Source organism: Paenibacillus sp. Soil750 (genome assembly GCF_001428045.1).
Taxonomy (GTDB): Bacteria; Bacillota; Bacilli; order Paenibacillales; family NBRC-103111; genus Paenibacillus_E; species Paenibacillus_E allorhizoplanae.
Window position 1 is genome coordinate 57672 of the sequence record NZ_LMSD01000007.1, and the last position, 57671, is coordinate 115342.

Annotated in this window: 59 protein-coding genes and 1 other annotated feature (1 of these 60 only partly in view); of the genes, 22 read left to right on the forward strand and 37 right to left on the reverse strand. The window is 43.8% G+C overall.

All coding sequences use genetic code 11. The features are described from left to right. The 3 genes from ASL11_RS08430 to ASL11_RS08440 form a co-directional block, all read right to left on the reverse strand. Positions 1-154: the 5' portion of an HPr family phosphocarrier protein gene (locus tag ASL11_RS08430; protein WP_056612449.1), read on the reverse strand. 95 nt of this gene lie to the left of the window's left edge; the window shows 154 of its 249 coding nt (coding positions 1-154); it begins with the start codon at positions 152-154; its stop codon lies off the left edge, out of view. A gap of 116 nt (positions 155-270) precedes the next feature. Beyond that, entirely contained in the window at positions 271-954 is a 684-nt protein-coding gene (locus ASL11_RS08435) for a TVP38/TMEM64 family protein (RefSeq protein ID WP_235550425.1), read from the reverse strand. Positions 955-1156: 202 nt separating this feature from the next. Further along, positions 1157-3142, reverse strand: coding sequence for a sensor domain-containing diguanylate cyclase (locus tag ASL11_RS08440; RefSeq protein ID WP_056612456.1), 1986 nt, complete (start codon positions 3140-3142; stop codon positions 1157-1159). 350 nt (positions 3143-3492) lie between these two features. Here ASL11_RS08440 and rpsD point away from each other — a divergent pair, with 350 nt between their 5' ends. Continuing rightward, positions 3493-4092 carry a 30S ribosomal protein S4 gene (rpsD, locus tag ASL11_RS08445; RefSeq protein ID WP_056612460.1) on the forward strand — a complete coding sequence of 200 codons (600 nt, stop codon included), beginning with the start codon at positions 3493-3495 and terminating at the stop codon, positions 4090-4092. 54 nt (positions 4093-4146) lie between these two features. Here the strand turns inward: rpsD and tyrS are convergent, their stop codons facing one another. Further along, complete coding sequence (tyrS, locus tag ASL11_RS08450) at positions 4147-5406, reverse strand: tyrosine--tRNA ligase (protein WP_056612464.1); 1260 nt, start codon at positions 5404-5406, stop codon at positions 4147-4149. A gap of 51 nt (positions 5407-5457) precedes the next feature. Next, positions 5458-5734, reverse strand: a binding site (T-box leader). A gap of 127 nt (positions 5735-5861) precedes the next feature. On the opposite strand from tyrS, the gene ASL11_RS08455 reads away from it, so the two are divergent. Continuing rightward, on the forward strand, positions 5862-9005 hold the full coding sequence (locus tag ASL11_RS08455; RefSeq protein WP_056612467.1) for a transglycosylase domain-containing protein: 3144 nt from the start codon (positions 5862-5864) through the stop codon (positions 9003-9005). Positions 9006-9113: 108 nt separating this feature from the next. Here the strand turns inward: ASL11_RS08455 and acsA are convergent, their stop codons facing one another. Next, complete coding sequence (gene acsA, locus ASL11_RS08460) at positions 9114-10838, reverse strand: acetate--CoA ligase (protein ID WP_056612470.1); 1725 nt, start codon at positions 10836-10838, stop codon at positions 9114-9116. Between the two features lie 313 nt (positions 10839-11151). Here acsA and ASL11_RS08465 point away from each other — a divergent pair, with 313 nt between their 5' ends. Continuing rightward, positions 11152-11790: a GNAT family N-acetyltransferase gene (locus ASL11_RS08465; RefSeq protein WP_056612473.1), complete on the forward strand. Its 639-nt coding sequence runs from the start codon at positions 11152-11154 to the stop codon at positions 11788-11790. Positions 11791-11863: 73 nt separating this feature from the next. Then, positions 11864-13045 carry an acetoin utilization protein AcuC gene (locus tag ASL11_RS08470; RefSeq protein ID WP_056612687.1) on the forward strand — a complete coding sequence of 394 codons (1182 nt, stop codon included), beginning with the start codon at positions 11864-11866 and terminating at the stop codon, positions 13043-13045. A gap of 77 nt (positions 13046-13122) precedes the next feature. On the opposite strand, the gene ASL11_RS08475 is transcribed toward ASL11_RS08470, so the two are convergent. From ASL11_RS08475 to ASL11_RS08500, 6 genes are all read right to left on the reverse strand, one after another. Continuing rightward, the gene (locus ASL11_RS08475; protein WP_056612476.1) at positions 13123-13824 is read right to left on the reverse strand and encodes a 5'-methylthioadenosine/adenosylhomocysteine nucleosidase; all 702 of its coding nucleotides are present in this window, start codon (positions 13822-13824) and stop codon (positions 13123-13125) included. A gap of 90 nt (positions 13825-13914) precedes the next feature. Beyond that, on the reverse strand, positions 13915-14922 hold the full coding sequence (gene ccpA / locus ASL11_RS08480; RefSeq protein WP_056612480.1) for a catabolite control protein A: 1008 nt from the start codon (positions 14920-14922) through the stop codon (positions 13915-13917). A gap of 180 nt (positions 14923-15102) precedes the next feature. Next, complete coding sequence (locus ASL11_RS08485) at positions 15103-15510, reverse strand: hypothetical protein (RefSeq protein ID WP_056612481.1); 408 nt, start codon at positions 15508-15510, stop codon at positions 15103-15105. A 124-nt stretch (positions 15511-15634) separates the two neighbouring features. Then, complete coding sequence (locus ASL11_RS08490) at positions 15635-16177, reverse strand: type 1 glutamine amidotransferase domain-containing protein (RefSeq protein WP_056612483.1); 543 nt, start codon at positions 16175-16177, stop codon at positions 15635-15637. Between the two features lies 1 nt (position 16178). Further along, on the reverse strand, positions 16179-17918 hold the full coding sequence (gene ptsP, locus ASL11_RS08495; protein WP_056612485.1) for a phosphoenolpyruvate--protein phosphotransferase: 1740 nt from the start codon (positions 17916-17918) through the stop codon (positions 16179-16181). Then, positions 17915-19804: a glucose PTS transporter subunit IIA gene (locus ASL11_RS08500; RefSeq protein ID WP_056612488.1), complete on the reverse strand. Its 1890-nt coding sequence runs from the start codon at positions 19802-19804 to the stop codon at positions 17915-17917. The genes ptsP and ASL11_RS08500 overlap by 4 nt, the downstream gene beginning before the upstream one ends. Before the next feature lie 266 nt (positions 19805-20070). Here ASL11_RS08500 and ASL11_RS08505 point away from each other — a divergent pair, with 266 nt between their 5' ends. Further along, entirely contained in the window at positions 20071-20637 is a 567-nt protein-coding gene (locus ASL11_RS08505) for an NAD(P)/FAD-dependent oxidoreductase (protein WP_056612490.1), read from the forward strand. A gap of 94 nt (positions 20638-20731) precedes the next feature. Here ASL11_RS08505 and ASL11_RS08510 read toward each other — a convergent pair whose 3' ends face one another. The 3 genes from ASL11_RS08510 to aroA are packed head-to-tail and all read right to left on the reverse strand — an operon-like array spanning position 20732 to position 23322. Continuing rightward, entirely contained in the window at positions 20732-21157 is a 426-nt protein-coding gene (locus ASL11_RS08510) for a CoA-binding protein (protein ID WP_056612491.1), read from the reverse strand. A gap of 13 nt (positions 21158-21170) precedes the next feature. Further along, on the reverse strand, positions 21171-21992 hold the full coding sequence (locus tag ASL11_RS08515) for a C39 family peptidase (RefSeq protein ID WP_056612493.1): 822 nt from the start codon (positions 21990-21992) through the stop codon (positions 21171-21173). A gap of 31 nt (positions 21993-22023) precedes the next feature. Next, positions 22024-23322, reverse strand: coding sequence for a 3-phosphoshikimate 1-carboxyvinyltransferase (aroA, locus tag ASL11_RS08520; RefSeq protein WP_056612495.1), 1299 nt, complete (start codon positions 23320-23322; stop codon positions 22024-22026). Positions 23323-23585: 263 nt separating this feature from the next. Between aroA and ASL11_RS08525 the strand changes: the two genes are divergently transcribed. Next, positions 23586-23876 carry a rhodanese-like domain-containing protein gene (locus tag ASL11_RS08525; RefSeq protein ID WP_056612497.1) on the forward strand — a complete coding sequence of 97 codons (291 nt, stop codon included), beginning with the start codon at positions 23586-23588 and terminating at the stop codon, positions 23874-23876. Positions 23877-23897: 21 nt separating this feature from the next. On the opposite strand, the gene ASL11_RS08530 is transcribed toward ASL11_RS08525, so the two are convergent. After that, positions 23898-24407 carry a shikimate kinase gene (locus ASL11_RS08530; RefSeq protein ID WP_157256858.1) on the reverse strand — a complete coding sequence of 170 codons (510 nt, stop codon included), beginning with the start codon at positions 24405-24407 and terminating at the stop codon, positions 23898-23900. Between the two features lie 168 nt (positions 24408-24575). On the opposite strand from ASL11_RS08530, the gene ASL11_RS08535 reads away from it, so the two are divergent. Continuing rightward, positions 24576-24896: a hypothetical protein gene (locus ASL11_RS08535; protein WP_235550426.1), complete on the forward strand. Its 321-nt coding sequence runs from the start codon at positions 24576-24578 to the stop codon at positions 24894-24896. Here ASL11_RS08535 and gndA read toward each other — a convergent pair whose 3' ends face one another. The 8 genes from gndA to ASL11_RS08575 form a co-directional block, all read right to left on the reverse strand. Beyond that, positions 24897-26312: an NADP-dependent phosphogluconate dehydrogenase gene (gene gndA, locus ASL11_RS08540; RefSeq protein ID WP_056612501.1), complete on the reverse strand. Its 1416-nt coding sequence runs from the start codon at positions 26310-26312 to the stop codon at positions 24897-24899. A gap of 32 nt (positions 26313-26344) precedes the next feature. Then, complete coding sequence (locus tag ASL11_RS08545) at positions 26345-27112, reverse strand: SDR family oxidoreductase (RefSeq protein WP_056612502.1); 768 nt, start codon at positions 27110-27112, stop codon at positions 26345-26347. A gap of 42 nt (positions 27113-27154) precedes the next feature. Continuing rightward, complete coding sequence (gene gntK / locus ASL11_RS08550) at positions 27155-28717, reverse strand: gluconokinase (RefSeq protein WP_056612504.1); 1563 nt, start codon at positions 28715-28717, stop codon at positions 27155-27157. After that, entirely contained in the window at positions 28714-29985 is a 1272-nt protein-coding gene (locus ASL11_RS08555) for a lactate racemase domain-containing protein (RefSeq protein WP_056612506.1), read from the reverse strand. The genes gntK and ASL11_RS08555 overlap by 4 nt, the downstream gene beginning before the upstream one ends. 17 nt (positions 29986-30002) lie before the next feature. Continuing rightward, on the reverse strand, positions 30003-31007 hold the full coding sequence (locus ASL11_RS08560; protein ID WP_056612509.1) for a LacI family DNA-binding transcriptional regulator: 1005 nt from the start codon (positions 31005-31007) through the stop codon (positions 30003-30005). 99 nt (positions 31008-31106) lie between these two features. Further along, entirely contained in the window at positions 31107-32111 is a 1005-nt protein-coding gene (locus tag ASL11_RS08565) for a LacI family DNA-binding transcriptional regulator (protein ID WP_056612511.1), read from the reverse strand. A gap of 177 nt (positions 32112-32288) precedes the next feature. Then, on the reverse strand, positions 32289-32885 hold the full coding sequence (locus tag ASL11_RS08570) for a hypothetical protein (RefSeq protein WP_056612513.1): 597 nt from the start codon (positions 32883-32885) through the stop codon (positions 32289-32291). Between the two features lie 190 nt (positions 32886-33075). Then, positions 33076-33306, reverse strand: a complete 231-nt coding sequence (locus ASL11_RS08575; RefSeq protein ID WP_056612515.1) for a DUF6953 family protein — start codon at positions 33304-33306, stop codon at positions 33076-33078. Between the two features lie 189 nt (positions 33307-33495). Between ASL11_RS08575 and ASL11_RS35705 the strand changes: the two genes are divergently transcribed. After that, positions 33496-33615 (forward strand): YjcZ family sporulation protein, encoded by a 120-nt coding sequence (locus ASL11_RS35705; protein WP_082595333.1) that lies wholly within the window; start codon positions 33496-33498, stop codon positions 33613-33615. A 58-nt stretch (positions 33616-33673) separates the two neighbouring features. Here ASL11_RS35705 and ASL11_RS08580 read toward each other — a convergent pair whose 3' ends face one another. Genes ASL11_RS08580 through ASL11_RS08590 form a run of 3 tightly spaced genes read right to left on the reverse strand, consistent with a single transcriptional unit; the run spans position 33674 to position 36956 of the window. Further along, positions 33674-34831, reverse strand: a complete 1158-nt coding sequence (locus ASL11_RS08580) for an ABC transporter permease (protein ID WP_056612517.1) — start codon at positions 34829-34831, stop codon at positions 33674-33676. Then, a complete protein-coding gene (locus tag ASL11_RS08585) occupies positions 34824-36008 on the reverse strand; it encodes an ABC transporter permease (RefSeq protein WP_056612519.1) in 1185 nt (394 codons plus the stop codon). The genes ASL11_RS08580 and ASL11_RS08585 overlap by 8 nt, the downstream gene beginning before the upstream one ends. 12 nt (positions 36009-36020) lie before the next feature. Further along, entirely contained in the window at positions 36021-36956 is a 936-nt protein-coding gene (locus ASL11_RS08590; protein WP_056612520.1) for an ABC transporter ATP-binding protein, read from the reverse strand. 184 nt (positions 36957-37140) lie between these two features. Between ASL11_RS08590 and ASL11_RS08595 the strand changes: the two genes are divergently transcribed. Both ASL11_RS08595 and ASL11_RS08600 read left to right on the forward strand, forming a co-directional pair. Beyond that, positions 37141-38277 carry a sensor histidine kinase gene (locus ASL11_RS08595; RefSeq protein ID WP_056612522.1) on the forward strand — a complete coding sequence of 379 codons (1137 nt, stop codon included), beginning with the start codon at positions 37141-37143 and terminating at the stop codon, positions 38275-38277. A gap of 18 nt (positions 38278-38295) precedes the next feature. Next, entirely contained in the window at positions 38296-38949 is a 654-nt protein-coding gene (locus ASL11_RS08600; protein ID WP_056612524.1) for a response regulator transcription factor, read from the forward strand. A gap of 4 nt (positions 38950-38953) precedes the next feature. Here ASL11_RS08600 and ASL11_RS08605 read toward each other — a convergent pair whose 3' ends face one another. Beyond that, on the reverse strand, positions 38954-39811 hold the full coding sequence (locus tag ASL11_RS08605; protein WP_157256859.1) for a stalk domain-containing protein: 858 nt from the start codon (positions 39809-39811) through the stop codon (positions 38954-38956). 197 nt (positions 39812-40008) lie between these two features. Here ASL11_RS08605 and ASL11_RS08610 point away from each other — a divergent pair, with 197 nt between their 5' ends. From ASL11_RS08610 to ASL11_RS08630, 5 genes are all read left to right on the forward strand, one after another. Then, positions 40009-40647, forward strand: coding sequence for a DUF1054 domain-containing protein (locus ASL11_RS08610; RefSeq protein ID WP_056612528.1), 639 nt, complete (start codon positions 40009-40011; stop codon positions 40645-40647). A 111-nt stretch (positions 40648-40758) separates the two neighbouring features. Next, positions 40759-41439: a hypothetical protein gene (locus ASL11_RS08615; protein WP_056612530.1), complete on the forward strand. Its 681-nt coding sequence runs from the start codon at positions 40759-40761 to the stop codon at positions 41437-41439. Positions 41440-41615: 176 nt separating this feature from the next. After that, the gene (locus ASL11_RS08620) at positions 41616-42344 is read left to right on the forward strand and encodes an ABC transporter ATP-binding protein (protein WP_056612532.1); all 729 of its coding nucleotides are present in this window, start codon (positions 41616-41618) and stop codon (positions 42342-42344) included. Further along, a complete protein-coding gene (locus tag ASL11_RS08625; protein WP_056612534.1) occupies positions 42341-43372 on the forward strand; it encodes an ABC transporter permease in 1032 nt (343 codons plus the stop codon). Before ASL11_RS08620 ends, ASL11_RS08625 begins: the two co-directional genes overlap by 4 nt. 37 nt (positions 43373-43409) lie before the next feature. After that, positions 43410-44066 (forward strand): TetR/AcrR family transcriptional regulator, encoded by a 657-nt coding sequence (locus tag ASL11_RS08630; protein ID WP_056612536.1) that lies wholly within the window; start codon positions 43410-43412, stop codon positions 44064-44066. Positions 44067-44139: 73 nt separating this feature from the next. Here ASL11_RS08630 and ASL11_RS08635 read toward each other — a convergent pair whose 3' ends face one another. Beyond that, positions 44140-45309: an MFS transporter gene (locus tag ASL11_RS08635; protein WP_056612538.1), complete on the reverse strand. Its 1170-nt coding sequence runs from the start codon at positions 45307-45309 to the stop codon at positions 44140-44142. A gap of 33 nt (positions 45310-45342) precedes the next feature. Beyond that, positions 45343-46608 (reverse strand): MFS transporter, encoded by a 1266-nt coding sequence (locus tag ASL11_RS08640; protein WP_056612541.1) that lies wholly within the window; start codon positions 46606-46608, stop codon positions 45343-45345. A gap of 172 nt (positions 46609-46780) precedes the next feature. Here ASL11_RS08640 and ASL11_RS08645 point away from each other — a divergent pair, with 172 nt between their 5' ends. After that, on the forward strand, positions 46781-48250 hold the full coding sequence (locus tag ASL11_RS08645) for an aminotransferase class I/II-fold pyridoxal phosphate-dependent enzyme (protein ID WP_056612543.1): 1470 nt from the start codon (positions 46781-46783) through the stop codon (positions 48248-48250). Positions 48251-48335: 85 nt separating this feature from the next. Further along, complete coding sequence (locus tag ASL11_RS08650; protein WP_056612545.1) at positions 48336-48755, forward strand: DUF1885 family protein; 420 nt, start codon at positions 48336-48338, stop codon at positions 48753-48755. Between the two features lie 61 nt (positions 48756-48816). On the opposite strand, the gene ASL11_RS08655 is transcribed toward ASL11_RS08650, so the two are convergent. From ASL11_RS08655 to ASL11_RS08665, 3 genes are all read right to left on the reverse strand, one after another. After that, entirely contained in the window at positions 48817-49131 is a 315-nt protein-coding gene (locus ASL11_RS08655; protein WP_056612546.1) for a DUF1292 domain-containing protein, read from the reverse strand. A gap of 90 nt (positions 49132-49221) precedes the next feature. After that, positions 49222-49839, reverse strand: coding sequence for a stalk domain-containing protein (locus ASL11_RS08660; RefSeq protein ID WP_056612548.1), 618 nt, complete (start codon positions 49837-49839; stop codon positions 49222-49224). 81 nt (positions 49840-49920) lie between these two features. After that, on the reverse strand, positions 49921-50820 hold the full coding sequence (locus tag ASL11_RS08665) for an alpha/beta hydrolase (RefSeq protein WP_056612550.1): 900 nt from the start codon (positions 50818-50820) through the stop codon (positions 49921-49923). 135 nt (positions 50821-50955) lie between these two features. Between ASL11_RS08665 and ASL11_RS08670 the strand changes: the two genes are divergently transcribed. Continuing rightward, positions 50956-51708 carry an MBL fold metallo-hydrolase gene (locus tag ASL11_RS08670; RefSeq protein ID WP_056612552.1) on the forward strand — a complete coding sequence of 251 codons (753 nt, stop codon included), beginning with the start codon at positions 50956-50958 and terminating at the stop codon, positions 51706-51708. 166 nt (positions 51709-51874) lie between these two features. Beyond that, positions 51875-53491, forward strand: a complete 1617-nt coding sequence (locus tag ASL11_RS08675) for an ATP-binding protein (protein ID WP_056612554.1) — start codon at positions 51875-51877, stop codon at positions 53489-53491. Here ASL11_RS08675 and ASL11_RS08680 read toward each other — a convergent pair. Beyond that, positions 53488-53925 carry a GNAT family N-acetyltransferase gene (locus ASL11_RS08680; RefSeq protein ID WP_056612557.1) on the reverse strand — a complete coding sequence of 146 codons (438 nt, stop codon included), beginning with the start codon at positions 53923-53925 and terminating at the stop codon, positions 53488-53490. The two genes, ASL11_RS08675 and ASL11_RS08680, sit on opposite strands and share 4 nt — an antisense overlap. Positions 53926-54007: 82 nt before the next feature. Then, entirely contained in the window at positions 54008-54466 is a 459-nt protein-coding gene (locus ASL11_RS08685; RefSeq protein ID WP_056612559.1) for a divergent PAP2 family protein, read from the reverse strand. A gap of 99 nt (positions 54467-54565) precedes the next feature. Between ASL11_RS08685 and ASL11_RS08690 the strand changes: the two genes are divergently transcribed. Beyond that, on the forward strand, positions 54566-54991 hold the full coding sequence (locus ASL11_RS08690; RefSeq protein WP_056612561.1) for a CBS domain-containing protein: 426 nt from the start codon (positions 54566-54568) through the stop codon (positions 54989-54991). Between the two features lie 83 nt (positions 54992-55074). On the opposite strand, the gene ASL11_RS08695 is transcribed toward ASL11_RS08690, so the two are convergent. The 3 genes from ASL11_RS08695 to ASL11_RS08705 all read right to left on the reverse strand — a co-directional run bounded on the left by ASL11_RS08695 (position 55075) and on the right by ASL11_RS08705 (position 56702). Then, entirely contained in the window at positions 55075-55623 is a 549-nt protein-coding gene (locus tag ASL11_RS08695) for a hypothetical protein (RefSeq protein ID WP_056612564.1), read from the reverse strand. Positions 55624-55645: 22 nt separating this feature from the next. Then, positions 55646-56197: a superoxide dismutase family protein gene (locus tag ASL11_RS08700; RefSeq protein ID WP_063795518.1), complete on the reverse strand. Its 552-nt coding sequence runs from the start codon at positions 56195-56197 to the stop codon at positions 55646-55648. 178 nt (positions 56198-56375) lie between these two features. Further along, a complete protein-coding gene (locus ASL11_RS08705) occupies positions 56376-56702 on the reverse strand; it encodes a hypothetical protein (RefSeq protein WP_056612566.1) in 327 nt (108 codons plus the stop codon). 287 nt (positions 56703-56989) lie between these two features. Here ASL11_RS08705 and ASL11_RS36350 point away from each other — a divergent pair, with 287 nt between their 5' ends. After that, positions 56990-57148: a hypothetical protein gene (locus tag ASL11_RS36350; RefSeq protein WP_157256861.1), complete on the forward strand. Its 159-nt coding sequence runs from the start codon at positions 56990-56992 to the stop codon at positions 57146-57148. Between the two features lie 158 nt (positions 57149-57306). Further along, a complete protein-coding gene (locus tag ASL11_RS08710) occupies positions 57307-57519 on the forward strand; it encodes an alpha/beta-type small acid-soluble spore protein (protein WP_056612568.1) in 213 nt (70 codons plus the stop codon). Positions 57520-57671 lie beyond the last annotated feature (152 nt).

Below are 57671 nucleotides of genomic sequence, written 5' to 3' on the forward strand. Positions count from 1 at the left end.
AATCATAGTTACTGGAGCTAAGTAGAGTCGTAAACAAGCCAAGGATACTTTTTACATCGATATACTTATTGTCGTATTGAAGAACGATAGATGATCTGAATTTATTAGCTGTTTGGGAAATCTCAACAATTGCTGCATTATTGGCACTTGGCATATTTCATTCCTCCATTATAGTCGCGTAATGAGTTGGTCGTCTTACTTCCTCTATGATAACTTGGAATAGGAAGGGAAAGCAACTACAAAATTTCCTGCATTCTCCATGTAAGCCCTTTATTTTGCCTTTGGAGCTAGAGCCCTCTTCACACTATTTCCTAGGAATACTAACAAGACCAATATCCCAAGCAATAAGAGCAATCTCCCCTTATACCGCTGAAAATGAAATAGATCATGCGCGATCATCGACTCCAGGAATACGATTGGGAGTTTCCCCAGTAGTGTACCCCATAAGAAATGCCGAAATTTCATTCGAGTTAGACCTGCGGAGAAATTAACAGCAGATGATGGCAATATCGGAATCAATCGTCCGATTAGTACATAGAAAAAGCCGTGTCTTTCCATCCGCTTGCTAAATTGCGTAACGATCGGAAAACGCTCCAGTTTCTTTTCTACCCAAGCATGTCCATAATAACGTGCAAAATAAAAGGAAGCAACGGCTCCTAAGCACGACATCACATAGTTCACAAGAAATCCCATTTTTATTCCAAATATCGCAACGTTAGTACCCGCTACGAGAACAAAAGGAATAAACGGGAAGAAGGTTTGGAAGAAAATCAAACTCATTCCAATTATTTTACCAGGCCAGCCGATGTCCCTTAAATGTCCGGACAATTGCCGCATATTACTGTGTGCAAGTTTAATGCCTACAGGATTAAAGAAGAAGAAATATAGCAAGCCAACGAGCACAATAAAAATACAAATAAGCAGTCCTGTACGTTTACTTTTAAATGCCGACAAAATTCGACCATCCTCCCTTAGACCAAATCATTGTAACATGTTACAACAGGTTCAGGAAGAGCAAACAGGTGATCGTCATCCTGACTCCATGCTCACTGGACTTAGAAATACGTTCAACTGGATACATACGATTGTATCTCGACCTCACATACCTGCTTAACAAAGGAAAAAGTGCCTGTCCGAAGACAAGCACCACTCTGCGTCAACCGATTTGAATTTGATTACGGCCATTATGTTTGGCCTGATAAAGAGCCATATCTGCTCGGTAGAAGAGCGATTCTACACTTATCTTATCCTCTTCCCAGTTCCAGTCCGATACACCGCAGGACACCGTAACTTGAGGCTGCGTCTCTTCCATTACACGCCTTCGAATGCGCTCTGCAATCCGAACCGCCTGATCCTTAGACACTTGAGGCAGATAGACAGCAAGCTCTTCTCCGCCCCATCTAGCCGCGATATCCATCCCTCTAATACTGGACTTGATGATCTGGCTGACATGAATAAGAATCTTATCACCAATTTGGTGACCATAAGTGTCATTCACTTTCTTGAAATTATCAATATCAACGACAATTAGAGACCCACAGAAGTCTTTCTTCTGCATCCAATTCGCTTGTTCATCCAAATAATGCCGAGCATAGAGCCCAGTTAAATTATCCGTAATCACCATTCGTTTCACTTCAGCATGCAAGGAGGCGTTCGTCATGGCTAGTCCAATATGGCTTGAGAGCACTTGCAAGAGCTTATAATTATCATAAGAGAAGAAGTTGGGCAAACGATGCACGATGAGGATTACCCCTTCTACGTTACCGTTTACAAGGATAGGCGAACCAATAAGTGAGCGAGAATTCGTTCGCTGCATCAAGCTTGAAGTCACTTTATCATTACTCCAATAGTCGGAAATAATGATCGGTTCTTTAGATGAGTAAATCAGACCTGAGAACCCTTGATCAAGCGTAAATGTTTCATGAAACATGGCAGGTAAGTTCGTAGCTTGAACAATAAGTTGATCACTATCTTTGGAGTTTTGAAGGATACAGCTATAATCAGCACCAAAAATACTTAAAATTTCACTAGACGCTGAATTAAAAATTTCATTTAAACGTAAACTTTGATTAAGCTGTTTGGTAATTTCATTAATGAGTCGCAATTCGTTAATCATTAGATTCGATTGCTCGTACAGTTTCGCATTTTCAAATGCTGTACCTGCAGAGTCCGCTAAGAGCGAAATGAATTGTAAATCCGACTCATCAATTAGTTCATCCGTAAACTCCATGTACAGAACACCATACACGCCTTGTTTCCCTGATAAAGGTGCCGCGATGTTGCCCGAACTTGAAGCGCTCCCTCTTAGGGTTGGCTCAAAAATGACTTGACCTTCCATAAAAGCTCGCGTTCGAATATCGGACTCTGTCCGTTGGAAGTTCAAAGGCTTAACGGACAAATTCGTTGAATCATTATCTTGTGAAAGAAGTAAATCAACACGCGTGTTGGGGTAAACACGCCCCAGACAATCAATAACTTCTGTCAAAACAGAATGTACATCAATCTTCGCAAGTAGTTTCTTGGATGCTTCAAAAAGAATGACGTGCTTTTTGGATTCCATTTCCTTCATATGATGAAGGTTATTTAAACGATCGTACTTTCTACGTTCTTCAACATTTTGGATGGAACTTTGAAAGGAAAGTGCAAGACTATATAGCAACTGTGCTAGATTTTCCATATTTATACGAGATTGGGTAAAAAGACCTAAATAAAATTGAATTTTACCAAGATTATCCATAACTGGCGTAACAGCAATCAAATACGCTGTCAGTTCTCGCGCATGCCAGTCATCGCCATTCATTAATTGCAAATAACCTGCACTTTCACAGCGGGCAAGCGGATTATCTCCTTGATCTGCAACTTTCCAAGAAGTACCTGGTTGCAGGTACTTGCTTATCGAAGGCGTGTCGTTCGAACAAGCGTCGATCACACACAGATGCTCGTTTGCGCATAACAGTGCAGTTTGCGAGGGCAGCATGTTCGGACCGAATTGCTGATTCCAGTTTTCAAATACTTGGTGTAAGTTTGGGTTTGCCTGCAAACCCTCGTAAGAAAAGTTGCCAGAAAGTATAAAGCCTTGCCGAAGAAACACGTCAAAGTGTTCTGTGCGACTATGCTTTTGTATACTGCGAAGTTCACTCATAGGCTCTCCTTCACTCACTAACAATAGTCCTGAAGTACCAATTTAAAACTACTTATTCCTATCATACTATTTTTTCACATCTATTGCACGATATTTTCCTCTCATTCTGGCGATGAGAGACTTGACACTTGCTCTTGTTTTTAATAAAATTAGAAGTCGAGTAACACCATGATTTCGGTGAATGCCATTTGTGATCACCCTCACTGCTTTTGCTCCTGACAAGACAGCGGCTGAACTACTCTTGACAGGGAATCACTTTATGATTCGTAAGCAAAATCGGGCACTTGTCTTCACCCTGACATCTAGATGCTATTTACAAACTAATTGTCATGAGAAGGAGTTTTCCCTATATGTCACGTTATACAGGACCTAAATTCAAATTAAGCCGTCGTGTTGGTATTTCCTTGAGCGGTAACGGTAAAGACTTGAAACGCCCATTCCCTCCAGGTCAGCATGGCCCAGGACAACGCAAAAAAATGAGCGGTTACGGCGTACAATTGAACGAGAAGCAAAAACTTCGTCACATGTACGGTTTGAACGAAAAACAATTCCGTAACTTGTTCGACAAAGCATCCAAGCTTAAAGGTATTGCCGGTGAAAACTTCATGGTATTGCTTGAAAGCCGCCTAGACAACTTGGTTTACCGTCTTGGTCTTTCCAACTCCCGTGCAGGTGCTCGTCAACTAGTTGCTCATGGTCACGTAACTGTGAACGGCAAAAAAGTTGACATCGCTTCTTACATCGTATCCACTGGTGATGTGATTTCACTTCGTGAAAGAAGCAAAGGCCTTTCCACTGTGAAAGAAGCTCTTGCTAACCGTAACTACCTTCCAACTTACCTTGAGTTTAACGACGCAAGCGTAGAAGGTAAATACATCCGTTTACCAGAACGTTCCGAGCTTCCACAAGAAATTGACGAAAAACAAATCGTCGAGTTCTACAGCCGTTAATAAAAGCAACCCCCTTAGGGATTTCCCTAAGGGGGTTATTTTGTTGCCTAAGCTTTATTCAAATTTGACGAGGAAGTAATTCTTCTTACCGCGGCGAATAATGAGATAGGAATCACCTAGTCGACCCAATTGTTTCGTCGTCGCTTCCAGGTCCGTCACCTTCACACCGTTCACTGTTACGGCTCCGCTTTCAATGTCTTGGCGCGACTGGCGTTTGGATGGTGCTGCTCCCACAGAAATAAGAAGATCAATCAACGCGACGTCATCTTGTTCTAATGTTGTTGAAGGTACATCCTTGAACGCTTCTTCAATTTCAACACGTGATAGTGACTGGATATCCCCACTGAATAAGGCAGATGTGATATTAAGCGCACTCTCTAGCGCCTCTCCCCCATGTACGAGCTTCGTAACTTCGCGAGCTAGCACTTTCTGAGCTTCTCTCTTCCCTGGTTGTGCGACTACTTCAGCTTCAAGTCTTTCAATTTCTTCCTGGGATTCAAATGTGAAATATTTCAGGAATCGGATAACATCATTGTCCGCAGTTCCTAACCAGAATTGGTAGAACTGATACGGTGAAGTTTTGCTTGCATCCAGCCAAATAGCTCCGCCTTCCGTTTTACCAAACTTCTGCCCATCGCTCTTCGTAACAAGTGGCAATGTCACACCGAAAGCGCGGCGATCTGTTGATTTGCCAATAAGCTCAAGTCCAGCCGTAATATTCCCCCATTGGTCACTTCCACCAATTTGAACGGAACAGTTCTTTGTTTCATTTAGCTTCAGGAAATCGTAGGATTGAAGAATCATGTAACTGAACTCTGTAAACGAAATCCCTTTCGTAATACGAGAATCCACAGAATCCTTAGCTAACATGTAGTTCACTGTAAAGTTTTTGCCTACATCGCGTAGGAATTCAATCACGTTCAGGGAGCCTAACCAATCGTAATTGTTCACTAACTCAGCACTGTTTTCAATTTCAGTTGAGAAATCAAGGAAACGTGAGAGCTGATTTTTAATACTTTGAGACCATGCCTCAACGACTTCAGGTCCGTTCAATGTACGTTCATTCGCCTTACCACTCGGATCACCAATAAGCCCAGTCCCACCGCCTACCAAAGCTAAAGGAACATGTCCAGCAAGCTGAAATCTTCGCAATGTTAAAATGGGAAGCAAACTGCCAATATGCAAGCTATCAGCTGTTGGATCAAAGCCGCAGTACAGGACAACGCGCTCTTCACTCAGCTTCTTGTCTAAACCTTCTCTATCCGTAATTTGATGCAGCAAACCGCGAAACTCTAAATCCTTCAGAATACTCATGTACAACCATCCTTTATTATGAAATGAAAAAACAAAAAAGCCTTCTTATCCCAAAGGGACGAGAAGACTTGACTCGCGGTACCACCCTAATTAAAACAGCAGTTACGTACATCTATAACGGAAGTCGTAGGCACGGCGTGCTATTTTCACTCAAGAACCGATAACGAGGTTTAATCGGTAAATACTACTTGTGCAGGCACATTCCTGCAGGTTCCCATTTACTGCTCAAGACCGTAATTCACTAACCTGCAGGTACCGGTTCGCACCCTCCACCGGCTCTCTGAAAGCATCCACAAGCTACCTACTGCTGATCCATCAACGCATTTGTACTTGTTATAACACAGGAATCTGATGGTTGTCAAACCGAGAACTGAACCTTTCTCCCATCAGCATTACCGCAAAAGGTGCAATTATGGTATACTATTAGGGGTCATGTAAGGAGGATATTGGAACTTATGCGTAATTTTTTCGCGAAATGGAATCGTCCCTGGGTTAGAACGACATTTAAAGTAATTGGAATTTCATTAAAATGGGCCATTATTTGCGTGTTTTTGGCTGGCTTGCTAGGTGGATCCGCCGCTTTCGGATATGTAAGTGCACTAGTTAAAAAAGATCCTATCCGCAGCGAAGATGCGATTCGACAACAAATGCAAGAGAATGCCATCACAGGGTTCGCCTACTTCAATGATGATGCTGTGATTGGACAATTACGGACCGAAGAAGATCGACGTCTTGCACAACTCGAAGACATCCCGCAGAACTTGTTAGACGCCGTCCTCGCCATTGAGGATAAAGATTTCTACAATCATCGCGGCATCGATTTCCGTGGTCTCTACCGTGCAGTCACACAGAAGCTTCTGAATGAAGATGTGCAAACCGGTGGAAGTACAATTACGCAACAGCTAGCTAGACGTGTTTTCCTCACACTTGATCGCGATGACGGCCGTAAAGCAAGAGAGTTGCTGCTTGCACTTCGGATGGAACGCATCATGTCGAAGGATGAAATTTTACTTGCTTACCTAAATAAAATCCCATACGGCAATGGGGCAACGGGTTATAATCTTTACGGCATTAAAGCCGCTGCCAAAGGTCTGTTCAATATCGATGATTTAGCCAAATTGAATATTGCACAAGCCGCTTATTTAGCCGGATTACCTCAATCTCCATCACAATATTCGGCTTTTACAAGTAAGCCAGCTTTCGATGAGGATGGTTTCAAAAAAGCGGTAACGCGTCAGCAATTAGTATTAAAGCGGATGATGGAAGAAAACAAAATCACTAATGATCAATATCAAGATGCCTTGAAATTCGATCTTAAAGCTTCCATGCCAGCAGCAGCTCAAAAAGCGTATACGACCTACCCTTATCTAATGATTGAGACCGAGCAGGAAGCGTCCGAGATTTTATTGAAGCTTCAACATCCTGAGCTTGATCCGAAAACGAACCAAGCCGCTTATAATGAAGCACTCAAAAGCATACATACACAGCTATTACGCGGCGGTTATCAAATCTACACCACGATTGATAAAACAATTTATGATTCGATGCATGAGATATCAAGCAATGAGAAGAATTTCGCACCTACGGATGAGAAAAAAGGCGGCATAGAGCAAGTTGGTGCCATCATGATTGATTCCAAAACAGGTGCTATCACAGGAATGATTGAAGGTCGTGACTTCTTCGACGAGCAGCTGAATCATGCTACACAAGCCTACAGGCAGCCTGGGTCTACAATGAAGCCAATTGCTGCTTATATCCCTGCACTTGAAAAAGGGGTCATTCAGCCTGCCACCATCGTAGATGATATCCCAATCATTCTCAAAGATGGCGTTAAAGGCTTCCATCTACCAGAGAACTGGGACCATAAATTCCATGGTCTGATGACGGCGCGCAGAGCTTTAAATCAATCCTATAATATCCCAGCTATCGATATATTCCTCAATAAAGTAGGCATTTCGCAAGCATGGGATTTCGCTAAGAAACTAGGTATTACGTCTCTTACCAAAGAGGATAATGTCGCACAAACCGGTGTTATAGGTGGTTTAAGTCGTGGAACCTCGGTCAAGGAATTAGCAGGTGCATATGCATCTATTCCGAATAAAGGCGTGTTTAATGCACCGTACTTAATTCGTGAAATTAAAGATTCGAATGGCAAGACCATTTATGCTCATGAGCAGAAGCCCCAAACCGTGTACTCACCGCAAACAGCTTACCTAATAACGGATATGATGAAAACCGTTATTAGCAATGCTAGCCAAGGGACAGCTACGGATCTCATGAAAAAATTCAAATCATACGGTAAAATCGAGATCTCTGGAAAAACTGGCTCCACACAGGATGATGCTGATGCTTGGTTCATGGGCTTCACCCCTGATGTAACTGTCGGTGTGTGGATCGGTTATGATCAGCCGATTAATAAGCTGTCTTCCAAAACGGGCCAAACCAATCATGCAAAAGATATTTGGGCGCTCATCTTGAACAAAACAATTGAGCAAAAACCAAATCTGTTCCCGAACAAAACATTCGCGAAGCCAGATGGTATCGTTTCATCAACAGTCTCCAGCTTATCCGGCATGCTTCCAAGTGAACTGACGACAAGCTCCGAACATTTGGTGACCGATATTTTCAACAAAAAATATTTGCCTACAGCAACCGATAATGTCATGGTTAAAATGAAAATCAGTTCGCTAAATGGGCTCAATTATGTAGCTCAAGAAACAACACCTGCTGATTTCGTATCAGAGAAAGTCGTGATTAAACGACAAAAATCGATCACCCAATTATTAAAAGAAATCGATGAAGCGATGCAAAAGCTTCCTGAGAAAAGCAGAAAGCCTATCGATTTCTATAAGCCAACTGACTATGACGTAGATGCTCCTTCCGAAGTTGATCCAAGGGTTGACGATGGGAAAGCACCTCCAGCACCTCTGAACGTCGTGACAGTCAAATCAGGTGATACGGCGACAATTACTTTCCAACCGAACGCGGATGCAGATATCGTAGGCTATCGCATTTATCGTTCGGATAATCAAGGCAAGTTCCAGCTCATGGGAGGTAAAGTCGTGCTGGCAGGTGCAGAAGCGAAGTTTGTTGATCAACTTCAAACGGCAGCTATAACAGGCTACTATGTCACTGCTGTTGATGTAGCAGGTAAAGAATCCATACCAAGCCGGTCCTCTTATACGGATGGTAGCTCTCTAGATTCATTAATTATCCCTGGTGTCGATAGCAATGGCAATCCTTTGACAGATCTTACTATCCCATCACCAGGTACAACGAATGGTGGAACGGGAGCTGGCACTCCTACGGGCAAGCCGGTATCCAAGGATGCTCCTTCTGCACCTACGGGCATCAAGGCAAAGGCTGAAGAAGCCTCACTTGTCCTAACATGGAAAGCGAATGATGCCAAAGACAAAGTCAAACAGTATATCGTGTACTTTAGCGATAAAGAAAAGGGCACTTACACGAAGCTAGGCACCGTTGAGAATGGAACTGAATTCCATTACTACGCGGCAGCTTTCAATGGCTATTATAAAGTAACAGCCATTAATGAAGCTGGAGAGTCTAAATTCTCTGCCACCATCGCTTATAATAAATAAGCGTAATTGAAGAAGAACCTGGCTGCTACCAGGTTCTTCTTTTTTTGATGCACAAAAAAAACTTTCTCTGCACCACTAAAGGTACGGAGAAAGCTAGATGAACCTTAATTAATCTTCAATTGTCGATAAGTCACCTGTCGGAAGGTTAAGCTCCCATGCTTTAAGCACACGACGCATGATCTTCCCGCTGCGTGTTTTTGGCAGCTTGTCCTTGAATTCAATCTCACGCGGAGCCGCATGCGCAGATAGACCTTCCTTAACGAACTTAGAAATTTCAGCTTTCAGTTCATCAGAAGCAACAAAGCCTTCACGCAACGCGATAAACGCTTTGATGATTTCTCCACGCATAGGGTCTGGTTTCCCAATAACCCCAGCTTCAGCAACAGCTGGATGCTCAACAAGCTTGCTTTCAACTTCAAATGGACCTACGCGCTCACCTGCCGTGTTAATCACATCATCCACTCGACCTTGGAACCAGAAATAACCATCCTCATCTTGATAAGCGGAATCTCCGGAAACGTACCAGCCTGTCAAACGGAAATACTCTTCATACTTGGACGGGTTATTCCAAATTTTACGCATCATCGATGGCCAAGGTGTTTTGATCGCGAGGTTCCCCATCCGATTCGGAGGCAGAACATTACCCGCATCATCGATAATGGCAGCATCAACACCTGGAATTGGACGACCCATAGAGCCTGGTTTAATCGTCATGGAAGGATAGTTACAAATCAACTGTCCGCCTGTCTCTGTCATCCACCACGTATCGTGAATACGTTGATTATAGACCTTCATACCCCATCTGACGACTTCCGGATTCAATGGTTCACCAACACTTAATACATGACGAAGTGCCGACAAATCATAGCTTGCAGAAACATCATCGCCCGCCCCCATCAACATACGGAAAGCTGTTGGCGCACTGTACCAAACGGTTACTTTATATTTCTGAAGTGTATTGTACCAATCCTGCGGACTGAAACGTCCTCCGCGAATTACATTCGTCGCACCATTCAACCATGGAGCGAAAATCCCGTAGGAAGTCCCTGTAACCCAACCTGGGTCTGCCGTACACCAGTAGATGTCATCTTCTTTTAAATCAAGAACAATTTGTCCCGTATAGTAGTGCTGCAACATCGCATTTTGAACGTGGAATACACCTTTCGGTTTCCCAGTTGATCCGGATGTATAATGAATAATTAATCCATCTTCACGGTCCAACCATTCAATCTCAAGCTCTGTAGAAGCGTTTGCCATTTCTTTATGATAATCAACTTGTCCTTCACCAAGCTCGATGTTCTCCCCTACAAGGATCACATGCTTAAGGTGTGGAAGTTCACTATAAGGAACACGTGATAATTGGCTAGGCGTCGTGATAATCGCAACCGCTTCACTATCTTCCAATCGATCTCGAACTGCTGTTTCCATGAATGCTTCAAAAAGTGGTCCAACAACCGCGCCTACTTTGAGTGATCCCAGTAAAGAATAATACAGTTCAGGTGTCCGTGGCATGAAAATGAAAACTCTCTCACCTTTGCCAATGCCTAGATTTCTAAGCACATTACCAAACTGATTGGATCTTTCCTTCATTTGTCCAAAAGTAATCGCTTCATCACGTGTGCTGTCGCTGTAATATAAAGCAATTTTGTCCTTCTTCCCGCCTTCCGCATGACGGTCAATGGCTTCATAGGCCATATTCACTTTACCTGTTTCGTACCAGGAGAAGTTTTTCTCGATGTCTGCCCAATCAAATGTCGCATGTGTTTGTTCGTAATTAGCCATGTTTGGATTAAGGGATACTGATTTAATGAGTTCATCTTTAATTTGATCCATAAACGTAAAACCCTCCTCACGAAATAAACCGCTTTCACTTTACTGATGAATTCGAGCAAAATGTGATCGATTTTTGACATGTTCTATTATAACATACTCAGAATATTTCGCCTATGTTTAAGTTTTGCTATGATTTCAAACAAAAGTTTGGTATAAAATTACTATGAATCCAAAATAAACACTACGCCGTCCTTCATGGATGGAAGCGTTTATGGAGAAATATAACCGACTAATTATGTGAAACATATAAATTCTTATATTTTCAGTAAAGGAAACGCCCATCATGCTGTTTTTTAGAAGGAGAGCAAAAGTTATGCAGCATATCAAGATCTACCACTCACAAAGCTTGCGCACTGCTCCCGATCAACCTGAAATTATAATTGAGGGTCCCGTTTCACCAGAAAAATTGCAGGAACTTACCATGCACGCGAAGCTTGACGCCTTCCGGAGACCGAAAGAACAACTCGAAGCACTCATCGAGATTGCCGGGTTACCTGAAGGACGAATCATACTTGCGAGAGATGGATCCACCATTGTCGGTTACGTTACCTTCCATTACGCAGATGAAATTGAGCGATGGTCACAAGGCAATATGAAGGATTTAATTGAACTCGGTGCGATTGAAGTCGCTGATGATTACAGATCGATTGGTTTAGGCAAAAAAATGATACAGCTTGCATTTGAAGATGATCAAATGGAAAATGTCATTTGCTTCACAACCGAGTATTATTGGCATTGGGATTTGGAAACGAGTAAATTAACCGTTTGGGAATATCGTCAAATGATGGAAAAGCTCATGAAAAGCGTTGATATGATCTGGTTTGCAACCGATGATCCAGAAATTTGCTCACATCCCGCCAACTGTCTGATGGTGAGAATCGGGAAGCAGGTACCCATCTCGTCAGTCGAGCAGTTTGATCGCGTGCGTTTTCAGCAGCGCTTTATGTATTAGCTCCATGAGATGTAGTTAGCAGCAGATCTTCAAACGAAATTGTTAGCCAATTCGGGGGAATTTGGAAATGGACATGAAGTTTACGGAACCTGTGTTTATCTATGATGATCAAGAGATTGAATATAAATTTAATGATACACATCCTTTTAATCAGGATCGTCTCATTATGACCGTTGATTTACTGCGTAAATCTGGCGCACTTCCAGACAAGGCGGTACTAACGTCTCGCTCAGCGACTGATGCAGAACTCTTGCGGGTGCATTCAGCTAGTTATATCGAGGCAGTAAAAGCGCTAAGTGTTCCTGCTCCTGAGGAACGCTGGGTGCGTGAAGCAGCCCGTTTCGGGCTCGATACAGACGACACGCCCTACTTCCCAGGGATGCATGACATCACTGCGAAGGTCGTAGGCGGCTCTATCCTTGCCGTAGACCTTGTTATGACCGGCCAAGCGCCTCATGCCTTACATTTAGGCGGTGGCCTCCACCATGCCCTGCAGAGCAAGGGTGCGGGCTTCTGCGTCTATAATGACGCATCTGCGGCGATCGCTTACGCCAAAGAGAAGTATGGCGCTAAGGTGCTCTACATCGATACAGACGTACACCACGGCGATGGTGTGCAGTGGAGTTTCTACGCCGACCCGCAGGTCGGCACGCTCTCCATTCACGAGACGGGGAAATATTTATTCCCAGGCACGGGGGCTGTGAACGAACGCGGAGAAGGCGACGCGTTTGGAACGAGTGTAAACATCCCGGTGGAGCCTTACACCGAGGATGATTCTTGGCTGGAATGTTTCAGCGAGGTGCTAACCGAGCTGATCGCCCGCTTCCAGCCGGACGTCATTATCTCGCAGCATGGATGCGATGCCCATGCTTTCGACCCGCTCGCGCATGTGCATTGCTCCATGCGCGTGTACAAGGCCATGCCCGAGCTCATCCATCGACTTGCGCACCAATGGTGCGAAGGTCGGTGGGTCGCGCTCGGGGGCGGCGGGTACGACATCTGGCGTGTCGTACCGCGGGCTTGGAGCCTGCTCTGGCTTGTGATGAGCGAGCAGGCGATTATGAGTCTGCTGGAGGCGGAGCCCCAGCTGAGGCTGCCCCAGGCGTGGCTAGACGCCTGGCAGGACAAAAGCCCCGTCCCACTCGTGGAGACGTGGCTCGACCCGGTTGAAGCTTGGGCGCCGATTCCAAGGCGCCAGGTGATCACCGAGAAGAATCGACAGACCAAGGAACTAGCGATGATGTATTTGAAATAATTCGTTCCAAAATTGAGAAAAGCTCAGATCACCGCCAACTAAGCGATGTTCTGAGCTTTATTCATGGGGTAGCTGTTTTACAGCTGCTTCACCATATCTTCAACCATTTTATACGAATTCTCCGATGCAATCACCGTAAACTCCGCGAAATTCACATGCGCAGAACCATCTGCTTTGTCGGACATGGAGCGCAAAACAACATAAGGTATGCCATTCATCGCACATACTTGCGCAACAGATGATCCTTCCATCTCCACACAGACACCATTCAGCTCTTGATACAAACTAGCTACTACTTCTCGGCTTGCAATGAATTGGTCACCTGAAAGTACTCTACCCTGCTTCACTTTACCTGCAAACAATTTCTCTCCCGAAGCTACAGCTAGCTCTACGAGTTTGCGATCAGCCGCGTACACAGAGTTCTCAGCGTACGGAATAACGCCGCGCGGAAATCCTAATGCTGTCACGTCCATATCATGCTGTACACATTCTGTGGAAATAACTAGATCGCCAATTTGTAATTCAGGATCTAATGCCCCAGCTACACCTGTGAAGATAACAGCTTCTACACCGAACTGATCAATTAGAATTTGCGTGGTAACTGCAGCATTCACTTTCCCAACGCCTGTGCGACAGACAACGACATCTTTACCGAAATAAGTACCTTCTCGAAATGTAATGCCTGCTTTTACCGTTTCGCTTATATCTGTCATATGAGCAACGAGCAGCTCAATTTCTTCATTCATTGCTCCGATTAATGCGATTTTGTTCCAAGTCATATTAATTTCCCTCTCTCTATTCCTACATGAGAAAACCTCTATCGCACCTCTTCCAGATTGGAAGGACACGATTAGAGGTTTATTTTTCACTTAAGCTCGAGCTTTTACCGAGTGACGATTAATGATTTCATGCGGTAAAATAACTTGCATATTTTCTGTTGATTCTTTATTCATCAGCTTCGTCAGTAGTCGCATCGACACAGCTCCGATATCATACATGGGTTGAGCTACCGTCGTTAATGTAGGTCTTACCATGGATGCCATGCGGATATTGTCCACACTGATTACAGCGATATCTTCAGGAACGCGAAGCCCATTGTCTTGAATCGTATGAATAGCGCCAATTGCCATTTCATCCGTTGCCGAGAAAATGGCGGACGGTCTAGGAGAAAGCTCCAAGAAATAGTTGACTGCATCCACGCTTGACTCATAACGGTAATTACCAATCCGTACATACTCATCACGTACTGGAATACCAGCCGTTTCAAGTGCGCGTTTGTAACCTTGATATCTAGCGAAGCCATTCGCTGGATCCTGTAGAGTTCCAGAAATCATCGCAATATCGCGATGCCCTGCTTCAATAAGTACGTTCACTGCATCAAATGCAGCTGCCTCATGATCAATATCAACGGATGCCATCGCTTGGTTCTCATCCTTCGTGCCACATAGGACAACGGGAACGGATGACGTACGGAAAGCTTGAATATGTTCTTCCGTAACAACACCACCCATGAAGAGCAACCCGTCAACTTGTTTCTCAAGCAACGTGTTGATGACACGAATTTCTTTCTCTTTCTTCTTGTCCGCATTACACAAAATAATATTGTAATGGTACATATTCGCAATATCCTCAATTCCACGCGCTACTTCAGCAAAAATAGAATTGGATATATCGGGAATAACAACGCCAACCGTTGTCGTCTTTTTACTTGCTAATCCTCTAGCTACCGCATTTGGACGGTAACCCAATCGTTCAATCGCTTCAAAAACTTTCTTACGGGTTTGCGGCTTCACGTTCGGGTTATTATTAACGACCCGAGATACGGTTGCCATGGAAACGCCTGCTTCTCTCGCTACATCATAAATGGTTACGGTCACGGTTACTCTCTCCATTTTCACAAGTATTCTGCGAACCTAGTATATTATCGTTATGATACGACAAATTAATCCATCTTGCAATGCAAAATGAAAATGCTTTGAAAATAATTTTCATTTTATTTTCAAAAGAGTCACAAATAGAATAAAAGCCAACCTCTTGTCGAGATTGGCAGCCCATTTTTAGGTTGAAATTGCGCTTTGAGTGATTTGAGATAACCGTTTACGAATTTCCTCCGCCCATGGCTCATCGCCTAGCGATTGCGCTAGCAATAAGATGTCCAACAGCTCATTGATTCGTTCCTCCACAATTTTCTCCATAGAATCATTCATACGCTCTTTTTCTGTTACTTTTAACAGCAGAAAGGCAACCTCCGAAACTTCATGGAAGAAGAATTGCTGCTTCTCTGGTTTACTACCCAGCCTACCGATCAGACCGGTAAGTTCAGGCTTTACATGAGGTACGACCTCACTTCGTCCACAGGCCTCACAGGAATAGATAGGAACATTCTCGATATCTACTTTACTTTGATAAATAACCGTGCGCAGACGAAGGTTCATCGTGCGTCCGCACTTACAATACTTTTGCATTCTAACACTCCTTCACTGACAGGCGGCATGTACATTAGTTGCTTGTACTAAGTTATTCTACGATGTCATCAGATTTCCTTCTGATCGATACATAGTAGTTTTTGCCACCTTTGGAAGCGAGTTGTTACTTTGCCTGTTGCTTGCTAAACGAGATAACTTCATCCACAAAGCGTTTGGAAAATGCCGGAAGATCCGGTGGTCTACGCCCTGAAATGATATTGCGATCCACAACCACTTCTTCATCAAGCCAAATTGCCCCAGCATTTTCGATATCGTCGCGAATGCCTGGCGTGGACGTCATCGTATAGCCTTGAACAATTTTGGCAGAAATCAAAACCCAGCCAGCATGACAAATCTGCGCGATAGGCTTCACATCCGCATGAAACTCCTGCGTTAGTCTAAGCACATCGGCATAACGACGAAGCTTGTCAGGTGCCCAACCACCAGGTACATAAAGACCAACATAATCCGAAGATTTCACTTCATCGAACGCATAATCCGTCGTGATGGGTACGCCATATTTGCCATGATATACGGTCTTCGCTTTAGGTCCAACAATATCTACAATTGCTCCTGCTTCGCGCAACCGGTAGACAGGATACCACATTTCCAAATCTTCAAATTCTTCATCAACAAAGGCTAGCACCTTCAGACCTGCTAATTCCATACTAATTACCTCCTACAATGGATTCCGTTTGTTCCGTTTGAGCAAGAAGCTCCAAGATTTCATCACTTGTTTTGCAAATTAGAATACGATCTACTAATGCCTTGCATGTCGCGGCATCACTGCTAAGCAGTCTGTGCTTGACTTGCAAGAGCGTCTGAACCGATATGCTCAGCTCCTCAATGCCCAGTCCAAGCCAAATCGGCAGAGCCCGAATATCTCCAGCCATTTCCCCGCATACGCCTACAGGAATGCCAACACGCTTGCCTGCGTCGATCACGAGTTTGAGTAATCGAATAACGGCCGGATGATAAGGATTATATAAGTGCGCGATATTCTCGTTCATTCGATCAACAGCTAGAACATATTGAACTAGGTCATTCGTACCAATACTCATGAAATTCACTTCACTGGCAAGCACATCGGCAATGATGGCAGCAGCTGGTACTTCAATGGTAAGTCCTACCTCAATATTAGCATTAAAAGGCACACCAAGACTACTTAGCTCCAGCTTCGCTCTTTCCAAGTGCGCTTTCGCTTGACGCACCTCTTCTATGGAGGTCACCATAGGATACATGATCTTCACATTCCCATAATGACTAGCTCTTAAGATCGCTCTTAGCTGCGTCATAAAGAGATCCGTTCGATCCAGAGAGATGCGAATGGCCCGGTAGCCTAGGAAAGGATTATCTTCTTTGGCTAGCGGCATATAATCAAGTTTCTTATCGCCGCCAATATCCAGGGTTCGGATCACGATTGGACGTCCTTTGAGCTGCATGGCCGCGTGGCGATAGACCTCAAATTGCTCCTCTTCACTAGGCAATGAATCACGATCCATATACAAATATTCTGTACGAAACAGCCCTACACCTGAAGCGCCATTGCGCAATACTTGGTCAATTTCCATAACCGAATTAATATTCGCATGTAGATTGACCAAGCTTCTATCTAATGTCAGCGGAGCTACATCGGCAATTTCTTGCAAGCTTTCCTTGAACTCAAGCCAGTTTTTCTTACGCGCTTGATAACGTTCTATTGTGATCTTGTCCGGGTTAATATACAAGGTGCCTTCTTGACCATCAATAATCAGGAAATCACCATTTTGAATAGGACGCAGCAGCTTCCCTTCTAATCCAAGTACATAAGGAACAGACATCGCTCTGGCCATAATCGACACGTGCGAGTGTGTTCCTCCTAGAATAGTCAACAGTCCTAGCACATTCGTTGGATCCAAATGAGCAAGCTGTGAAGGGGTCAGCTCCTTCGCAACTAAAATATAAGGATGATCAATCGGTGGGACTGTTGTGCTTGTATCCCCCAATAAATGCTTCAAGAGTCGATTACCGACATCTTTAATATCTAAGGCACGTTCTTTCATGTATTCATCATCGATTAAATTGAACATTCCTACAAATTTGTCAATGACTTCTTTCACCGCGACTTCTGCGGCTTTATATTGCAGCTCAATAATACCTTGAATCTCATTCATGAAAATAGGGTCTTCCAAAATAGCCAAATGTGCATCAAAAATATAGGCTTGTTCTTGCCCAACCACTTCTTTGATCTCTTGTTTGATTAGCTCTAGTTCATCCTTGGAATGCCGAATACCATCATACAATCGCTCGAATTCATACGCTAAATCCGTCACATCTATCATTTTCTCTGGAAAATCCCATTCCCAAGTGGGAATAACAAACGCTTGACCCATTGCAATTCCTGATGACGCGCCTACACCTCTAATCATCCGTTCGTCCCCCCCTCGGATTTAGTCGGCTTAAGGACAACGGACATAACAGAGCCTTGGCCTTTCTTAACTGGCTTAAACGGAGCAAAGCTCCATGATTTCACAACATCTGGATTCGTAATTATCATAGGTGTTGCTAAGGAAGAAGCAAATTTCTTAACTTTGTTATAGTTGAACTTCACTAGAAGCTGTCCTGCTTCCACACGATCGCCTTCCTTCACCACCGCATTAAAGCACTTCCCTGGTAAGCTGGACGTGTCAATTCCGATATGCAGGAGAACTTCAAGCCCTTCATCCGTTAGAATCCCAAGCGCATGCATCGTCGGGTAAATGTGCATAATGGTACCTGCTACAGGGGAAACCAACTCACCTTTTTCAGGAATAAAAGCAACACCATTCCCGACGAGTCGAGATGCAAAGATACGATCGGGAACTTCTTCAATGGGGATCATACGTCCCTGCATCGGAGATGTAAATAAGACGACATGAATATCTTTGCGTAATACCTTCATTATTTCTTCACGTATAAGCTCTGAAAATGTTCCAAACACGACTTGAACATTGCCTCCTCCAAGACGTATGACGCCTGCTGCTCCTAAGTGTCGTAATGCCGTGATGTCCATCAGACGATCATTGACAAGCGTAAGTCGCAATCGGGTAATACAGGCTTCAATCTTCTTAATATTGTCTTTCCCACCAAGTGCCTGCAGAATTAATGGAGAACGATACGGTATGTCCCCGGCCCACTCTTCTAGCGATGAGCCTTCTTCCCTACCCGGTGTAGGAATTCGGAACTTCTGAATCGCCCATCGGAATAAGAAATAATACAGTAAACCATAGACCAGACCAATCGGAATCAATAATAAGCCATTGTGTGATAAGTGCAGATTAATGATGTAGTCAATAGCCCCAGCTGAATATGAGAATCCATGGTGGATATTTAACTCATAAGCGATCCACATAGCTACACCCGAAAGGATAGCATGAATTACGAACAAATAAGGTGCTACAAAAAGGAAAGCAAATTCAATCGGCTCTGTCACACCAGTTAGAAAGGAAGCCAATGCAGCCGTTAAGAATGTAGCTTTGATCTTCGGCTTTAAATCTTCCCTCGCTTCACCGATAATCGCAAAAGCAATAGCTGGTAATGCAAACATCATGATCGGGTACAACCCAGCCATATACATCCCTGCAGATGGATCGCCAGCGAAAAATCGCGGCAAATCACCATAGGCGTATTGTCCAGATGGCGTCTCGTACGCCCCCACTTGAAACCAGAAAAAGTTATTCAAAATATGATGTAAACCCGAAGGTACGAGCAAGCGATGAGCAATCCCATATATGAATGCACCGAATCCGCCTAATCCAAGTAATCCGCTAGATATTTTGCCCATAACCGTCTCTAGAAAAGGACCAATCCCGATCATAATATAAGAGACAATGAGTGTTGCGAGGCCCATAACGAGCGGCACCATCCGAGGTCCACCGAAAAATTGTATGTACTCCGGAAGCTTAATCTCCTTGCAGCGGTGATAGATGATTGCGGCCAGCAGCCCAATCAAGATCCCGCCAGAAACGCCTAATTGAAATTGTGTGCCCAGCCCATGCTCGATGAGTCGGGTAAACATGAAATACCCTAGCATAGCCGATAAACCAGCTATTCCGGCACTTTCTGTTAATCCCAATGCCACCCCAACAGCGAAGATAATGGGAATATAATCAAAGATTGTATTTCCAGCCAATGACAGCATTTCCCCAAAGCTTGAAGCATGTATGTTATCCCAAGGTAAATCCCCTAGACAAAGCAGCACAGCAGCAATAGGAAGCGCAATGGTAGGCAGCATTAAGGAGCGGCCAAGCTGTTGTAAGTTCCCCATCCAGTTCAAACGAATGCTAACCTCCTAAAAGTTTTCGTCAGAAAACTGACTTCGTAAGCATCTTACCTTAGCAATTTCGAAGAGTATTTTCCATAATCATAAGATTCTCTTATCAAATCGTAAAGCTTGTTCGTGCTTTTGTCAAAAAAAATAAGCAGATCGCGTGTACCATCAAGGTTATTCTACATAGTAAACGCAAAAGTTGACTAAGTCCCCTAAAAGCTGTCATACTTTACTTGTACCCCAAATTCATGATTCAAGGAGGAAATACGCTTATGTCTTATGATGTTATTATTATTGGTGCAGGTCCTACCGGCGCGAGCGCTGCGCTTTTCACTTCAAAAGCAGGCAAGAAAACGCTCGTCATCGACAACGAGCAAAGTGTTACGAAGCGTGCATGGATCGAGAATCACTATGGTGTTGAAGCGATTGGCGGGCCCGATTTAGTTGAAATCGGCAAGAAACAAGCCGCTAAATTCGGAACTGAATTCGTTCATGGCAAAGCGACTCAGCTTGTAAAGAATGAAGATAGTTTTGAGATCACCACAGAAAATGGTACATATACAGGTAAGCACGTTATTCTAGCTACTGGTTTATCCGTTGAACTTGTAGAAGCTGCTGGAATCGCGACAAAAGAAGGTACTGAGCCGAGAATTAAATCTATTGTTGACTGTGATGCACAAGGAAATACAAGTCTCAAAGGTGTATGGGCAGCAGGTACGACGGCTGGTGTCAGCATGCATACGATTATCACTGCTGGTGATGGAGCCAAAGTCGCTATCAATGTGATTAGTGAACTTAACGGTGCTCGTTACGTTGATCACGATGTGTTGAAAGCCTAGTTCCTACGTATGAGAAAACCGCTAAGCGCTCTCCTGTAAAGGAGATCGACTAGCGGTTTTTTTGGTTTGACACTTACTTCTAACGCGACCTGGATTAATTGTTACGCGGGTTCAGTATCGCATCTTCCACTTTAATGCAGCGATCCATGATAACTTCTAAGCCAGCTTCACTAGCAATACGTCCTGCTTCTTCATTCACAATATCTAACTGCAACCAGAAAACTTTCGCCCCAATCTTAACTGACTCTTCAGCCACTGGAACAACCTGATCAGCTCGACGAAATACATTCACAATATCAATAGGCTCAGGAATGTCCGATAACGATGGATAGCATTTCTCACCTAGAATTTGATCCGCATTCGGATTAACAGGAATAATTCGGTATCCTCTGCTTTGCATAGCGGCTGATACCATATAAGATGTGCGATCTGGTTTATCGGATAAACCTACTACAGCGATATTTCCTGCATTGGCAAGCAATTCTTTGATATGTTCCCTAGACGGATTCTCAAATGTCATGTGGATCTCTCTCCTATTTATTCAAGTAGGTTAGACCTTGTTTCCCCATTGCTTCCCAAGTTTCAATAAACTGTGCTTTACTCACTTTCACTTGCTTTTTTCCACTTAATGGGTCATTTAAGTAAACATTCGTTTCGTCAAATCCTACAAGGACAACAGCATGTTCCGAATACGTTGTCTTTAGAGGACCGATTGGCGTATCCCACGTTACCCATTTGTACGGTAGATTGTAGTCAATTGTCGTCCAGACGATAACTGGGATCCCATGCGCCACTTGCTGCTCATACAATTCAAAAGCTTCCCCTGTTATATTAATCGCTTGAGGGATGTAGTCTTTCATAAGCGGAAACAATCCTGCGGAATAGATGCCAAAGCCTCTTTTCTTACGTGTTACGTCCCCAACGAAGCCGGAGTTCGGATTACCCCAATATGCGATGTTGCCGCCCGCATCCAAGGTTGCTGGTGTCATGTCTGTAGGCATTTCGGCGACTAATTCCATCTTTGTTTTGTTTACACCATAGTATTTCAGCAGCATCGTGAGGCTTGTGATCTCACAGCCAGCCGGCAGCTCAGGCAGTTGTTGTACGATGGGGACATCCAACATCGCTGATTTGACTTGTGCAGGCGCTGGCGACGGTGTCGGCTTCACGGTGGCCTTCAACGTAGCGCCGGGTTTATCAACTGCTAAGACTACTGGACCAGAAGCGAATAAAGCTGGTTCTTTCCCTGTAGCCTTCGCATAAAGCAATACAGCAAATACGCTGCTCGCAAATGTAAGACCTGCTACGAGAAACAATCCAAACGTCACTTTCAATCCTTGCCAAATAATCCTCATGCTGACTCACCCATTCAATGTAATTGAGATTCTAGGACTCGCTCACTAGCTCAACCTGTGCGCCAATGGAGCGCAAGTGGTCGAAATATTGTGGATACGACTTCGCCACATGGTGGGCATCCCGAATCGTTAAACCCTTCTCAGAGCGTAGACCAACTACAGTTAATGCCATGATGACCCGATGATCGAAATGCGCGTTGATTTCTACGCCACCTTCAACCCCTTGTGGTTTACCATGAACAATAATTTCACTCTGACGCTCTTCTACATCAGCTCCAGCCTTGCGAAGCTCATTCAAATAATCTGTGATACGATCACACTCTTTATACCGTAGGTTCTCAACATTGTAGAAACGCGAAGTACCTTCTGCAAATACAGCTGCAGCAACCATAGCTAGTACAGCATCCGTGAAATGATCACCATCGAATTCTCCAGCAACTAGACGCTGATTCCCACGAACATGTACAACACCATTGTCGTGCGTAAGATCTACGCCCATTGCCTTCAGAACATCCACACAGGCCTTCTCACCTTGCTTGCTGTTCTCTTCTAGACGAAGTACTCGCACATCGGAATTCGTAACCGCAGCGGCAGCAAGAATGGCTGCTGAACCTGGATAGTCGCCTTGGATGACATATTCTTTGGCTTCATAGGATTGTCCACCTGGAATACGGTAGTGCATCAAATCCTCACTTGCATGAACCACGATGCCCGCCTGCGCTAATACTTCAAGCGTTTGCCCTACAATAATTTTGGACTTCAAATCATGTAGAACTTCAATTTCACTGTCTTCTTCCAATAATGGCGTCATAAACAATAAAGAACTCAGGAACTGGGAACTCACATTACCCGAAACGGTGATTTTGCCGCCGCGAGGTTGTCCCCCTTTAATTGTTATCGGCAGACGACCGTTATTATGTTGTACTTCTACGCCCATTTGTTGCAAAGTATCGATTAAATCATCGTGAGGACGTTTACCCAATGATTCTGGATACGTATTAACAAATGTCACTTCCGGACAGAAAGCAGCCGTAGACATCAAAAAGCGTAGAACAGCACCAGCATTCCCAACATTCAATTCAGACACATGCTTAGGATTCTTGCCGAAGCCTGTGATAATAATTTTCTCATCATCTTCTTCTATAATAGCGCCAAGATCACGTACACATCGTCTCATAGCATCACTATCTTCACTATGAGCTGGGTAATAGATTGTGCTTGTCCCATTAGCTAGCGCACCGATTAGCAAGTAGCGTGTAGTGTAGTTTTTGGAGGATAAAGCATTAATTTCCCCTTGGAGATGGGAGGTTGGTTTTACGATGGCTTTCATGTCGTTTGTTAACTCCTTCGCAAGTAGTTTATATGTATATCCAGCAGAATGAATGCCAAAAAACCAATCATCAGCAGGATGATAGAGATCCTAAGATTTATTGACAGTGTACCATACGAAATCTAACTTGGGAACCTTCTCCCCTAGCAGATGTATCAAGGAAAAGCTAGATAAAGAAACACTTCGTTTGACATCACGTCGTTATATTTCTATCATACTAAGTAAGAAGCTTTCTTCTGAAAATACAAACATGGAGGCGTATCATGGACACGATTCTACCATCAGAGATCAAAGCAAGACTCGCACAAGGGGAGCAGTTAACACTTATTGACGTTCGCGAAGATGAGGAAGTAGCTGAAGGCATGATTCAAGGCGCAATACATATTCCATTAGGCCAATTGCCAGAGCGGCTTAGCGAGATCCCACAAGTCGACGAAGTCATTTTAGTATGTCGTAGTGGAAATCGAAGCGGACGCGCACTAGGCTATCTAGAAGCCAACGGTTATAAAGGTCTTAAGAATATGACCGGTGGCATGCTGGAGTGGGAAGATTAAGCTGAAGAGCTTATCTTCTCCTTAATGGCGCACCGCTTGCTGAATGATGCGATCTGCAATTTCATCCTCGCTTAAGTCCGTCGTATCAATAGACGTATGAGCGAAATCATAGGCATGCTTTCTTTGTTCCATTAACGTATGAACACGTTCTTCCAAATTACCTTGCAGCAAAGGCCGATTCGTATCCGCACTCACTCTTTGGATAATCGTTTCCGCCGTTGCGTGCAACGCAACAACAAAGCCATGCTGCAACATGCAAATTCGATTAGATTCTGCAAGTACCGCACCTCCGCCAGTCGCAACAACTTGTCCCTCGCTATCTAATATACGTGCCAGCGTCTCGGTTTCCAGAGCGCGAAAGTGTGCTTCTCCATGATCCCGAAATAATTCAGGAATGCTTGTCTGTTGAACTTCTTCTAACACGGCGTCAGAATCACAAAAACTCCATCCTAAACGCTCGGCAAGCTTCTTGCCTACGGTTGATTTCCCTGTTCCCATAAATCCAACAAGTACAATATTTCTGACTGTCACACAAATCCCCTTTTCCCATATGCTAGTCATACAAACTTTCCCAACATCATACCATAGCCCTTACAGCATGAATACAATCCATTAAAAAATCATATAGTAGTGTGAATAAATTCTAGCACAAACAGTTAAGATTTTAGAGAGACCACGCCGATAAGGAGAGATGGAGCTTTGAACCCAACTGTGCTGCAGCAAAACCAAACTACCGCCTTGACGAACCGCACACAACGCAAACTGGAGCAAATTTTGCACCCAAGCTATACACTATGCAAAGAGGATGTCGTCTGGATTTTAGAGTTTATTAAGAAAAAAGTGGCTGAAGAAGACCCGATGATGCAAGGTCTAACTCAACCACGATTATTAAGAAATTTCCGTTATTTTGCTGAGATATCTCTCATGCTCATCCACAAACGCAACGGCTTCGATCAAGAAGCTGATCGTCTGAAGATGTGGCTGCGAGAGGCAGCCTACGGCTTACAAGATGAGAAATAACTACTCGTTACCCATCCAGTTGTAGTGGAAGGATCCTTCTTTGTCTACACGTTGGAACGTATGAGCACCGAAGTAATCACGTTGTGCTTGTAACAAGTTAGCTGGCAATCTTTCTGTACGGTAGCTGTCATAGTAAGCAAGTGCGGATGCGAAAGAAGGAACTGCGATACCACGAGCAACCGCTTCTGCAACCACTTGTCTCCATGAACCTTGGTAGTTATGAACTACGTCTGTGAAGTAAGAATCAAGCAACAAGTTTTTCAATTCAGGATTGCGATCATACGCATCCTTGATATTTTGAAGGAAACGAGCGCGGATGATACAACCGCCACGGAAGATCATTGCGATGCTGCCGTATTTCAAATCCCATTTGTATTCTTCGGAAGCTGCTCTCATTTGAGCGAAACCTTGTGCATATGAACAAATTTTGCTTGCGTAAAGAGCTTGACGAACAGCCTCAATAAACGCTTTGCGATCGCCTGTGAATGCTGGAGCATCAGGTCCTTTGAGTACTTTGCTTGCTGCTACACGTTCTTCCTTCATCGCAGAGATGAAACGGGAGAATACGGATTCTGTGATGATAGAAAGCGGCACGCCAAGGTCCAGAGCACTTTGACTGGTCCATTTTCCTGTTCCCTTTTGTCCTGCGGAATCCAGAATCACGTCAACCATTGGTTTGCCTGTTTCAGCGTCATATTTCGTGAAAATATCACGAGTGATTTCGATCAAGTAGCTGTCCAGCTCCCCGTTGTTCCACTCCGTGAAGATCTCATGAAGCTCTTCTGTGCTAACGTTAAGTACATCTTTTAGCAATTGGTACGCTTCACAAATCAATTGCATATCTCCGTACTCAATACCGTTGTGTACCATTTTTACATAGTGACCCGCGCCGTCTGGCCCGATATACGTACAACAAGCATCTTCGCCAACTTTTGCAGAGATTGCTGTTAGGATAGGCTCTACCAATTTATACGCGTCTTCTTGGCCTCCTGGCATGATCGAAGGTCCTTTAAGCGCGCCTTCTTCACCGCCGGAAACACCTGTTCCAACGAAACGAATTCCGTGAGCTTCAAGCTCTTTGTTACGACGTTGTGTATCTGGGAAGAAAGCATTTCCGCCATCGATCAAAATATCGCCTTTATCCAAATGCGGAAGCAATTGGTTGATTGTATCATCTGTAGGTCCGCCTGCTTTGACCATAATCAAAATTTTGCGCGGCACTTCAAGGGATTGAACGAATTCTTCAACCGTATATGTACCTACAAGTTGTTTGCCTGGTGCTTCATTAAGAAGCTCTTTCGTTTTCTCAGCAGAACGGTTGAATACGGATACCGTAAAGCCTCTGCTTTCAATGTTTAATGCTAAGTTTTTCCCCATTACTGCTAAACCTACAACACCTATTTGTTGCTTAGACATGTCTCTCATACACCCTTCCGATATATAAATAGTTAAATCGTCATCGCGCCAAAACCGCCGTCTACTCTCAAAACTGTTCCTGTTACAAAGCTTGAAGCTTTCTCTGAAGCCAGGTACACCGCAGCACCTTGAAGCTCTGCAGCTTCACCAAATCGATTCATTGGCGTATGACGCATAATGGATTCGATCCGCTCAGGTGACAAAATCTTACGATTCTGCTCTGCTGGGAAAAAGCCTGGAATAATCGCGTTCACACGTACACGGCTCGGAGCGAACTCACGGGCTAGGTTTTGTGTGATATTATTCACAGCTGCTTTAGAAGCGGAGTAAGTGAACACACGAGAAAGTGGTGGATCCGAGGAAACGGATGAAATATTAATAATGCTTCCACCTTCTCCTCGTTCAACCATGTATTTCCCGAATACTTGGCAGGCTAGCACGACGCTTTTCAAATTTACCTCCATAATAGAATCCCATTCTTCCATGGAAATGTCAAAGAAAGGTGTCGCACTATTTTTACCTGGACAATTCATAAGAATATCCGCGCTGCCTGACCAAGCGATAACATCTTGAAGAACAAGCTCTAAATCTTCACGTTTCGTTGCATCTGCTTGGAAGGTTTTCGCTTCGCCGCCAATCGCAGCAATACTCTCTCGAACCTGCTCGCTTTTCTCTTGATTACGCCCGACGATTGCTACTTTGGCACCATGTCCAGCAAGTGCTAAAGCCATTGAGCCACCAAGTGTACTATTACCGCCAATAATTACTGCTGTTTTCCCAGAAAGATCGAATAAGTTCATTGTCGTCATCCTCTCGAATAATAGTGCTTTGTCTAAAATGAATTATGATTGAGGACTCCGTAGGTGCTGACTTTGAAAAGCGGTGATCGCGTCGAATTGATCTTTTAACTGATGATATACGCTCGTATAAATAGATGTCAATTGTTGATATACGCGATAATCGTTTTCATTCACCTCGTGAGCCTTTCCTACCCCGATCCATTTATGTGCATGCGATAAGTCTTCAATCTCACCCATTGCGAGTAAACCAAGTAAAGCTGCGCCAATTCCTGAGCTCTCAATGGAGTCTGGAACGGTAACGGCCGTACCGAGCATATCGGTCATCATCTGACGCCAGAACTCTGAGCGAGCGAAGCCTCCTGATGCACGAATGACGGTTGCAGGTCCCATCATCCGTTCCAACGATGTGGCAACGGCTTGAATGGAGAACATGACGCCTTCCAAAGCGGCACGGATCATATGCTTCTTTTGATGACTAAGCGATAAACCGAAATAAACACCACGTGCGTTAGCATTCCAATAAGGTGCACGTTCGCCGGATAGCAGCGGCAAGAAAAGCAATCCTTCGGAGCCTGCTCCCACTTCAGCAGCAAGAGCCGTCAAGTAATCGTATGGGTCCATGCCCAAGCGGCGTGCTTCCTCAGCTTCTGCTGTCGCGATCTGGTCTCTCACCCATCGGAAGACAATACCTCCATTGTTAATCGGTCCACCAACGACCCAGAAGTTTTCGGTTAACGCGTAACAGAACAACTTGCCCTCGGGGTCGGTTTGCGGTTTGTTCACGACGCTGCGAACTGCGCCGCTTGTACCAATCGTAACCGCGACAACACCGGGCTCGAAGGCGCCTACGCCTAGGTTGGCAAGTACACCATCGGAAGCGCCGACAATAAACGGCGTTTCCATGGACAAGCCCATGGCAGTGGCATAAGCGGAGCTCATACCCTCTACACGATGTGTCGTAGGCACAAGTGCGGAAAGCTGTTGAGGTGTTACCCCAGCATAATCAAGCGCACCTGCATCCCAATCCAATTGCTCAAGATTGAATAATCCTGTCGCACTCGCCAAGGAATGATCGATCAGATACTGATTAAACAGTTTGGCGAACACATACTCTTTAATCCCTATAAATTTATGGGTATTTCGAACAAGCGCTGGTTCATGCTCTCCGAACCACTTTAATTTCAAAAGTGGCGACATGGGATGAATCGGTGTGCCTGTTCTCGCATAAATCTGTTGGCCAAGCCCACTCTGCTTCAAATCCTCCGCATATTTCGCGGCACGATTGTCTGCCCATGTAATACATTGGGTTAACGGCTTATTGTGCTCATCTACGGCGATTATGCTGTGCATCGCAGAACTGAAGGATACGCAAAGCACTTGTTCAGGCGAGATGCCTTGCTTGCGAACAACGGCCCCAATCCCCTGCACCACAGCATCAAAGATTTGATCTGGATCTTGCTCGGCACGATCTGCTGCAGGTGTGAATAGCGGATATTCGATGGAATGGGAGGCAAGTACCTGTCCATCCCGATCAATGACCAGCGTTTTGGTACTCGTTGTTCCAATATCAGCAGCTATGATATAGGGCTTCTGACTTTGCGTCATTTGCAAATATTCCCCTCTGCATCGAATGTTAGTTCAAATGGCTCCGATAAAATTTCAATGTCTGGATGCTGACGAGCAGCATCAAGGAGGTTTACCGAAATTTCAATTTCACCTAAGTGAAGTGTATCTTGGATACGAACAAGCTTACAGGTCGTGTAATCTAAAATATTACAAGTTTTCACGGCTGCTTTGATCGCATAGAAATCATTTTCTAAGGTAGTCGCGATTTTCGTAGGTGCACAAACCGTAGAAGTTAACCCATTGGCATACGTGAATTCTAGATTTGTCTTATCAACTAGACGTTGGGTAGTGAAGTCCGCAGTGCCCACGCCATTCGCATTCCCTTTGGTTTCATGTGTCAAATCAAGGACAACCATCTTCGATACTTCAGGTCCACCATGTGCATACGGGGTAGGATAACGTCCTGTAACGTTAGGATCCATGCCGTCACCACTAATATTTTTACCGATGTAATCAATCACAAGGACGTCGATTTCATCGAATAAAATTTTAGGTAAACGTGACTTCGCTTCTACCAATAGGACTTCCTCACGCGCTTCAATCTCAGCGGCTGGAAGAACCTCAACCTGACAAGTCTCATCGTATGCATTCTCTACGAGGGCTACGCCAAAGACGATTGGCAGCTTCTCAATCATCAAATTCGCCATAGCAGGAACATTCTCTGCCATATATTTAAAGCCAAGCTGATGACACGCCTCAGCCCCTTTTTGCTTACCTAGACCAATCGCAATCATCTTCATGATGCCGCTCTCAATGCGTCCGCGGAAAGCAGTGTGCGGCTTTACACGGTTAATAACGACAATGGCATCTGCTTCTGAGGCAATACGATCTACATAGACCGGTAAACCATTCGGCAGTTGATCGATTTTGACCACGTCCATGGAAGAACGAATCGGTGCTCCCATCGTTTCTTCTGTAATGCCAAAGTGCTGGAGCACCTCAGTCTGACCATCCGCAGTCGCCCCGCCATGGCTTCCCATACACGGTACAATAAACGGATGTGCACCTCGTGCCTTGATGGCATCCAAGGTTGTTTTCGTGAAGCCCGCAATATTAGCAATCCCTCTGCTTCCTACAGCCACTGCAACTTGCTGGCCAGGAAGGATACTCGGCATAACGCCACTGCTTTCGAGCTTATCGGCAAGTTCCTGCAAAGGATTTTCCAGAATCGAACGATCAAACTTCTGACGAATTTTAACCATTTGCGGAATCGGAATGTCATTTAACAATTCTCTTAGAATACTCATCGACTTTCCCCACTTTCTTATGCTTGTAATAATTGCACAGATTCACGAACAATTAATTCGGTTCGCAATAGAACCTGCTCTGTTGTATGCAATTTATTCTCTATATTACCTAAGAGACGCAGTGCGCCTTCTTTGCTAATTTGTTCGATCGGCCTACGCACGGTCGTTAAGGCAGGTGTCACATATGCCGCGAATACCGTATCATCAAAACCAACCACGGAGATATCTTTAGGAACTTGTAAACCTGCTTCAAACACAGCTTTAATGGCTCCCAGTGCCATCTCATCATTGCAACAAAAAACCGCTGTTGGTCTCTCTTCGAGGCTCAAAAATTGCTGCATCGCTTGATGACCGCTTTCCAAATCATACAGTCCCGGCATGCGGAACGCAGCAGGAATGGAAATCCCATAATGCTCCATTGCTCGTTCAAAGCCAGCCTTGCGATTCTGCGCAGATTTAAAACCCTTGCGCCCCTCGATTAAGGCGATTTTCTTATGACCCTGATTCACAAGGTAAGCTCCTGCGTGAAAAGCACCTTGCTCCTCATCAGAGAGGACATTCAGAACACCGGCGGTATCCACTGGCCGATTCAATACGACGAGCGGTATCCCTTTGTTCGCAATATGCTCAATGATCGGCCCATCATCGTCACTTTGGCTAACAATAATAATGCCATCAAAGCTCTTCTTGGTGATGGAATGAAAGCTAGTGTAATCATCAATACCCTTGACAATCAATTGGTAGCGATCTCGAATCACGGAGTTAACCCCTCGAATGGCTTCGTAGAAGAAACCAGCGGAAGTTCCATTGCTTAGTGTGGTAAAGAATAGCCCCAAGTTATACGAACGATCCAACACTAAACTTTTCGCATTATAATTCGGCGTGTAATCCAGCTGTTCAGCGATGATGCGAATGCGCTCCTTCGTCTCCTCTTGGATGAGCGGACTGTTGTTCAACGCTCTGGAAACTGTCGTGTGAGAAACACCCGCGAGCTTCGCAATATCCTTAATAGTTGCGCTCATACATTCACCTCTAACAAAAGCATATCACATCTATGCACACGTTAACAATAGTCTTTTCGCGAGACCAAAAAACTCCCTTCTCAGGGAGTCCAAAACCAGTTATTTATGATTTCTCTTTGCAGTCGATTGTCTCACCACTAGCTCAGGCAGCAACTTTATCGTGTGATATGTGTCTGCGTCTACCACACCATCAATCTTTCGCATTAATTCATCGACAGCGCTACGCCCTAGCTCGCCTGCAGGCTGACGTACAGTTGTTAAATGCGGACGAAATTCAGAAGCGAATACTTGATCGTCGAATCCTACGATCGAAATATCTTTAGGAATCTGGTATCCTAAGGTTTTAAATGCATCCATCAAGCCGATTGCAATGAAATCATCTGCTGCAAATACAGCAGTGGGTACCTTCACGTTGCGTATCCAACCGTCTGCAATATCGTAGCCAGAAGATATGCTAAATTCGCCTTGTTCAATCCACAGTTCAGTCAAACCTGCCTCCAGCATCGCATGAAAATATCCACGCTCACGTTCCGCACTACTCAAGAAGGGCTCTGGCCCACGAATATGAGCAATTGTTTGATGCCCGAGATCAATCAGATGCTTGGTAGCTTCATAGCCACCGATGAAATTATCTACAATGACGGACGAAACCGATTCATGACAATACTGATTATCAATCAGCACAAAAGGGATTTTCTTCTTTTCCAATTCCGTTACATAGGCAAATTCATTCGTGGGAGACACGACGATTAAACCATCTACGCGATCTTCTTGAAATAAAGAATTCTCAAAGGATTTAAACACGTCGGTCGAGACCGATAAAGCAAGAAAATAGCCCCGTTCTGCTAAATGATCATTCATTTCTTTCACAACGGCATCGAAGAATGAATCATTGAGGGTCGAAATCGCAACACCAATGATGCCTGTCTTACCTCTAGCTAAACTGCGAGCAGCTGCGTTCGGCTGATAGTCCAGCTCCTTCATGGCTTGCAGCACCTTTTGCCGATTCCCCTCCCGCACCGTACCTGCTTGATTGATTACGCGGGAGACGGTGACCACAGAAAGTCCACTTTTCTTCGCAACATCAAAAATACTGACTTTCATGGCTTCAACTCCTGTAATTCACCCTAAAAAGTATAAGCGCTTTAATTTTACTGAAACAATTATAATCGAAAGCTACATTCCTGTATATGTTTCATTCTTCTCCCCCTATAAATACACAAAAGAGAGTCCCGTATACGTTCATACAGGCTCTCTTTCATCCCAGCACACTATTCATTCTCACATCTCCAATAGAAGCATTTCTTGTCTCAATTCGATTAATTTAACTTTACTTTCCATCGCAGCTTTGGTATCCCCGGATGAGAGTGCATCTTGCAGCGTAGCTAATTCATAATCAAGCTCCATGCGCAAAATAGGGATGCGTTCATCTGTCCTCTTTGATCTTAGTGCTTGCATGACTTCTTCTACGGTCACAGCAGGCTCCTTCTGATACAGCACCTTATGTTCAATTCCGCTAATCTCCACCATGCGGATGATTTCCCCGAACATAATATTCTCAATGAGAATTTGCCGATCCTTAAATCTTTTTACAACGGCATGACCGCGAGTATCTCCGATCAGCTTCTCCATCATTTCAGCAAGCTTCTCATCTTTGAATGAATAATTGCCAACAATCTTATACTTCTCGCCAATTCGTTCGAATTTCAGCTTAATCAGCTTTCGTCCAGTGCGAATAGAAATGATAAACTGAAGTTCACTTTCGTTCCAGTAGAGCGAATATCCTTCTTGGATGAGGGCTTTAATGAAGTTCCGGATTAGCCGGCGATCAAATCGTAACTCTAGGTTGCAATACTCCACTTCATGACTCTTACTCACGGCAATCCCCTCCATAATTGGCGCAAACCATTTATTTAAATATTCAGACAACTTGTGTTCTTACAGTTATCTTATTATGAATTCTATGTTTTAGCAACTTGGATTATGGATATTTTTTTAAAAGAAAGCGCACAAAAAAGCCGATGCCTGTTTGCCATCAGCTACAGCCCATGTTCACGCCAACCTATGATTAATGCCAGCCCCAGAAAAATCCATCGCGTTCCCATGCAGCTCTACCGCCATGCAATTTCTTGAAGATTTTCTTAACCTCTTTGGAAATAGCTTGATTCCCATTGTCATTCACATAAATATAGGATTCCCCAAAATTCTTAACAATATAGTCAACGGCATCCTTTTGATATAAAATCCCTGCCGATTTCAGTTCATTCAGCATCCACTCTGCAATTTCATTCGCTGTCATTCTCCAATCATTCTCCCTTCCTTGTCCATTCGATCATTATACCATAAATTCATGCAAAATCCGCATCTGACTAGGGACACCAGCACAATCATTACAGAAGTCTGGCATAGCCCATTCCATCTCCACCATTGCTCCATATGCTATGTCGAAAGTCAATGAACAAGACTTAAAACAGAGAGGGTGAATGAAATGGGTTATGGCGTAGCAGGTGTTGGTGGAGTTGGCTGTGGCGGTGGTTATGGATCTTCTGCAGCAATTTTGGTTCTTTTCATCTTGTTGGTTATTATCACTAGCGCTTTTGTAATCTAATACTTCACAATTGATAAAAGGGCAGCCCCGTAATTCAGGTGCTGCCCTTTGAGTTTATTTAACCAGCTTCAGTCTCCGCCGGATTGAGGATTGCTGAGCCAATACTCATTAGGATAAGACCGAATAAAGCCAATACCCCCATATTCATCCAAAGCTGAGACAATGGTTCGCCTGCAGACATACGCTCGATCGCATCGAGCGCCCACTTTTGCGGGACAAAGTTTGCGAGCTTTTGCATCCATTCCGGCATGAGACTAATCGGCCAGAAACACCCGCCCAACATGCAGGTTGGCGTAACAACAAGAGCGTTTATCACGTTCATATTGGTCGCATTTTTCACCATACTCGCTACAGCACTGGCAATTCCCATGCTTGCTAACAAGAAAAATTCTAAGATGACAAAATGAGATGCGAATGGGAGACCGTACTCATATCCAGCCACGTATCTAGTAATGAAGAGGATAACCAGCACTTGAAGTGTACCTACAACAAAACTACCCAAGAAATTTCCTGCTACAATTTCAAAAGCGCGTACAGGCGCCGTGTACGTTCTTGCTAATGTACGAAGTCTACGATCTTCCATAACGAGAGACACTGTATTGTTCATTAAGCCCATCATAAAAATCAGCATTAATCCAATCACGATATGCATGTTAAGATTCGTATAAAGATGTAAATCCGTTATTTCAGGACTAACTTGGTACTTTTGAATTTGAGAAATGGTTTGTAAGGTGATCTCTCGCAAATCCGTCTCTGTTAGACCTTGTTTCCTGTATAAAGCAATCGTATCTTGATACCTAGATAAGATTCCTTCCAAACTTATTTTGAGCGTAATCGTTGATTCATTAGAAGTGAGTTGATACATGTCAAGCTGCGGTACAGTTCCTCCTGCTAATAACTTTTCACTTAAGTCTGCAGGAAGGATGAAGGCACCTGTGACCTTCTGTTTAATTACATCGTTTTTTAATTCGGCTTCAGATGCAGCCAATGTCAATCGATAATCAGGTAATGTACTTAACTCTTGTATGACCTGCGTGCCTAATGCACCTTGATCCAAATTAAGATAAGCGATGTCTGCTCGATTCTCACTTTGTTTACCAAGAACAATTATGATTAGTGAAACCGCGGCAGCCGGAATAACCAAATACATGAGAAGTCCCTTTCTTTGAAATAAGGAACGGCGCAGCATATTCAGAGCGATCGCCAGACTATTCATGATATCCCCCTTTACGGTAAACAAGAAATGCGATTAACGACAACCCAATGGCCATACAACCTAAAATCAATACGTGATGCGCTATTATTGTAGTTTCGCTCCCCAGCATGAGTTGAAACATACTTTGCATCCCCCAATAGTTTAACGTGTAAGAACCTACTTGCTTAAGGACTCCATCAGGAAGAGGTGTAAAGCCCCCACTTAAGAAAGTCATGATCATAATGCCCGTTTGAAAAATCACTGCGATCATACTATCTGATTTGAAGAGGAGCATGACGACGATGGCCAAACTCATCGAAGCTAGAATCATACATAAGCAAATAAGAAAGAGTGTTAGGAACTGAGAACCCCAATCCACACCATAGAATAGTTTTGTTGCGCCGATGATAACTGCGACCTGACCAATAGAAAGGAACATATTCCCAATAATTTTGCCGAGTAAAATTTGATACTCATGAACAGGCATGCCATTCAAACGAGATAACGTGTGATTTACCTTTTCATTCTGTAAGCTAAAAGCAGTGATCATGCCCGAATATAATAAAAACATAACGAGAATCGACGCCGCATAATATTGCATGGCCGTGTAGTTGCTATTTGAAGCAGCTAATTGGCCTACATGTACCAACGAAGAGCTCGCAGCAGCATGTTGTGAAGATACGTCTTCGACCTGCTTTAGAGGCTCCAAAGACGACGTACGAGCTATAATCTGAATAGCCTGAATCTGATTAACTTTATCGAAATACGTACGAAACACCATTTGAGCTGTAAGATTTTTCATATAATCATGACCCAATATCATCTCCCACTGGGCTGCTTTTCCTGCCTTCACCTGTGCGCTGAAATCGCTCGGGATGATGACTGCAAATTCAGATTCTCCTTCCTTCAACCGTTGTATTGCATCCTCGCGTGTTGATATCACATGTGTTTGTAAGTGATTTAGGGTCTCTGAAGACGCTATGAAGCTTTGAAATCCTTCCCGCAAAGCGCCTGAATCCGATTGAACAATATCAACCTTCACAGGATTCAATACTTTATCCTCGACCTTAAACACGCCTGAAAGAGCTGATCCCAGTATAAAAATGAGCAGCAGAGGCATTAGAAATTGAATCAACAGCACATAGCGGGTCCGCAGTTTCCTAATGATTTCATACTTAGCAATGGTCCAAATTGGCATGTGAATATCCCCCTAATCTCTCAAGGTTCTTCCGGTCAAAGACAGGAACAAGGCTTCTAGATCAGGCTCCACCTGCGTGAGCGATTGTATTTTAACCTGATGTTTAGACAAAATGAAGAGGATATCTTGCAAATAACTTTGCGACGCACTTACGATCAGTTCCAGTGTTTGTTCATTAGCATTTAACTGTTTTATCAACGGATACTCCCTCAACTCTTTAACCGCTTGATCCGTGAGGTTCGTAATTTGAAGCACAATTTTATTGTCTTGGGAAACTTGATTACGCAGCTCTTCCTGTGTTCCGCAAGCGATAAGATGACCATGATCCATGATCCCGACTCTCGTCGAAATGGCCGACACTTCTTCCATATAGTGGGATGTGTATAGAATAGTCGATCCCATTCGATTCAATTCTCTTACAGACTCTAAAATATGATTACGTGATTGAGGGTCGATCCCAACCGTTGGTTCATCCATAATAATGAGCTTCGGTTGATGCATGATGGCACATGCAATATTTAGTCTTCGTTTCATGCCACCTGAAAATGAACTAGGTTTATCACTCGCACGATCCAGGAGTCCCACAAAGGCTAAAGATTCCTCCACTCGCTCCTTAAGCAGCTTTCCTCTCAACCCATATAATTTAGCGAAAAAAGTGACGTTCTCCCGAGCTGTTAAGTTTTCATATATCGCTAAATCTTGGGGCACGAGCCCCAAATTACGTTTGACTTCCATTGGGTATTTAACAACAGATTTACCACCTACCAGAATGTCACCTTGATCGATTTTCAGTAATCCGCTTAGCATTTTAATCGTTGTACTTTTGCCCGCTCCATTAGGGCCTAACAAGCCAAACACTTCACCTTCTCGAATCGTCAGATTCAGATGATCGACAGAAATACGATTGTCATATTTCTTAACTACATCTTTCAATTGAACAAAGCTCATAGATCTCTTCCTTTCTTCACTGCACTTATTACCATAATTGTACGCTTTTGTGAGCAAGTCGACAGGTAGAAGAAGTCATTTTACAAAGTGACAAAAGTCACTTTATTTTTGTAAAGAAAAGTGTTATCCAACGAAAAGTCGTATGCTATACTTTCTTTATTAAGATAAAGGATGCGAATCTGGATTGATAAACCAACTCTTACTCACACGCTATCTTCTCCTACTTGTACCTGCGATCGCTTCCATGTATTTGGAAACCTACATATCCAATGATACCTATGCCCTATTCGTACTCTTATTTATTGGACTGACCGAAATCAGGCGAACACGTTTCCCGAACACGAACTGGATGCTCCTCCTTGAAATCGGCTGTACAGGCTGGATGAGTTATCACTTCGAAGGAGTTTGGTTTCTTTCGTTCTTCTCAACCCTTCTGACTTACGTACCCAAGCTGAATCGACAGCAGCAAGTTGGTGCAATCTTGTTACAGCTTCTTGTTCTTAATTTTTCCTTGCAAAATCAACCATCTATGTATTTCATCTTTGCGAATGTCATGTTTTGCACAATCGCCATCCTCTCTTTCCAGCTTCAGCGAATGAAAAAAAATAAAGATGATGTTGAGCTGCTCTATGATCAACTCCGAAAGCAGCATTATGCATTGGACGAGGCCCGTCTTCAATTAATGGATTATGCCCGAAAAGTCGAGAACATTGCCCAAACGGAAGAACGTAACCGCATCTCACATGATTTGCATGACGATTTAGGACATAAGCTTATCCGAATCAAAATGATGATGGAGGCCTCACTTACCATCCTTCCCTCACAACCAAGTAAAGGTACCGAGATGTTACGTTCTGTTCGCGATCAACTCGGTGAAAGTATGGAACTCCTTCGTTCGACTGTACGTCGATTGAAGCCGAACAAGCATTCGCTGCAAAGTTATTCCTTGGCTAAGTTAATTGATGAGCTAACTCGAGAGAACGCTATCGACATTGAACTCGATATTCAGGGAATGCCTTATGAATTGTATCCTAGCCTTGAATACATTCTTTACCGAAATGCGCAAGAAGCGATCTCTAATGCGATTCGGCATGGCGCTGCTACATACGTTCAGATCACGCTGCAATACGCAGCTAATCAAGTGACCATGGGAGTCTCCAATAATGGCATACGTCAGATAGAGCCTACGGTTAAAGGGCTTGGTTTATCCGGTATGGAAGAACGAATTAAAGTGATTGGCGGGCAACTTCTTATTTCGAATGAGCAACATTTCACCGTAACTACCATACTGCCAACTTTTCGACACAATGAAGCTAATTAAAAAGGGAGGGGATTGTTGATGATTCATGTACTCATAACCGACGACGATCCGTTTATTCGTGAAAGCTTACAATTAATTATTGGACTTGATCCTGAAATCACTGTTGTTGGAACTTGTACGAATGGGAACGAAGCTCTCACTTTTATTCAAAATGGGACAAAAGTAGATGTAGTCCTGATGGATATCCGTATGCCTATCTGTGATGGTGTTCAAGGAACTAAACAAATCAAGGAAGCGTACCCGGAAATCGCGATACTGATTCTGACTACCTTCGATGATGATGCGTACATCATTCAAGCACTACGAAACGGCGCTAGCGGTTATTTATTAAAAAATATTTCCCCAGATCATATTATTCAAGGCGTTAAGACAGTGAAGCAAGGGAATTTGCTTATTCATCCTGATATTGCTAAGAAACTAACCAGTTTCATTCAAGTTAGTCCCTCAAAAACTGATGCACCGACCCATCCATTTGATGGATATGGATTGACAGCCAATGAGCAGGTTATCATTGCTAAAATCTCCGATGGCCTTTCAAATAAAGAAATCGCCCAGGAACTATTCCTGAGCGAAGGTACGGTGAAGAACTATGTAACTGAAATTTTAAGTAAATTGAATCTTCGAGACCGTACACAAATTGCCATCTTCTATCTGAAACGGCAACAAGGCTAAGAAACTAATTCACAACTTTACCCGCCTCGATATCTTCCACCGAAGTACTGGCAACTAAGTAATCAGAAATTTCATTGCTATAATTGGTAAAAGGCGTTAACTTGACCGTGGTTTTGAAGAAATGTCCGTTATTATTCAACAAGTAATAATAGGTATTTTCTTCCGGCAGCTTATCAATAATGACTGGATTCCAAGAGTAACTTATTTTATCTACAACAAAATAACGGTAAGATTCAACATAAGTCTTCAATGCCTTTAATTTAAGCGGATCTGTCTCACCTGACACGACTAATGACTCATACCTGGAATAAGACATTTGCGGGGGCTGGTTCCCCCACACATTTTTCAATTCAGTTTCACTCACATACACTTGACCCGTAAATTTCTCTTTTGCTTTGCGTAAACCATCCGTCCGGATCCCCATTCGTTCAATATCGCTTAACCGATAATACGTTTGATCTGCGTTATTAAGTAAGACCGGATAGGTTGCTCCCTGGTAATCCATATATTGCGCATAGGGAAATTGCAGGACCATCTCCGTATAATTCGATTCATTCCCCACAGTTGGCTGATTCGAATTCACGCGCGGGACTACATAAATCGTTTTCGTACTTTCCTGCCAATTCACGACAGCCCCTAAATAACCTGCCAACTCCTTAACGGGCAAATAACTTGAATTATTATAAATTAATGGCGGATTCGCTAATTGAACAGCTTGACCATTTACGACAACCTTATAATCACTCCTGAGATAAGCATCGACACGTTGAAGTACATCTTGTGCATATACACCTGCCCCAAAGCATGTTCCCATCAGTGTTCCGACGATTGCGACTTTCGACCATTTTGGCATCTTCTTCATTCCATTTCCCCCTGTACCTTTCCTCGCTTGTTGACTTAACTCATTCGACAACTACCTTAATTTACCTCCTTGTTTCGACAATATCCGTCTATTGACCTATATTAGCTAACCAAACAATGCACCTGATTCATTGCGAGTTGCGCGAAATTGCTTTAGAATAGTTGAAAAACATGCATGTGAAATGAGGACCTATCATAATGAGTTTTACAGGATTTACACAACACGATTTCGATACCTTCGCCATTGAGGGTTTAGACGGACGTATGGCCGCCATTCGCGAGCGAATTCAACCTAAATTTAAAGCCCTTGGCGATGTATTGGCAACCGAATTATCTGTACAATCGGGCACTGAAATGTTCCTCCATATTGCAAAACACTTACGACGTAAGATCAATCCGCCTGTCGACACCTGGATGGCTATCTGTCCTAACAAACGCGGCTACAAGCAAGTACCTCACTTCCAGGTCGGACTTTTCGATGACCGAGTTTTCATCTGGCTTGCACTCATCTATGAGCTGCCGAATAAAGGCAATATCGCCACTACATACATGAACAATTTAAAGCAGATTCAAGCCGAAATTCCAACAGATTTCCTACTTTCCTTTGATCATATGAAAAAAGATACAATTCCCGTTTCTCAACTTGACACTACAGGCTGGAACGAAGCCTTAATTCGCTTTCGTGATGTCAAAAAAGCAGAGCTGCTCATCGGTCGAAACCTACGTTTCGATGACCCTGTATTAACAAACCCTGCTGAATTGGAGCAGTTAATCGAACAAACCTTTGAGAAGCTTATTCCTTTGTACAAACTTGCAGTCGACACACCATCGCTCTAATTTCATGAAAAATTTATGTTAAATTAAGGTTACTTTCAACTAAAACGAGGCTTTCCTGCGCAGACTAAATCCTGTAATTCCCAATAACCAGGAAAGGAGGCCTCGAATCCATTGGAAACAACAAACATAAGGAAGCTGCTCATCAGCTCCATCGCACTCACCTGTATCTTGGGTGGTAGCCTCACTGCTGTCGCACAAAACCCTGATTCTGAAGATCAGCCAACCGTTACATGGGAACAGGCAGATGAGACTGGACATAGCGGACACCATAAGCGGAAATGGCCGATCATTGAAGAATCCGCCACCGTTATCGGTGTCGACAAAGAGGTTCTCTTCAAATCGCTGAAGAGCGGAAAAAGCATTGTAGAAGTCGCCGCCGAAAAAGGCATCTCGGAAGCCGATCTCACTGCGAAACTGCAACAACTTCGGACGACGAAGATTGAAACCGCTGTGAAAGATGGCAAGCTGACTGCCGATCAAGGCGATCACATGAAGCAAAAGCTCGGCGAGCACTTAAAGTTCATTCTCAATGAGAAGAACCTGTTAGCTCACCATCCTGGGCATGGCAAGCATAAGTTCGGTTTAAAGCCCGACACTGAAAAGCTTGCAAAATCGCTTGGCATGAGTAAAGACGAACTCCGTGCACAACTGCACGCAGGAAAGTCTTTGGCTGAAATTGCGCAAGCGAAAGGCATTTCCAAAGACAAGCTAGTGGTATCGATTAAGGATCAATTAACACCTTCCATTGAGAAGTGGGTTGATCACAAAATGGAACCTAAAGCGAAAAAGTAGCTATTAGCGTTAACAGAGGGGCATTCTATGGAATGCCTCTTTTTCATATTAGCCAGATTCTATTTAAAAAATGAGTGATTACTCACTTCTCAAATGCATAAATTTATCGTATGATGAGTTTAGCGTTAAAAGTGAGTGATTACTCACTTTATTATGAATGGAAAGAGGTGCAGAACATGACGTCCGCCACAGCGATTCAAGTGCAAGGAGTCAGCAAGCTATTCGGTGAGAAAACGGTTCTGAAGGATATTACGCTTGCGGTTCCCCGTTCACAGATTTTCGGACTCCTAGGCCCTTCCGGTTCGGGAAAAACAACACTTGTCCGCATGATTGCAGGCATTGATGCCCCCACAAACGGTCAGGTGACCGTACTTGGTCAGAAGATGCCACAGCTAGCTATGCTCTCCCAAATCGGCTATATGGCGCAATCAGATGCCTTATATACCGAGTTGACGGCGCAGGAGAACCTGGCTTTTTTCGCAGCCTTGTATGGCCTCAAAGGAGCCAAATGTAAGCAACGCATTCAAGCTGTCATGGAGCTCGTGGATTTGAGCGATCATTTGAAAAAGCAAGTCAGCAACTACTCAGGGGGTATGAAGCGTCGGTTATCGCTTGCCATTTCCTTGCTCCATGAGCCAAGCATTCTTATTCTTGATGAACCGACCGTAGGAATTGACCCTGTCTTACGCAAATCGATCTGGCAGGAGCTGACAAATCTGAGTCTGAACGGTACTACCATTCTTTTGACCACACATGTAATGGATGAAGCAGACAAATGCCATCAACTCGGCATGATTCGAGACGGTAGTCTCACAGCCATAGGTACGCCAGAGGAGTTAAAGCACGCTACCTCTTCCTCCACGATTGAAGAAGCATTTTTAGTTTATGGAGGTGCAAAAGCATGAGAATTCGGGCCATTGTGATTCGCATCCTTCGCCAATTTTTCCACGATAAACGAACACTCATGATGATGCTGGTAGCTCCTATGCTCATTTTGTTCATGATGTCCTTAGTTTTCAATGGCAACACTTACGTGCCAAAGCTTGGCGCCGTGAATGTCCCTGCCCCCCTTATTCAGAAACTGCAGGATTTGAACGCGGAGGTCACCGTTTACTCGGCCGAAGAAGCGCAAACGGAACTTGACAATGTTCACTTAGACGCTGTACTCGTCATGAATGGAACTACACCTCAACTAACCCTGGAAGGCAGTGATCCAAGTAAGAACAAAGCTGTTCTCTTCCTGTTACAAAAGGCGTTGCAAAGCTCTGCCCCGACTGGCACCGCAGCAGTACTTGCGCCAACGATTATATATTTACATGGTGCTGCTGACATGGCCGCTTTTGACAATTTCGGACCGGTTCTTATTGGATTTTTCGTTTTCTTTTTCGTTTTTCTCTTGTCAGGTGTGTCCTTCTTGAGAGAACGTACAGGCGGAACCTTGGAACGATTGCTCGCTACACCATTACGTCGTTGGGAGATCGTTGTGGGCTATATCCTCGGTTTTGGAATCTTTACCACCCTGCAAGCGACACTTATTGCGTGGTTTGCTACGAGCGTCCTCGGCCTAATGATGGTAGGATCCTTCTGGTATGTGCTGCTGATTACCCTGTTGTTGGCTCTGGCTGCGCTCTCCTTGGGAACGCTGATTTCCGCCTTCGCGAACAATGAGTTCCAAATGATTCAGTTCATTCCGCTCATCATTGTGCCTCAGGTCTTCTTCTCCGGCTTGTTCAGCTTAGACACGATGTCTGTATACCTACGCTGGATCGGTCATTTGATGCCGCTGTATTACGGCGCTGACGCGCTGCGGAACATTATGATTCGCGGCGCAGGCTGGGATCGCATCTGGCTTGATGTGCTTGTACTTGCATCCTTTACTCTCGTTTTTATGATCTTGAATATTGTGGCATTAAAGAAGCATCGTAAGATATAATGGATGGATGTTTAGAACTGAGGAAGAGGTGAATGCAATGTCCGAGATCGAGCCATGGTTAACTGAACTGCTGCGTCTGAACGACGAAGAAGAGAAAATGACCGATAAACAGATTAAGATTGTTCAAGCGGCTGTGGAGATTTTCTCTGAGAAAGGTTTTGCAGGCTCCTCGACAAGCGAGATTGCCCAGAAAGCAGGCGTCGCAGAAGGTACGATCTTTCGTCATTACAAAACGAAAAAAGAGCTGCTCCTCTCGATCGTAGCACCGATGATGTCTAAGCTCATTGCGCCATTTGCTGTTAAAGATTTCACGAAAGTTTTGGAAGCTGATTATCCCGATGTTGAGCAATTCCTACGCGCGATTACCATAAATCGCTTAGAATTTGCTCGCAAGCACTTTCCTATTATCAAAATTTTCATGCATGAAATCCCATTCCATAATGAGCTTCGCGAACAATTTAAAGAGACGGTGGCCGTTCTGGTGCTGGAGAAAGCTTATAAAGCGATACGGCATTTTCAAAAGCAGGGACAGCTCATAGAGCTCCCTGAACCCACTGCGATGCGGCTGATCGTTTCCACGATAATGGGGTTTCTCATTACACGATTCCTTCTAGTTCCAGATTCTGAGTGGGATGAAGAGGAAGAAATCGACTATACGATTAAGTTTATTTTGTACGGACTATCTCCACGATAAAATGGAAAATAAACAAAAAGCTGCACATCCCTCTCCTTCTGGAGAAGTGGATGTGCAGCTTTTTCACGTTCGGCTAAACCGCTCGTTGCGTGCTAGTTTGGCGATCAACCATAATGAAGCGCTGCAGCAGCAAGATCGCAGCTAGGCAAAGCACGCCGCCGATGATGAACGGCAGCGAATGAGCGATTGCGAACACCGCTCCACCAAGGAGTGGGCCTGCAATGCGGCCCAGGCTGTCCATGGAGGAGCTGAGGCCTGTCGCGACGCCTTGTCCAACCTTCGTACGCTGCGTGATCAGCGACGTCACACACGGTCTGATCAGCGCGTTCCCTGCGCCGAAGACCGATAAATAAATCGCAGCGGTTACGACGCTGCTGGAGTACAGCAGCAGGAAGAAACCAGCTGCTGAGAGCAATAACCCGATGCCGATGACGAACTGTTCGGCACCTTGCTTCACGAGGCGGCGTACAACGCCGCCCTGGATCAAGGCACCGACGATGCCGCTCGCGAGGAACATCATACCGATGTCAAACGGCGTGGCGCCGATTTTGTCCATTTGATAATACTGAAGCGTTGCTTCAAGCCCTGCCAACGTGAACGACACGAAGAAGGACAATACGTACAAATACTTAGAAGCCCCATCGAAAGCTGTCCAGCGCGAAGGCGCTTTTTCTTTGGAAGATCTGCGCTTGTCCGATGTCAAGGATTCTTTAAGTATCGCAGCCGCAAAGAGGAACGAAGCAAATGAAAGCGCAGCGGCTACAAAGAACGGTGTGTAAGTTCCCCATTTGCTAACAATCCCGCCAAGTGCTGGTCCGAAGATAAAGCCTAGCCCAATCGACATCCCAACCATCCCCATGCCTTTGGTTCGATTCTCTGCCGTCGTAATATCTGCTACATATGCTACAGCACAAGCTGTCGCCGCGCCTGAGAATAAGCCGCCTAGAATACGGGATACATACATGATCCATAACTGATCATTGGCGAATCCGAAAATCAAGAAACTCACACTAAAGCCTAGAAGTCCGATTAGAATAATCGGTCTACGACCAATCCGATCCGATAAGCCTCCCCAAATGGGAGACATCAAGAAAGAGGCTGCTGAGTACACCGACAAGAGTACAGCGTTATGAAACTTCGCTCCCGCTCCAGTCACGACTTCTGGTAACACTGGAATGATAATTCCGAAACCAATGAAGATCGTCATCAGCAACAACATGATGATTCCAATCTGTTTATTCATGATGCATTAAGCCTCCAAACCAATTCTTTTTCCTTATCGTACCATACCTTTTTTGGGGATGGAAATGAACATTTGAAGAACAAGTAACAAGATAAGTACAAATCCACTCGTTAAGAATGGCGCATGATACCCATATACGTCCCAAAGCTTTCCTGACACGATAGGACCTACAATCATCCCTAATCCTTCTATCGTGAGGAAAAACCCCCAAACTGCCCCTCTTTTCTCAGGCGGAATGGCTGAAGCAATCAGCGCATTCCAAGATGGAATAATGAACGCATAACCCACTCCAAGCAGCGCTACTAAAATGTACAGCATACTCATTGCTTTCACGTATGTGAAGAGCAGTAAGGCTGCTGCACTCAGTGTAAACCCGATAAGTAAAAACGGACGAATCCCTAAGCGGTCTACCATTTTGCCCATTGGAACTAGAAAAATAACCGTAACCGCTCCCCCAGCGACTAGAAATAGGCTGTATTGAAAGGAAGAAAGCATCAATACTTCTTTGGCATAAAGTGTTAGAATCGGCGTTAATATCCCTAGCGCAAAGGTCTGTGCAAACATAGCGGGAAACATCAATGGACTAATTGACATTGATCTCCGAACCTCGCTTAAATAGGTAGATACACGTTGTAACCAAGATGGCTTTTGTATTTGCTGAGACTTGATGGCAACCTGTTGCTCCACGAAATCATGGCTAGACATATTCACCTTCTGTTTGCGTGGAAGCATGAGCGCGACTAGCACGACTACCGTCATACAGCCAATAAGCAGCTTGAATGCAAAGGCATAGTTATTTTCACCGACGAAGAAGTTAATCACCACAGGACCTAGCCCTACGCCAGACAACCAAGCCATATATACCACACTCATGATCGTCGCTTTGCCTTCATCCCCCGCCACTTCAGTCGTTCCCGTAATGACACAAGGCCATAATGGGGCCGTCCCAAATCCGAGCAGCGCACAACCTACAATCATCCACACGTATTCGGTTGAGATGGCCATGATGATAACGGAAAGGAATGTCAACAACACGCCTGTTAACATAGTCACACGGTAGCCAAGCCGATCAATAATCCAGCCCACAGGTGTACGTAATACATTATCGCCAATATATTGGGCCGCTAACGTCCATCCGATAACAAATGCAGAAGCACCGAGCGATGTTGTCATGTAAACGGGCAAAACGGTTAAAAGCAAGGCTCCCTTTACAAATTCTACGACAAACATAATAATTAACAATTCCATCACAAATGGTGAGAAAAGCCGATTATCCCGCCATTTTCGCATCCAAATCATCCGATTTCTCCTTTTTATTGCCTATTTATACATTCTCGTGTTAGTTTGACCCCATTTTGTGCAAACTATTTTGAAAAAATTAACTTGCATCAAATCTCTAGTTTGATATACTCATTTTGTTTGTTGCAACTTTTGGACAAGCAATCCACGATAGAAGGGAAGCGATAATCAGGTGGATCATACCCGTACACCCCTGTTCTCTGCATTGCTTGCGCATGCGGAAAGAAATCCAATTCAGTTTCACATTCCTGGCCATAAAAAAGGAGTCGGCATGGACCCGGAGTTTCGTGCTTTCATAGGCGATAATGCCCTTTCCATCGACCTCATCAATATAGCACCGCTAGATGATCTTCATCAGCCAATGGGCGTTATTGAAGAAGCTCAGAAGCTGGCTGCGCATGCGTTTGGCGCGGATCACACATTCTTCTCTGTGCAAGGTACGAGCGGAGCGATTATGACAATGATTATGACGGTTTGTTCCGAAGGCGATAAAATTATCGTGCCGCGGAATGTCCATAAATCTGTACTAGCCGCAATTATTTTCGTTGGAGCTAAGCCTGTTTTCATTCAACCTGCTCGCGATAAAAATCTTGGAATTGATCATGGTATTCCGACTCGTTCTGTTCGCCGTGCGCTTGAAAAGCATCCGGATGCGAAAGCCGTGCTTGTCATTAATCCTACCTATTATGGTGTATGTACGAACCTTAAAGAGATCGTAGATCTCGTTCACAGCTACAATATGCCCGTTCTTGTTGATGAAGCGCATGGTGTGCTAATTCATTTCCACGAGAACCTGCCGATGTCTGCTATGGAAGCTGGTGCTGATATGGCGGCTACAAGTGTACATAAGCTTGGTGGTTCCATGACGCAAAGCTCTGTCCTCAATGTCAAAGGAAATCGCGTGAACCCGAAACGTATACAAACGATCATTTCGATGCTGACTACGACGTCGACTTCGTATATTTTACTAGGTTCGTTAGACACATCTCGCCGTCACCTCGCTCTAAACGGACGTGAAATGGCAGAACGCACCATTCAGCTGGCTCACTATGCGCGTAAGCAAATCAACAAGATTCCGAACCTCTATTGCTTCGGGGAAGAAATTCTCGGGGATGAAGCCACTTTCGCTTATGATCCTACCAAAATCTGCGTACACGTTCGTAAGCTAGGTGTCACAGGCTTTGAAGTAGAGAATTGGCTGCGCGATCACTACAATATCGAAGTCGAGATGAGTGACATGTACAACATCCTCTGTCTCTTCACACCAGGAGATACACCAGAGAATGTTGACATTCTATTAACGGCTTTGCGTGAATTATCCCACATCAATGATGATGTTGTCGAAGTCAAAGAAGTTGTCATTAAGGTTCCTGCGATTCCACAACTGACTTTGACGCCACGTGATGCTTTCTACGGTGAAACGGAAGTTCTGCCATTTAAAGACTCTGCGGATCGAATCATTGCTGAATTCATCTATGTTTACCCGCCAGGCATTCCGATTCTACTCCCGGGTGAAGTTATTACGCAAGAGCTGATTGATTATATTGTTGAGCACGTAGAGGTCGGATTACCTGTCAAAGGACCTGAAGATCGTAGTGTCCAACAGGTGAAAGTGATTGTAGAAACACAAGCTATCTTCTAAGCTCTCTACCCTGAGGGATATATTGTAAAACCGTTTACATGATGCTATGATATGGGTGATGTTTTGCGAATGAGGTGATCAAGGAATGGCTCAAAGCGCTTATATTAAATTCGTAACAGGATCCGCTGTCACAGCACTTACCTTGGATGAAATCAAGGACAAGCTGCTGCATTATCGAGATCAACTTAGCCTGACAGCCAAACAACTTGGTTGGGAGTATGACGAAGCCGGATTCCCTTATACGATTGAGACGAAGCCGGAAGGCGAGGGCAAATGGTTTTATTTGAAAGGCACCAACGCTTTATATCATACGATCGTGGTTGGGGTCGGTTCTGAACAAAACCAGGAGCAAGAGCGCCAGTTCGTGCAATTCGTATTACCTGACAATGCCACACATGGTGACAAGAGCAAAGGCAATGAATTCTGCAAATATTTGGGCAAACTTCTGAAAGCTGAACTTCATCTATTTAACGGTAGAATCATGTATTTCAATCCTAGAAAATGAATGAACACAAACAGAAACCCCCTAACAGATCACTCTGCTAGGGGGTTCTTATGTATAGCTCTTATTCTTCGCCTTCTTGAGCCACGATTTCATTGTAAATCGTTACTACACGTTCCCACTCTTCTTCATCTTCAATGTTAACGAGGAATGCATCTTCGTCCTCTTCTTCAACACGGAAAATCACGCCATCTGCTTCAGGATCATTACGATCGAGTAAAACAGCATACGCTTGCTCCTGAGATTGGAAGGTATATACCATGACCATTTCATGTTCTACACCGTTCTCGTCCGTTACGATAAAAACATCTTCCCCTTGCTCGTCGTGATCGTGGTCACAGTCCGGGCCGTGCACATGATCATGCTTCTCATCGCTCACAGGCAGAACCTCATTTCATTAAGTAATAAGTTACTTAAATATCCTAACATTTTCATATTAAGAGGTCAAACCAGATAATCCCTGCTTGCGTTACTCGGATTGAATTTGCTTTTCAGAAACGACAGAATACTCACTGCTTCCACTTTGCTGCATAGCAAATTTAACAACATACGTACCCGCTTCATCGAATGAAACACCATATACAGGAACCTTCAACCAGAACGATTCTTTGGAGTCGGAAATTGATTTCTCGACAGGTGTAATCACACTTTTTCCACTTGGAGAAACAATGGAAACGCGAACGGAATTAATGCCCGTTTTCAAGTTGTCTACCTGTGCGAACACGATAAAATCCGCTTGTTTCCCTCGTTCAACAACACCGAAAGGGACGATCGCCGAATCTTTACGAACTTCCGTTGTAAAGAACATATGTACATTTGGCTTGAACAAATAAGCTGTTTTACTGGCATCATCCCATTTGAGCAGGGACTGTAAAGCATCACTCATTGCACGTAATGGAAGCACCGTCTTGCCATCCACAATAAGCGGCGGGACATCGGAATCTGCGAATTCCTTCGTTTGATTGTTTACGACTAATCTAGCGATACTATACCCTTTATAATCCCCCCATATCGATGAGGCTACCACCGCAGCCGTACTTAAAACAAAGAAAACAACCATCAACGTAAAAATGCGCTGAACTTTCATCTCTCTTTAACCTCCAACCTCGTTAGTCATCTGTCTGTCTGCATCTTTATACGCCGATGTTTAGGAAGAGTTGCGATGAATTTAACATTTTGCAATAAAATTCAGAACACGCTTAATATAGGCTTCTGATTCAAGCTGAAAGGAACCGACATGCCCTGCTTTTTCTGTAATCCATAGCTCAAAAGCCGCTGGATGACGCTTGTACATCTGGGCACTATTGGTATAAGGAATTGCTTGATCATCTTTACTATGAATGAACAAAATCGGCCTTGGCACAATCTGGTCAACGGCAGCTAATGCATCAACAGCATGTGGGTTCACGCCTATCAATTTTGGCAAAATAAATAGAATCAGCGGGGTAAATGGGTAGCGTGGAAGCTTAGACCACACCGGCAAGTTTTCCTTGAGATAGGGAAGTAATTGGCTAAATGCGCTGTCCGTAATGACCCCTGCCACATCTTTCGCCTCCGCAGCTGCTAAGATGGACGACGTGCCTCCCATTGAAAATCCAAGTAATATAATTTCCGTTGGTTTGCTAGTATAGGTCTGTACCCACTCGATAGCACCAAGGATGTCTTCTTTCTCCAGGAAGCCAATTGTCGTTGTATTCCCTGCGGATCTTCCTGAATTCCGAAAATCAAACATGAGAACATGATAACCTGCGTTCACAAGTGCTTGAGCTAATGACAAGGCTGGAAGACCTTTTTCTAGTCGTGTACCGGCATAACCGTGTGACATGATGACTGTCGTAGTTTTAGGTAAAGATGCCGCATTAGGCGACTCCAAGTACCAGCCATCTAACAACACCCCATCTGTTCGACTTGGGAATGTGACATCCTTTCGGTGCAAATTATAATTCTCCGGGGTATCATCCACGATCTTCCGTTTAGGATGTGTTAACTGCCACCCCACATAGGTTGAAAGTCCAACTACACCAAGCAAAATCAACAAAAGAATGCAACTTACAAGTAACCCAATCATTATGAAATCAACACCTTCTATTTGTTTACTTTAACTTTACTGCATCTTTATTTCTATATATAGTGGTTGAAAGTCGGCAACCTCCCATGTTACATTAGAAAAAGATGGATTTTGTCGAAAATTGGAGGACACTGAATGAGTTTGCAAATTCAAATGTTGGGAACCGGCAGTGCCTTTTCCAAATTGTATTACAATACAAGTGCATTAATTCGATCTTCCGATGCCACTATTCTTATTGATTGTGGACCCACAGTCCCTAAATCACTTAGCGAGATTGCTTTAGAGCTCGATCAAATTGATGGTATTCTCATTTCACATATTCATGCTGACCATATAGGCGGCCTTGAAGAAATGGCTTTTCGATTATTCTATCAATATAACCGAAAACGCGTGCAGCTTTATGTTACAGAGGCATTAGCTGAAGTTCTTTGGGAGAATAGTTTGAAAGGCGGACTCTATAATCCAGAGGATGGTTTCCATCAGCTTCAAGACTATTTCGAACTGGTTTTTCTACAGGAAAGAGTACCTTATCCAATATCACCAAAGCTAACCATTGAAATCGTCCCAACCTTGCACATTGCCCAAAAACTTAACTATTCGATCTTTATTAATCACCGGACATTCTATAGTGCTGATTTGCAATTTAATAAAGACTTTCTCCTCAACGAAGTTATCCATATAAGAAATTGTCACACCATTTTTCACGATTGTCAATTAAACGGACCTGGTTATGTACACACAACATTGGATGAACTACTTACCCTTCCAGAGGATATACAGAAACTCATATACTTGATGCATTATGACGATCACATGTCAGAATTCATTGGTCAAACAGGTCCCATGACCTTTATCCACAAACATGAAATCATCGAGATCTCCGAGTGATCTTGCTGAACGCCGAAGCCTTGAGAATTAATTTTCTCAAGGCTTCTTTCGATAAATTCCCCCATCGTTTTTCATTTTTTTTTGAAGAACAGCAGGGATTTTATGACAAGTATAGAACATGTCACAAGAGTATGAGAACTGCGGAAATTTCCAATCGGGAGCTGATATGGTGATTATCAATGTGGTTTATTATGTGTATGTGATCTTGTATGGCCTATATACGATTTATCTGCACGCGGTCTTGAATATCCCATTGTTTCTTCTAGCTGTTTGTCTATTTGTCTTATCTGTTCGCTTCCACTCATCACACCCGGCTATACCTTGGCTCCAACTACTCCTTATTGGTTCTCTTCACGTACTGGGACAATCTGCCTTATGCTATCCTTTATTTTTATTAACGCTTTCACATTATTCCTACAAAGAAGTAAATAAGTGGAGAGCATGGGGACTATCCGTAAGCGCCATGATCATTTATTTGTCTACGGTTAATTTCATAACGCATTCCGCATCTAGAGAATCCATGTTTGGATTCATGAGTATCCTCGACTTTGCTGCCACCACTTGGTTAACACGAACCATCCATCTCCGCAGTGGCAAATTGGAACGTATTCGCAATGAGCGTCATTTATTAACGCAAAAAGACTCCCTTACTGGTCTCTATAATTATGAAGAATGTCATCGAAGACTTGAGCAGCAAATTAAACTTCATCAACCCCTTGTACTATTTCTTATCGACTGTACGGATCTGAAAGCAATGAATACCTCTGGCGGATTTCAAGCAGGTAATTTCGTGCTAAAGCAAATGGCTGATCTCCTTCAGATCCTATTCAAAGAAGCACTATTTATCTCGCGATATGGTGGCGATGAATTCGCAGTCGTCATGCCGCTCAACAAGGATTTTCTGACAACTGCCTCCTATCAGCAGAAGCTTGACTCTGAACTCCCTAAGCTTACTGGGATTCAAAATACATATGGGATTGCCATCTTTCCTCAAGACGCATTGACAAAAGATGATCTTATTTTGCACGCAGAGCATAATCTATTTATGAAGAAACGTGAATCTTGGTTAAAACGCGAAGAACAAATGCAACGCTCAGAGAAGCTGAGGGTCGTCGGTGAACTAGCTTCTGGCATGGCTCATGAGATTCGAAATCCCTTAACAACGGTTAAAGGTTTTCTGCAATTATCAAAAGCAAGCGATTACAATATTGAAAATTGGTACGGACTCATCATGGATGAGATTGATCGTATGAGTGATTTGACTGGTGAGTTCCTTCAATTCTCCAAGCCACACCAAACTGTCTTTCAAACCCACTCGTTGAATGAATGCGTACTCAAAGTTATTTCGCTTATTGAATCCGAAGCGACCAGCTCAGGACATGAGATACATTTTCATGAGTCAACCTATGCTGTTCATATGCTTATGGATCAAGATAAAATGATACAACTCTTGTTAAACATGATGAAAAATGCTTGTGAAGCCATGGAAGCAAACGGTTCCATCCACATGAAATTAAGCCGCGATCAGAAGAACGCGACTTTAGTCATTGCGGATAATGGTCCGGGTATACCGAGTGATCAACTCGAGAAGATTTTCCATCCCTTCTTTACAACCAAAGAAACGGGTACAGGTTTAGGATTATCGATTTGCTATAAAATCGTACAGGATCATCATGGTACATTAGAAGTAGAGAGTGAGCTCGGTATAGGGACACGATTTATTCTGACGTTCCCACTTGCCGTGAACATGACTTCTGGGAATGACAATTCAGCTGTAAGTTAAAGAGTTTTCTTCATTCTGACATGAAGAATTCCGGCATCATAGAAAGGCTCATCTGAGATCACCGTGTAGCCTAACTGACTGTAGAAACCTTCTGCTTGACATTGCGCATCTAGAATCGCATATTTGCAACCAAGCTCAAGAGCCTGTTGCTCCATAGCATGTATGAGTTGTTTCCCAAGCGATCTTCCTCTATAATCTTTCAAGACAGCGACACGTTGTAATTTGGCTGTTGCTTCTTGGTATTCATACCATCTGGAAGTCGCAATCGGAGTCTCACCATCCATGATGAGCAAATGATGGCAGGCTTCAGGGGACTCGTCCTTTTCATCCATCTCCAGATGTGCGGGGACTTGCTGTTCATCAACAAACACATTAAATCGCACAGCAAAACATGCTTTCAATTGATCCATTGTTGTAACTCGAATAGTTTCCATGTGGGCTTCTTCCTCTCTAAGATCGTTTCTTGATCTTATCCCATTCCCGAAATGTTGTCCACATGTACCATGTTCAGAGCTTTTACTTTTTTTCCAATAAGTAGCTGCAAGCACCAATCGCAAACCCTAATAGGGCACCAACTGCAACTTCCCGTGGCAAATGACCTAATCTCTCCTTTAGAGCTTTCCGTCTTCTGGCGTGATAGATCCCCGGGTGCTGCTGAGCAATCCGCTCCACCTGTTCGTCTAAATCGTTCACTTCTACCGCGATCTCGCCAGCGGATCTACGAATGCCCATCGCATCATACATGACGACAGCGCCGAATACGGAGCTCACCGCGAAATCAACAGCTGAAAAGCCTCTTTTCATCCCTATGTAGGTAGCAAGTGCCGTAACGCCTGAAGAATGCGAACTCGGCATACCACCTGTTTGAACCAATTGTGACCAATCCCATTTTTTGCTGAACATATACGTTAAAGGTAATTTGATGGCTTGTGCGGCACCAATACCGATCACAGCTGTAGTCAATGCTCGATTCATTTCCATTCACCTCACTACTAGCATCCATCACAGGTTTAGATTCTATTCGCAAAGTTTGCTATACTAGACACATTGATTCTTTTGTAAGGAGTGTGACTGATGAATATCGCTTTTTTCCTGTTACCTAAATCCGAAGTCATTACCGCGACTCCACAAGCAACCCTTCGTCAAACGTTGGAGCGCATGGAGTATCATCGATATACCGCAGTTCCGATCCTTTCCGATGATGGACATTATGTAGGAACCGTTACGGAAGGAGATTTACTTTGGTTTCTCAAAAATTCAGCGCATATCGGCTTTGAGAATGCTCATCGCCATGTTCTTGAAGAGGTTCCTTTACGTGTTAAAAATAAACCCGTTCATATTCATGCTGAGATGGTTGACCTGATTGATTTGGCAAAAGCACAAAACTTCGTACCTGTCGTCGATGATTCCGACAAATTCATCGGGATTGTCAGACGTAGCGAAATTATAGAGTATTGCGCCAAACAAATGAATTTACTAGCCAATGCTGTACAGTCCTAATTATTTTAATTATTAATTTATAGGCAAAGTAAAAAGGCTGAGAAAACTCAGCCTTTTTACTTTGTTTTTTACATAGGATACTGTTACTGTACTTGACCATTGGAGGAAGCTTTAGACGAGACAAACTCGCTCGCCCAGTCAACCATCCCGTTCATTAATGTCAAAATGAGATTCACCGCATCCTTTTCCGTTAGCGAGCCATTCGATTGACTGCTAACGTACTGGGACGTCTTTTGTTCCAGTTTCACGACTAAATCTTTAATTTTCAAAAGTTCATTCGCCAAATCAGTTACTTGCTGATTATTCGAATTACCTTGGTCTGATTTCATATTTTGACCTTGATTTTGTCCTTGGTTCTGATTCTGACCTTGATTCTGATTCTGACCCTGCGATTGGCCCTGTGCTTGTGATTGACCTTGATCTTGGCCTTGACTTTGGGACATATCTTGCGTCGAGTCGTTTGACGCGGCGGTATCATTTCTAGAGGAAGCTTGCTGCTGCCCCTGGCTGTCTTGTGAGCCTTGAGCACTTGAGATCAACATTTTTTTGACTTGCTCTAATTCAATGAGTACCATATCATTTTGTTTGGTTAATTCATCCATTTGCAGCTTGAGATCCTGTGTTTTGATCATGTTGTCGAAACCCTTCCTTCCCTTATTTCACAGCACCGCAAGCAATCCGCTTACCCGAATTGCCAGATGGATCTGTTTTCAAATCATCTGCTTTCTCATGGATAACTAAACTAGTTCCTTCCGGTTTGAACAACGAGTTGGGCTTATCCTTTTCTAAGACGACTGCTTTCGTAACACTGCTAAATCGCCCATTACCTTGTGCATCTACAATGAGATTTGGCAAATCACCAGCATGTGCTCCCTTTGGATTAAGGAAGCCATGCTCCTTCATATGTGGATTGAAATGCGCACCTGCCGAATCAAACGTTGGCGCTTCACATATAGCCTTCTCATGAAAGTGCAGACCATGAACGCCAGGAGAAAGACCGCTTACTTGTACATCCATCTGTACACCGTCTCTAACAGCGGTTAATTGTGCAGAACCTACTGATTGGTTATTAGAACCTATGAGCGCTACACGAATCGTTTCTGGCGATGTGGTGGCCTCTGATACTGAGGTACTTCTAACAGATTGGCACCCTGTCAATATCAGGAGACCCAAGCTGGCCGTCATCATCATTTGAACTGTTTTCATATTGTACAATCCTCCTGTAAAACCACACATTGGTATATTCTACCCTTAGGATGCACAACTGCCCTTCACGATAACCACATAACAACTAACAAATTTTCTAAATCATCCTTTGAAAAAACAAAAAAACCTGCAATCTTTCGATTACAGGCTTCCTCTTCCATGTTCATTGTAGCCGAGACTATAAAATAGTCATGAGCTTTGCGATGATTTGTAGGTTTTCTAATTTTCGTTTGTAAAAGTGAAATTCCACCTTCGTATGCTCAACCGCGTCTTCCATCTGTAGAACCTGTTTTTGCAACTCTTTCGTGTAGGGCCATAATTCCGCCTGCCGCTGCAGCTCATTCTTTCCTGTTACAAGCCCTTCACCAATCACTTCATACTCCTTCGTAAGAAGCATATGCTTTGCCCAATTCAATTCAGATACGGCATCGACATAAATGGCTTCCGCTTGTTTCAATAATTCCGGTACAAGTTGTAGCTCTAAAATAACATCCGACCGATTCATTCGGATTCCTCCTATGAGTTTTCATAGAAACTCAGCATAGTAAAACATCAAATATTGTTGCTTAGCCTCATTTATATTCATAGTAAAACAAAACATGCACACAAGCTGAAATCCGCAAAAATAGCGGCTTTTATCCTCGTGTTCGACTTATTTCGCAAGACAATTCCGCTATAGAATGACAAAACTATTAAGTCTACATTAAATCTGATAGATTCACTTCCAACCTACTTGTATAACCTATTAGAAGTGCTACAATGTTACTATACGTATCAGAGGAGGTGACAAACATGAGCCAAGAAGAAGAAGTAGTTCAACAAAATGAGCAAGAAGAAATCTCTGCTGAATCCACTGAAGAAGTGGTGAGTCAAGAGGCTGAAGAAGAAATCGCTGAAGCGATTGAAGAAGCAGCTGCTGCAGAGGAAGAAGCAGAACAATCCGAAGAATAATGTAACCGTTATCATACATGATCAAATATCCCCCTCAACTTCACAGTTGGGGGTTTATTGATTTTACATACTAATAAAAAATTTTTTTGAATTCAGCGAATAAATATTCTGAACATTCAAATAATACTGGTGTACCAATAAAAAGGAGATGATTTTGAATGGCTAACAGATCAAACACTTTAGTCGTACAAGAAGCAAAGGCAGCACTTGATCAAATGAAGTATGAAGTCGCTCAGGAAATTGGTGTCCCTCTCTCCCCATCTGGTTACAACGGTAATTTGGCAACACGTGATGCTGGCTCAATCGGTGGCAACATCACAAAAAGATTAGTGCAAATGGCTGAACAATCTTTAGGCGGCTACAAACGCTAATCCTTTGATGTAGGAGCAAGCTCAAAAAAGACTGAATCACTCGATCCTCCTTAGAGTGACCTTCAGTCTTTTTTCTATTTCCTTCAAATTCCTCCGATTTCCCTTGAATTTCCTCACCAGTTTACCCTAACATCTATAATTAATCCCCTGGT

Bases quoted from the DNA above. Each gene is read 5' to 3' on its own strand.
- ASL11_RS08440 (WP_056612456.1), bottom strand. From the start codon at position 3,142: ATGAGTGAACTTCGCAGTATACAAAAGCATAGTCGCACAGAACACTTT.
- rpsD (WP_056612460.1), top strand. From the start codon at position 3,493: ATGTCACGTTATACAGGACCTAAATTCAAATTAAGCCGTCGTGTTGGT.
- tyrS (WP_056612464.1), bottom strand. From the start codon at position 5,406: ATGAGTATTCTGAAGGATTTAGAGTTTCGCGGTTTGCTGCATCAAATT.
- ASL11_RS08455 (WP_056612467.1), top strand. From the start codon at position 5,862: ATGCGTAATTTTTTCGCGAAATGGAATCGTCCCTGGGTTAGAACGACA.
- acsA (WP_056612470.1), bottom strand. From the start codon at position 10,838: ATGGATCAAATTAAAGATGAACTCATTAAATCAGTATCCCTTAATCCA.
- ASL11_RS08465 (WP_056612473.1), top strand. From the start codon at position 11,152: ATGCAGCATATCAAGATCTACCACTCACAAAGCTTGCGCACTGCTCCC.
- ASL11_RS08470 (WP_056612687.1), top strand. From the start codon at position 11,864: ATGAAGTTTACGGAACCTGTGTTTATCTATGATGATCAAGAGATTGAA.
- ASL11_RS08475 (WP_056612476.1), bottom strand. From the start codon at position 13,824: ATGACTTGGAACAAAATCGCATTAATCGGAGCAATGAATGAAGAAATT.
- ASL11_RS08485 (WP_056612481.1), bottom strand. From the start codon at position 15,510: ATGCAAAAGTATTGTAAGTGCGGACGCACGATGAACCTTCGTCTGCGC.
- ASL11_RS08490 (WP_056612483.1), bottom strand. From the start codon at position 16,177: ATGGAATTAGCAGGTCTGAAGGTGCTAGCCTTTGTTGATGAAGAATTT.
- ptsP (WP_056612485.1), bottom strand. From the start codon at position 17,918: ATGATTAGAGGTGTAGGCGCGTCATCAGGAATTGCAATGGGTCAAGCG.
- ASL11_RS08505 (WP_056612490.1), top strand. From the start codon at position 20,071: ATGTCTTATGATGTTATTATTATTGGTGCAGGTCCTACCGGCGCGAGC.
- ASL11_RS08510 (WP_056612491.1), bottom strand. From the start codon at position 21,157: ATGACATTTGAGAATCCGTCTAGGGAACATATCAAAGAATTGCTTGCC.
- ASL11_RS08515 (WP_056612493.1), bottom strand. From the start codon at position 21,992: ATGAGGATTATTTGGCAAGGATTGAAAGTGACGTTTGGATTGTTTCTC.
- aroA (WP_056612495.1), bottom strand. From the start codon at position 23,322: ATGAAAGCCATCGTAAAACCAACCTCCCATCTCCAAGGGGAAATTAAT.
- ASL11_RS08525 (WP_056612497.1), top strand. From the start codon at position 23,586: ATGGACACGATTCTACCATCAGAGATCAAAGCAAGACTCGCACAAGGG.
- gndA (WP_056612501.1), bottom strand. From the start codon at position 26,312: ATGTCTAAGCAACAAATAGGTGTTGTAGGTTTAGCAGTAATGGGGAAA.
- ASL11_RS08545 (WP_056612502.1), bottom strand. From the start codon at position 27,112: ATGAACTTATTCGATCTTTCTGGGAAAACAGCAGTAATTATTGGCGGT.
- gntK (WP_056612504.1), bottom strand. From the start codon at position 28,717: ATGACGCAAAGTCAGAAGCCCTATATCATAGCTGCTGATATTGGAACA.
- ASL11_RS08555 (WP_056612506.1), bottom strand. From the start codon at position 29,985: ATGAGTATTCTAAGAGAATTGTTAAATGACATTCCGATTCCGCAAATG.
- ASL11_RS08560 (WP_056612509.1), bottom strand. From the start codon at position 31,007: ATGAGCGCAACTATTAAGGATATTGCGAAGCTCGCGGGTGTTTCTCAC.
- ASL11_RS08565 (WP_056612511.1), bottom strand. From the start codon at position 32,111: ATGAAAGTCAGTATTTTTGATGTTGCGAAGAAAAGTGGACTTTCTGTG.
- ASL11_RS08575 (WP_056612515.1), bottom strand. From the start codon at position 33,306: ATGACAGCGAATGAAATTGCAGAGTGGATGCTGAATGAACTGAAATCG.
- ASL11_RS35705 (WP_082595333.1), top strand. From the start codon at position 33,496: ATGGGTTATGGCGTAGCAGGTGTTGGTGGAGTTGGCTGTGGCGGTGGT.
- ASL11_RS08580 (WP_056612517.1), bottom strand. From the start codon at position 34,831: ATGAATAGTCTGGCGATCGCTCTGAATATGCTGCGCCGTTCCTTATTT.
- ASL11_RS08585 (WP_056612519.1), bottom strand. From the start codon at position 36,008: ATGCCAATTTGGACCATTGCTAAGTATGAAATCATTAGGAAACTGCGG.
- ASL11_RS08590 (WP_056612520.1), bottom strand. From the start codon at position 36,956: ATGAGCTTTGTTCAATTGAAAGATGTAGTTAAGAAATATGACAATCGT.
- ASL11_RS08600 (WP_056612524.1), top strand. From the start codon at position 38,296: ATGATTCATGTACTCATAACCGACGACGATCCGTTTATTCGTGAAAGC.
- ASL11_RS08605 (WP_157256859.1), bottom strand. From the start codon at position 39,811: ATGAAGAAGATGCCAAAATGGTCGAAAGTCGCAATCGTCGGAACACTG.
- ASL11_RS08610 (WP_056612528.1), top strand. From the start codon at position 40,009: ATGAGTTTTACAGGATTTACACAACACGATTTCGATACCTTCGCCATT.
- ASL11_RS08620 (WP_056612532.1), top strand. From the start codon at position 41,616: ATGACGTCCGCCACAGCGATTCAAGTGCAAGGAGTCAGCAAGCTATTC.
- ASL11_RS08625 (WP_056612534.1), top strand. From the start codon at position 42,341: ATGAGAATTCGGGCCATTGTGATTCGCATCCTTCGCCAATTTTTCCAC.
- ASL11_RS08630 (WP_056612536.1), top strand. From the start codon at position 43,410: ATGTCCGAGATCGAGCCATGGTTAACTGAACTGCTGCGTCTGAACGAC.
- ASL11_RS08635 (WP_056612538.1), bottom strand. From the start codon at position 45,309: ATGAATAAACAGATTGGAATCATCATGTTGTTGCTGATGACGATCTTC.
- ASL11_RS08640 (WP_056612541.1), bottom strand. From the start codon at position 46,608: ATGATTTGGATGCGAAAATGGCGGGATAATCGGCTTTTCTCACCATTT.
- ASL11_RS08650 (WP_056612545.1), top strand. From the start codon at position 48,336: ATGGCTCAAAGCGCTTATATTAAATTCGTAACAGGATCCGCTGTCACA.
- ASL11_RS08660 (WP_056612548.1), bottom strand. From the start codon at position 49,839: ATGAAAGTTCAGCGCATTTTTACGTTGATGGTTGTTTTCTTTGTTTTA.
- ASL11_RS08665 (WP_056612550.1), bottom strand. From the start codon at position 50,820: ATGATTGGGTTACTTGTAAGTTGCATTCTTTTGTTGATTTTGCTTGGT.
- ASL11_RS08670 (WP_056612552.1), top strand. From the start codon at position 50,956: ATGAGTTTGCAAATTCAAATGTTGGGAACCGGCAGTGCCTTTTCCAAA.
- ASL11_RS08675 (WP_056612554.1), top strand. From the start codon at position 51,875: ATGGTGATTATCAATGTGGTTTATTATGTGTATGTGATCTTGTATGGC.
- ASL11_RS08680 (WP_056612557.1), bottom strand. From the start codon at position 53,925: ATGGAAACTATTCGAGTTACAACAATGGATCAATTGAAAGCATGTTTT.
- ASL11_RS08685 (WP_056612559.1), bottom strand. From the start codon at position 54,466: ATGAATCGAGCATTGACTACAGCTGTGATCGGTATTGGTGCCGCACAA.
- ASL11_RS08690 (WP_056612561.1), top strand. From the start codon at position 54,566: ATGAATATCGCTTTTTTCCTGTTACCTAAATCCGAAGTCATTACCGCG.
- ASL11_RS08695 (WP_056612564.1), bottom strand. From the start codon at position 55,623: ATGATCAAAACACAGGATCTCAAGCTGCAAATGGATGAATTAACCAAA.
- ASL11_RS08700 (WP_063795518.1), bottom strand. From the start codon at position 56,197: ATGAAAACAGTTCAAATGATGATGACGGCCAGCTTGGGTCTCCTGATA.
- ASL11_RS08705 (WP_056612566.1), bottom strand. From the start codon at position 56,702: ATGAATCGGTCGGATGTTATTTTAGAGCTACAACTTGTACCGGAATTA.
- ASL11_RS36350 (WP_157256861.1), top strand. From the start codon at position 56,990: ATGAGCCAAGAAGAAGAAGTAGTTCAACAAAATGAGCAAGAAGAAATC.
- ASL11_RS08710 (WP_056612568.1), top strand. From the start codon at position 57,307: ATGGCTAACAGATCAAACACTTTAGTCGTACAAGAAGCAAAGGCAGCA.